This window comes from Sphingorhabdus sp. Alg239-R122, from assembly GCF_900537065.1.
In the GTDB taxonomy this organism is placed as follows: domain Bacteria; phylum Pseudomonadota; class Alphaproteobacteria; order Sphingomonadales; family Sphingomonadaceae; genus Alg239-R122.
On record NZ_UNRC01000005.1, the window covers coordinates 113,667 to 171,337 of the forward strand.

Below are 57,671 nucleotides of genomic sequence, written 5' to 3' on the forward strand. Positions count from 1 at the left end.
GTTGTTCAACATGGACATGATGGTTACGGTAAATCAAACCATTGACGCCGATACCGCAGAATTGCTGGTTGAAGAATTTGGTCATAAAATCAATCGTGTATCCGATGATGATATCGAAATTGATGTTGAAACCGATGTTGATCCCGAAGATACGCTGAAACCGCGTCCTCCGGTTGTAACCATCATGGGGCATGTCGATCATGGCAAGACCTCGCTGCTTGACGCACTGCGTGGCACCGATGTGGTCACTGGTGAAGCGGGCGGCATTACTCAGCATATCGGCGCGTATCAGGTGAAACGCAAAGATGGCAATGTCATCACTTTCCTGGATACACCGGGGCATGAAGCCTTTACAGAAATGCGCCTGCGCGGGGCCAATGTCACCGATATCGTCATTCTGGTGGTGGCTGCCGATGATGGCCTGATGCCGCAGACGATCGAGGCGATCAATCATACCAAGGCCGCTGATGTGCCAATGATCGTCGCAATCAATAAAATCGACAAGGATGGCGCCAATCCGCAAAAAATTCGCGAACGTCTTTTGGAACATGAAGTGATTGTGGAAGCGATGTCAGGTGAAGTGCAGGATGTGGAAGTTTCCGCGCTCAAAGGCACCAACCTGGATGAACTGGTTGAAAAAATCATGCTTCAGGCGGAACTGCTTGAGCTGAAAGCCAATCCTGACCGCAATGCCGATGCGACTGTTATCGAGGCGAAGCTGGATAAGGGTCGCGGCCCGGTTGCGACGGTTCTTGTTAACCGCGGTACTTTGAAACGCGGTGACGTTTTTGTTGTCGGCGGTGAAAGCGGCAAGGTCCGTGCATTGATTGATGATAAGGGCAAGCAAGTCAAGGAAGCTGGGCCTTCGGTTCCGGTAGAAGTGCTGGGTCTGAGCGGTGTGCCATCTTCTGGTGAAAAACTCACAGTTGTCGAAAATGAACAGCGCGCGCGTGAAGTTGCCGAATACCGTAAACAAAAAGCACTTGAACAACGTACAGCCACTGCGCCTGCATCGCTCGAAAATCTGTTCTCGGGTATCAGCGATAAAGCCATTGAGTATCCTGTGCTCATCAAGGGTGATGTGCAGGGCTCGGTTGAAGCGATTGCGGGTTCTTTGAACAAGATTTCCAATGATGACATCAAAGTACGCGTTCTGCATTCAGGCGTTGGCGGCATTACAGAATCTGATGTGACATTGGCCAAGGCGTCCAATGCGCCGATTATCGGCTTTAATGTCCGCGCCAACGCGAAAGCGCGTGAAATTGCACAGCGCGAGGGCGTGCGGTTCAAATATTTCGATGTCATTTATGACCTGATCGAAGACATTAAAGGCGAAATGGCAGGTGAACTGGGACCAGAGCGCATCGAAACCGTTGTAGGACGTGCAGAAGTCAAGGAAGTCTTCCCTGCGGGCAAGAAAGACAAGGCCGCTGGCCTGTTGGTGCTCGATGGCGTCATCAAGACAGGCCATCATGCGCGCCTTACCCGCGAAGATGTTATCGTTTCGAAGACGGTCATCGCTTCGCTGCGCCGCTTCAAGGACAATGTCGACGAAGTCCGCTCTGGCCTTGAATGTGGTGTCGTGTTGGAAGACACAAATGACATTAAGGCGGGCGATACGCTTGAGGTCTTCGACGTGGAACTGAAAGAACGGGTGCTTTAACGGTACCGCTTTTGAAAGCATATGGCCAAACATAACGATACCTCTCCCGAAGGCCGCTCTGTCCGCGTTTTGCGGGTGGGGGAACAGGTGCGCCATGTCCTGTCGGAAATCCTGCTGCGCGGTGATGTGCATGATGAAGTGCTAGCCGATGCGACGGTTTCAGTGACCGAGGTGCGGATATCGCCGGATTTGCGCAATGCCACGGTCTTTATCAAGCCGTTGCTTGGTAAAGAAGAAACCGCTGTTTTGAAAGCGCTGCGTACCAATACCGCTTATCTGCAGCGTGAAGTGGCCAGGCGCATCAAGATGAAATATGCCGCAAAACTTAAATTCGTAGCTGATGAAAGCTTTGATGAAGGCGGACACGTCGAAAACCTACTACGGGAACCCAAAGTAGCACAGGATCTGGATCAGGCTGAATAGAGTTTCTATCAAACCTGCTTTCACTCATGGCTGAATGGCATTAGGGAGGGGTATGGCCAAACTCTATTTCTACTATGCCTCTATGAACGCGGGCAAATCGACAACGCTGTTGCAGGCGGATTTCAATTACCGTGAGCGCGGCATGGAGACTATGTTGTGGACCGCAGCGCTCGATAACCGGTATGACACTGGCGTTATAACATCGCGTATCGGTTTGCAGGCGGATGCGAACCTGTTTGATCCTGACACTGATATGCTGGCCGCCATTACGGCAGAAAGTGGCGCTCGCAAACTGGCATGTGTGATGGTCGATGAAGCCCAGTTTTTAAGTAAAGAGCAGGTGTTTGAGTTGGCCAATGTGTGCGATACGCTGGGCATTCCGGTGCTGGCCTATGGTTTGCGCACCGATTTTCAGGCGGAGCTATTCCCGGGCAGCGCGCAGTTGCTGGCGCTGGCGGACTCTCTGGTGGAACTGAAAGCTGTATGCGAGTGCGGGCGAAAGTCGACCATGAACCTGCGTGTCGATGAAAATGGCAAAGCGGTAAAGGCGGGTGCCCAAACCGAAGTCGGCGGTAATGACCGCTATGTCGCGCTGTGCCGCAAGCATTTTACCGAAGCATTGAACAATGGCTGATATTGGCGGACTGTCATGTACGTTGCAGGAAGGCGATGTAAGGCTTGAACCGCTGGCTGACCGGCATATTGAGCCATTGCGCGTGGCATGTGCGGAAGATCGGGAAATCTGGGAGATTTTCCCAGTTTCCCTGATTGACGATTTTGACGAAACCATCAAGCGGATGCACGCTACCAATGATTGGGTGCGCTTTGCTGTTATCAACGAAGAGACAGATAAGGTTGTTGGTATGACCAACTATATCAGGCCGGACGTTCATGGTGTCGTTGAAATTGGTGGAACCTATATTGCACCGTCTGTACGTGGAACCGGTTTCAATCGTATTATGAAAAAGCTCCTAATCGATCATGCTTTTGCGAGTGGTTTCCGGAAAATCGAATTTCGGGTGGACACGCGTAACAAGCGTTCCATGGCGGCTGTACTGAAACTAGGGGCGAAACAGGAAGGCATCCTGCGCAAAAACCTTGTGACCTGGACAGGATATGTACGTGACTCTGCTGTATTTGGTCTGATGCAAGATGAATGGAACGGATAATGGACGACACGAATATTATTTATACTGTTGCGACATGGCTGATCCCGCTTATGCTCGCGATTGTATTTCATGAAGTTGCCCATGGCTGGGTCGCGCGCTATTTCGGTGACCCGACTGCGGCCAGTTTGGGGCGGCTGACACTGAACCCGATCAAGCATGTCGATCCAATCGGTACCGTTGCGCTGCCGACCCTGCTTGCTGTTACCGGGGCGCCAATATTCGGGTGGGCAAAACCCGTCCCTGTCGTGCAAAGTCGGCTGCGCAATCCGCGCTGGCATATGATGGCTGTGGCCTTCGCGGGGCCGGGGATAAACCTGATCCTTGGCTTTTTCGCGGTTGCTGCGATGGCGCTTATGGTAAACATCATGGGTGAGGGCGCAGATTTTGGCACAGTGAGCGGATTCATTTTTGATAATCTGCGTAACTTTATGATTATCAACATTTTTCTGGCATTATTCAATCTCCTGCCGGTACCACCATTTGATGGTTCGCATATTGTGGAGGGTATTTTGCCACCACCGCTTGCGGAAAAATATGCGTCCTTGCGCAAATATAGCCTGCCGATCCTGCTTTTACTGCTGCTGGTCCTGCCGATGGTTTTTCCAGAGGCGCGGATTATCGAGCGAGTGATTTTGCCACCAGTTGTTTTTGTTATTAATTTCTATCTTGGAATATTCGGCCTGAATGTCTGAGCCGCACATCAATGGCTGGATTATTCTGGACAAACCGTTGGAACTGGGGTCGACACAGGCTGTGGGCGCAGTGAAGCGTAACTTGCGTGAAGGCGGCTATCCAAAAACAAAGACAGGGCATGGCGGGACACTTGATCCGTTGGCGACGGGCGTGCTGCCCATTGCGCTGGGGGAGGCAACCAAACTTGCCGGGCGGATGCTGGATGCCAGCAAGATATATGAATTCACCATCGCGTTTGGTGCGGAAACTTCGACCCTGGATGTTGAAGGTGAGGTAACGGAAACTTCGGATGTGCGCCCGTCACCTGCTGCGATTGTATCGGTTCTGTCCGAATTTATGGGGCCAATTCAGCAGGTCCCACCCAAATATTCCGCTCTCAAGGTGGAAGGGAAGCGTGCCTATGATCTGGCGCGGGCGGGAGAAGATTTTGCGCTGAAAATGCGGACTGTGACGATTTACGAGCTCAAAACCACTGGTCCTGTCTCTGCTGATAGCGTCACTCTCATGGCCCATGTATCCAAGGGAACATATATCCGCTCTCTCGCGCGTGATATTGCGTGTAAGCTGGGTACAGTGGGTCATGTCACCATGCTACGCCGGATAAAGGCGGGACCTTTTGATCTTTCGCATGCGATTTCGCTGGACAAACTCAACGAAATTGGTAAAGGCGCACCCCTAGATGACATAATCTTGCCGATGAAGGCAGGGCTGGACGACATCCCGGCTCTTGACCTTAATCCCGAACAGGCAAGGAGGCTCCGACTGGGGCAGGTCGATATCGGGATTGTCGCGGACGACGGGCAATATTGGGCGCGGGATGGAGAAGGCTCTCCGGTCGCACTTATACGGCTTGAAAACAGTAGAACCATTATCGAACGCGGGTTTAATGTTTAAGATGTTCGAAGGAATGAATTAAATGACTATTACTGCAGAACGCAAAGCAGAAGTGATCGCTGAACACGCACTTGAAAAAGGTGATACAGGTTCCCCCGAAGTACAGGTGGCTATCCTGACCGAACGGATCACAAACCTGACCGAGCACTTTAAAGGTCACCACAAAGACAACCACAGCCGTCGCGGTCTTTTGATGATGGTCAACAAGCGTCGTTCGCTGCTCGACTATCTTCGCAAGAAAGATGAAGGTCGTTATAATGACCTGATCGCGAAACTGGGTCTTCGTAAATAAGAATATGATGGGCGGCTCCTTTTGGGGCCGCTTTTCGTTTGGGTTATTGGCGACAGGACATTGAATCCAGCCTTTAATCAAAAAGGGATTGAACCGGCAATTCGGCAGGTTCGGCCCAAGCGGAGCAAAAAAAACGCTCCCGAACCGATCCGGGCCGGACAGCCCGGAAAATGAAGACAGACCCGCCGCAATAGGGCGTGCGGGACTGAATAGGAAAAAATCATATGTTTGATGTTAAAAAAGTAGAAATGGAGTGGGGCGGACAGACCCTCACTCTGGAAACGGGCCGTATTGCCCGTCAGGCCGATGGTGCGGTACTCGCAACGCTCGGCGAAACAGTGGTGCTGTGCGCAGTCACTGCTGCCAAATCGGTGCGTGAAGGACAGGACTTCTTCCCACTCACCGTACATTATCAGGAAAAATTCTCTGCTGCCGGCCGTATTCCCGGTGGTTTTTTCAAGCGCGAAGGCCGTGCGACGGAAAAAGAAACGCTGACATGTCGTTTGATTGACCGTCCTTGCCGCCCGCTATTTCCCGAAGGTTTCTATAACGAGATCAACGTGATTTGCCAGGTTATGAGCTATGATGGCGTCAATGAGCCTGATGTTCTAGCGATGGTTGCAGCTTCTGCTGCACTGACCATTTCCGGTGTGCCTTTCATGGGCCCAATCGGTGCAGCGCGTGTTGGCTATAAAGAAGGCGAATATCAGCTGAACCCTTCCATGGAAGAAGTTGCGACAGGCGACCTTGATCTGGTTGTTGCCGGTACGCAGGGCGCAGTGATGATGGTTGAATCGGAAGCGAAAGAACTTGCCGAAGATGTCATGCTTGGCGCGGTGCAATTCGCGCATGACGCGTGTAAGGACGTTGCTGGCTTGATCATTGATCTGGCTGAACAAGCTGCAAAAGAACCTTGGGAATTAGCTGCTACTGAAGATAATAGCGGCATCAAGGAAGACCTGCGTAAGCTAGTTGGTAAAGATATCGCCGCAGCTTACAAACTAACCGACAAATCTGCACGTTCAGAAGCGTTGAATGCGGTTCGCGACAAAGCCAAAGAGAAATATGCCGAAGAAGACGGCCAGACTCAGATGACCGCTGGTAAGATGGTCAAAAAACTGGAAGCTGAAATCGTTCGCGGTGCAATCATTAAAGATGGCACCCGTATTGACGGCCGTAAGCTGGATCAGGTTCGCCCGATCGAAGCAATGGTTGGTTTATTGCCACGTACGCACGGCTCTTCGCTGTTCACGCGCGGTGAAACACAGGCAATTGTGACCACAACGCTTGGCACAAAAGACGCTGAGCAGATGATCGATGGGCTTGATGGTTTGAGCTACACCAACTTTATGCTGCACTATAATTTCCCGCCATATTCGGTGGGTGAAGTTGGGCGTTTTGGTTTCACCAGCCGCCGCGAAACCGGGCACGGTAAACTTGCATTCCGTGCGCTGCGTCCGGTACTGCCAACGGTTGAGGATTTCCCTTACACCATCCGCGTATTGTCTGACATCACCGAGTCTAACGGTTCATCTTCGATGGCAACCGTTTGTGGTGGTTCATTGGCGATGATGGACGCAGGTGTGCCGTTGGCGCGTCCTGTTTCGGGTATCGCAATGGGCTTGATTCTCGAAGGTGATGAGTTTGCGGTTCTGTCCGACATCCTCGGCGACGAAGATCATCTTGGTGATATGGACTTCAAAGTGGCTGGTACCGAAGCAGGTATCACTTCGCTGCAGATGGACATTAAAGTTGCGGGTATTACGCAGGAAATCATGAAATCTGCTCTTGAGCAGGCAAGCGGCGGCCGTGCACACATCCTAGGTGAAATGTCGAAAGCATTGTCATCAGTCCGTACCGAAATGTCAGAGCACGCGCCGCGTATCGAAACGCTGCAGATCAATAAAGAGAAGATCCGCGACGTTATCGGCACTGGCGGTAAGGTTATTCGCGAAATCGTCGCGGAAACTGGTGCGAAAGTCGATATTGACGATGAAGGCCTGATCAAGGTTTCTTCTTCTGATAAATCACAGATTGAAGCGGCGCTGAAATGGATTGAAGGCATTGTTGAAGAAGCTGAAGTCGGCAAGATTTACGACGGTAAAGTTGTAAACCTGGTTGATTTTGGTGCGTTCGTGAACTTCATGGGCGGCAAGGACGGCTTGGTCCATGTATCCGAAATCAAGAATGAGCGTGTCGAGAAAGTTTCCGACGAACTGTCCGAAGGTCAGGAAGTCAAAGTGAAAGTTCTCGAAATCGACCAGCGCGGCAAAGTTCGCCTGTCGATGCGTGTTGTTGACCAGGAAACCGGTGAAGAGCTGGAAGATACACGTCCTCCGCGTGAAAATAAGCGTGGCGGTGATCGCGGCCGTAGCCGTGGTCCGCGCCGTGATGGCGATGGTGGCCGTGGTCGTTCAGGCGGCGGTCGTGGCCGTGGTCGCAACGACGATAGCGGCAATAAAGAGGGCGGCGATGCCCCATTGCCTGACTTTATCACGGGCGATGACGATTAATCATTGCAAGCCAAATTAATCTGCCAGTCATTTGGCAGATATTAAGAGGGTCCGGCAATCATGCCGGGCCCTTTTTGTTTGTGCTGAGTTGCCGCATAGTTTTTTCTATATTCACTTGGCCTCGTGTGCCTTTGCCGATAGAAGGATATCCATGAAAAATCTTATCATCAGATCCACTGCCGTAGGCCTTGCCACCCTTTCGCTCTCCGCATGTGCAACCAGCTCGAACAAGGTTGATACCAGCTATATTGCACGCGATGTGAATACATTATATTCTGCGGCAAAAGATCGCCTGGACCGCGGCCAGACGAAACTGGCGGCTGCATTGTTTGATGAAGTGGAGCGGCAGCACCCTTATTCGCCATGGGCCCGCCGTGCACAGTTGATGAGTTCGTTCAGCTATTACCTTGATAGTGATTACAACAAATCGATCCAGTCGGCACAGCGTTTCCTGTCAATCCACCCGGGTAACAAGGATGCGCCTTATGCCTATTACCTGATTGCGCTCAATTATTATGAACAGATTAGCGATGTTACACGCGATCAGAAAACCACCGAGCAGGCTCTGGCCGCACTGGGCGAGGTGATCCGCCGTTATCCGCAGTCACGCTATGCAGCCGATGCTAAACTCAAAATCGACCTTGTGAACGACCATCTGGCGGGCAAGGAAATGGAAATTGGCCGTTTCTATCAGCGCAGTGGGCGTTGGCTTGCAGCAACCGTTCGTTTTCGCAAGGTGATTGATGATTACCAAACCACCAACCACGCGCCCGAAGCGCTGATGCGCCTTACCGAAAGCTATCTGTCACTGGGTATTCCCGAAGAAGCGAAAAAATCGGCCGCCGTGCTGGGTGCCAACTACCCGGGCAGCAAGTGGTATGAGCGCGCATATGAGTTGATTCAGAAACATACGAGCTGACCTTTCAGTTCTTTATTTGTTCTGAAGCCGTGATGGCTGGAATATTGCAAAAAATGCTGTAATGTCACGGTGAAGATTCCGTTTTGTCCGGAATCATGCGACATGTCCTGTTTGGGGTGGTTTTTGTTACAGTCACTGGCAATCCGTAATGTTGTCCTGATCGAAGCTCTTGACCTTGATTTCGGGCAGGGGCTGGGTGTGCTGACCGGTGAGACGGGTGCAGGCAAGTCGATATTGCTCGATGCATTGGGTCTCGCCATGGGTAAACGCGCAGATACGGCTCTTGTGCGTGCAGGCACCGACCGCGCCGTTGTAACGGCAAGTTTCGATACGCCTGCATCTGGCGGCGCAATTGCGGCGTTGCTCACCGATAATGATATTGATATCGAACCGGGTGAGCCTTTGCTGGTGCGGCGGCAGGTGAAAGCCGATGGCGGTAGCAGGGCATTTGTCAATGACCAGCCAGTGTCAGCTGCACTGCTGCGTGAACTTTCGCGGCTGCTGGTGGAAATTCATGGCCAGCACGATGATCGCGGCCTTATCAATCCACGCGGCCACCGCGATATGCTGGACAGTTTTGGCGGCTGCGACCTTGAGAGCGTCAAGGTGGCGTGGCAGGCGTGGCAGGCGGCGGAGACGGAATACCGCGTCGCAAAAGATGCATTTGAAAATGCCAATCATGACCGCGAACTATTGATCCATAATATCCAGGAACTTAGGGATTTTGCGCCTGAGGAAGGCGAGGAAGAGCGGCTTGCACTCGAACGTGCGACGATGCAGAAAGGTGAGCGCCTGACCGAAGATCTGGCTGATATAGCCAAAGTCTGGGATGGTTCGAAAAGCCCATTGGCACAGCTTCGTGTCGCGGCGCGCAAGCTCGACCGGATAGCGGCGGATCATCCCTTGCTGGGCGAAGCGTTAGGTGCGCTTGACCGTGCCGTGATCGAAGCGAGTGAAGCGGAAGACAAGCTGAATAGTGCGGCAGAGGCGCTGCATTTTGACCCCGAATATCTGGATGGGCTGGAACGCCGCCTGTTCGATCTGCGCGCGCTGGCACGCAAACATGATTGTACCGGGATTGAATTGCCGAACAAACTTGCCGAATGGGAAGCCGAACTGGAAAATATTGATACCAGCGGTAATCGCTTAGGGGGCCTTAAAAAAGCAGCGGATGCGGCGCAGCAGGCATATCGCAAAGCCGCCGAAAAGCTGCATAAACAGCGGGTAACAGCGGGGAAACGACTGGATAAGGCAGTTGCAGATGAACTGGCTCCGCTTAAACTGGATGCTGCCAAGTTTCAGACGTCGGTTGAAGCCCTGCCGGATGACAAAGCCGGGCCGGGCGGTTCAGACCATGTCGAATTCCTTATCTCGACCAACCCAGGCGCTGATTTTGCACCGCTCATGAAAATTGCCAGTGGCGGTGAATTGTCGCGCTTTATCCTCGCGCTTAAAGTTGCGTTGGCCGAGCAAGGCGGAGCCGAAACAATGATTTTCGATGAAATCGACCGCGGCGTCGGCGGCGCGGTGGCGAGCGCTATCGGCGACAGGCTCGCGCGTCTTTCTGAAAATGGGCAGACACTGGTCGTCACCCACAGCCCGCAGGTTGCCGCGCGCGGCTCACGCCATTATTTCATCACCAAATCGTCCGAGGGGACAGTGACGCGCACCGATGTAACCGCGCTCGATGAAGCCGCACGAAGGCAAGAAATCGCCCGTATGCTGTCGGGCGCCGAGGTGACACCGGAAGCACGAGCGCAGGCGGATAGATTATTGGAGGGGGTGTGAATTGAACAAGGTATCAATTCAGGACATGAGTGAAGCCGATGTCGCCAATGAACTGATGCGTCTGGCCAAGCAGATTACACGTCATAATCAGCTCTATCATGCCAATGATGCGCCTGAAATCAGCGATGCGGAATATGATGCGCTGGTGCGGCGCAATAATGAGCTGGAAGGGGCGTTTCCCCATCTGGTGCGCGAGGATAGCCCGAATAAGCAGGTGGGGGCTGCAGTGGAAAGCTCTCCGCTATCCAAAGTCACGCACGAACAGCGCATGATGAGCCTGGATAACGGTTTTTCGGATGAGGATATTGCCGATTTCATCGCCCGTGTGCGGCGTTACCTGAATCTGGGCGAGGATGAGGTTGTCGCCATGACGGCCGAAGACAAGATTGACGGGCTGTCTGTGGCGCTGCGCTATGAACAGGGCGCTCTGGTGCAGGCTGCGACGCGCGGCGATGGGCAGGTGGGGGAAGATGTTACCGCCAATGTCCGTATGATTGAGGATATTCCGCAGCGACTGGTAGGCAATGTGCCCGATATTTTTGAGATTCGCGGCGAAATCTATATGTCCAAAGCCGATTTTGAAGGACTCAATACCCGTCTGATGGAAGAAGCGAAGGCTGCTGTCCCTATGAAAGATGAGGAGTTTGATCCTGCGAAAGTTCGTCAGTTTGCCAATCCGCGTAATGCGGCTGCTGGGTCACTCAGACAAAAGGATGCGCAGGTAACCGCGTCGCGGCCGCTCAAATTCTGGGCGCATGGCTGGGGCGTGGCGAGCGCGCTGCCCGCCGAGACACAAATGGGCGTGATGCAGGCAATTGCGTCATGGGGAGTACCCTTGTCACCGCTGGTGCAGCGTTTTGAAACGCTTGATGTCATACTTGCACATTATCGTAGGATTGAATCAGAACGTGCTGAATTACCTTATGATATTGATGGTGTTGTCTATAAAGTTGATCGGCTCGACTGGCAGCAGCGACTTGGCTTTGTGGCCAAGGCACCGCGCTGGGCACTGGCGCATAAATTCCCGGCAGAGCAGGCGCAAACGACGCTAGAGGCGATCGATATACAGGTGGGGCGTACAGGCAAGCTGACCCCGGTGGGTCGGCTCACACCGGTGACTGTTGGCGGTGTGGTGGTGTCCAATGTCACGCTGCATAACCGCGACGAGATTGCGCGTCTGGGCGTACGGCCCGATGACCGGGTAAAAGTGCAGCGGGCGGGCGATGTCATACCGCAGATTGTTGAAAATCTTACCCGTGATGAACCGCGTGATCCATATATGTTTCCTGATCATTGCCCGCGCTGTGACAGCGAAGCAGTTGCTGAAGAAGGCGAAGTCGATGTGCGCTGTACGGGCGGTCTGATCTGCCCTGCACAGCGCGCCCAGCGGCTCATTCACTTTGTAAGCCGCGCCGCGCTCGATATTGAGGGGCTGGGCGAGAAAAGCGTACTTGAATTTCTCGATGCGGGTCTGATTGAAAGTCCTGCCGACATTTTCCGCCTGCATACCCACCGTGATACGGTACTGGCGCGTGAAGGATGGCAGGACAAGTCTGTGGATAATCTGTTGAAATCTGTTGAAGGTAGGCGCACGGGCGATCCGGCACGCTTCCTGTTCGGCCTTGGCATACGGCATATTGGCGCGGTTACGGCGCGTGACCTTGTCAAGAATTTCAAATCGATAGGCGGTATCAAGGCTCTCGGCATCAAACTGGCGTCTGGCGATGGGGATGCGCGTGAGGAGCTGACTTCAATTGATGGCATTGGTCCGACCGTTGCCGATGCGCTGGCCGGCTTTTTTCATGAAGAGCATAACCGGGCGGCATGGGATGACCTGTTCAGTGAAGCCAAGCCGCCGGAATATGTTTCCACCGAGCGTGAGACCGAATGGACCGGCAAAACCATTGTCTTCACAGGCAAGCTGGAAACGATGAGCCGGGATGAAGCCAAGGCACAGGCGGAATCACTGGGCGCAAAAGCGGCGGGATCCGTGTCATCGAAAACGGACCTTGTCGTGGCGGGGCCGGGCGCGGGATCAAAACTGAAAAAGGCTGAAAGTCTGGGCATTCGGACAACTGATGAGGCAGGCTGGGCCGCGATACTGACGAACGCGCGGTAAGCTTACGGTTCGTTATCGGTTTTTTGCGGGAACCAGCGCATCACACCGCCTGCGAGCGGCGTCCATGCTCCCACGCGCACACCAATGGCCTCCAGCATGTCGCCGGTCCATGTGTTGCAGGTATTGATGATAGTATAGCGGCCCGTCGCTTCGTAAAATATATCATCATCACCATAACCGGGAATGGGCGTAGGCTGACCGCCATCCGCATTAAATAAGAATTTATCCTCAATAAGCTCAGCAAGTTGCTGATATTGCTGTTCTGTTATAGTCAAGGCGCGTGAGTATCGCCCTTCCTGTACATGGGTGAGGTGATAGACATGGACAAGCGTTTCATCGCTGCCAAGAATGACATTGGCAAGTGTCGGTGCCTTGATATCGTCCCAGCTTTGCGTTTCCAGATAGAATTGGCGGTGTCCCCAACTGAAAGAAAGATAGTCGCCTGTCAGTGACGGATCGCGCAGATGGCTGGCACTGACCATCGCCGACCAGTCATGCCCAGCTGCGCGCTTTGGCAGCACGAGTGCGGTGTGCACACCATTTGTTTCGACAAAAATCTGTACGCCTGTCCCGGGCTCACGCCAGTTTGCGTTCACGCCGATCAAGCTACCGGCAAGGGCGGCCATGAAATACAGGCCCGTGATAAGCGCAAGGCAAGCGAATACGCGTAATGCATATTTCAGGTAGCGGGGTCTTACAGGCCGCGTTTGCGCATCCACAATATGCTCCAATCCCCGCTGATAATGCGTTTCATCAGGCGCATGCCTTGCCATCTGTACGCGCTGAGCACTGCAGGAGCCTGCTCGGTCAGGAGGCCCGCCAGCACGAGATTACCGCGTGGCACGATAGAGCGGCATATGTCCGCAGACATGTCGATAAGGGGCCCCGCCAGTATATTGGCAGCGATGATATCATAGGGTGCGCGTTCAAGCAGCGCAGGGTGCATCATACCGTCCGCGGTCACCATATGCAGCTGTCCGCGCCTTTGCCCCAATACGGTACCATTAACCCGCGCATTTTCGTGCACCACATCTTCGCAAACGGCATCAATATCGCTCGCGGTCAATCTGGCCTGTGGCCATAAATGCCCTGCTGCAAAGGCGAGCAACCCCGTACCCGTACCAAGATCAAGCATATTGTCGCAGCGGATGCCGCGCCGCCGCATAATATCCAGCATGGCAAGGCATCCATGCGTGGTTTCATGGTGCCCCGTACCAAAGGCGAGACCTGCGTCAATGCAGAAATTGCGTATGGCAGGGTCATTGGAAGCGGGCATATGCGGCGTGTGTACATGAAAACGGCCTGCGTGGATGGGCTCTAACCCTTCCTGACTCATGCTGAGCCAATCTTCGTTGCCCAGTTTCTCAAGACTTGGCTTGGCCATGTCAGCGCTTGGCACATATTGCCGTAAAACGCGGATGTCTGATGCTGTTGGTTTGGTGTTGTAATAGGCGTGCATTTCCCAGTCATCGGGCTGCTGTTCGTCTATCTCGCTCGTGACAATAACGGGTATGTTATCCATGCCCGCATCGTCCGTAAAATCTACCAGAGCCAACGCTTCCGCTTCGGTACGGGTGCAGGGCAGGGTGAGCTTATAGCTCATTTTTTGGCCTCTGTTTCGCGCAAGAGTCTGGCATCCAGTTTCTTGCGCGCTGTTTTTGCGTATTTTTCACACGCCTGCGGATCAACCAGTGCGGCATTGCCAGCGATACGGTTATACAGGTCACTGGCCGAAGGATGCGGGGTGATGAGAATGTCGCAATCAAATGCTGCGACCCTCTTCAGACTGTTCGAAAATGAAGCGATATAGTCTGGGTGATCTGAAAAGCGGTAGCTATCGCCCGATACCGCAGTAAGACTATCAGCATAAACGATCGCATGACATTTTTCATCTTCGCACGACTGCCATGTCCAGCTTGTGCTGCCCGGCGCGTGACCAAAAGTGGCCTGGGCCGTCAGACTCAACGGCCCCAACTGTACTTTCCCGCCGTCTTCAATAACCTGGACATCAGATACGGCCTCAAACTCGGGGTGTACCGCAGCCTGCGGATCCTCATCTGTAATCCTACCGCTTTCAAGTGCGGTCTTGGCTGCCTGTAGGGCTACAACCTTTGCATCCGTCATTTTCTGCAACGTAGGCAGTCCGCCAATATGGTCCCAATGCTCATGACTCAGGAGGATATAACGTATATCTCCAAGTTTGAATCCAAGCCGTTCTATATTTGAGGCAATTGCTGGTGCCGCTTGCTTGGTGGCGGCATCAATCAGTATATGGCCATCATCCGATGTTATCAGCAGGGCGACAATACCACAGCTGCCGACTTGATAGACATTTGCTGTAATATTGATGGGAGGAGCAGGGTCGCTCCATCCATTCTTACCGTCACATTGTGTAAGGAATTCAGAAATTGATGCGGGTTTTACCACCATAGTTGGCGCTGAAGCCGACATGCAGCCCGTCAGAGCAAAAACAGGGGCAACAATATGGAGTAGCTTAACGGACATAGCTTGCTCCATTGGCGTCCAGCACAGCACCCGTCATGGATGGCGGTGCATCAATTGCGCAAAATTTGGCCATCTCCGCGATTTCCGCGGGCTGAGCGACGCGGCCCAGAGGAATGTCAGCGAGCAATTTTCTACCTCCGCGGCTTTCCAGATAATCATCCGCCATGCCGGTCATTGTAAAACCCGGGCAGATTGCAAATGCATATATCGCGTCACCCGCATAAGCACGGGCAATGGTTTTGGTCATGGCGACCATGCCGCCTTTGGATGCTGCATAATGCCAGTGCGCCGGGCTGTCACCGCGATAGGCGGCGCGGCTGGCAATATTGACGATCCGGCCTTCCTGATTCTTCTCCTGGAAATGCAGGACGGCATGACGGCACAATTGGGCGCAGGATGTGAGGTTGATTGACATTGTTTCATCCCATGCCGCCAGCCACTCGGCATCCCCGCTATCGACCGGGTTCTCTTCAAAAATGCCGGCATTGTTGATGATGACATCAATCCGGCCATTCAGCGCCTCAAGCGCTACATCCCATAGCTCGGATGCCGAACGATAATCGGATAGGTCCTTGCCTATTTGACCAGCTGCTGCACGGGTGCCGTGGCCTATTACATTGTGCCCCGCGTTGTGCAGCACAGATTTTATCGCTTGGCCAATGCCGCGGCTGCTGCCGGTGACCAATATGTTACGTGGGGAATTTTCCATATGCCAAGGCATAATATGTCCGCTGCGCTGCGTCCACAAAACTCGGCATTGCGAACAAAATACTCTAGCGGTGGAATAGTCAAGCAAGATACCGCTGTGAATCTTGCCCATTTGAGCCGTATAATTCGCGTTAATCGCCTTTGGTTGTTTGCATGGGTGGAACATTGCGCTAAACGCATGTGCGGAATCACTGGTTGGTACGGTGCGTACAAATGGCGCGTTGTGAATCACTGCGGTGGACGATATACCGATTTGCTTGCGAAGCAGGTTACAGACATGAAACAGGGGACCGGCATGGCCAACACATCAAAACAGGCAAATTCGCGGCCATTATCGCCACATCTTTCAATCTGGAAATGGGGACCCGCAATGCTGGTGTCGATTCTGCACCGTGTTACCGGCGACGGCATGGCAATTGTGGGCGGTATTGTCCTTGTCTGGTGGTTATACGCCATTTCCGCCGGCCCTGATGCCTATGCGACGTTCGTGAATTGCGCGACATCCATCCCCGGTTATATTGTGCTTGTGGGGCTTAGCTGGGCATTTTTTCAGCATATGCTGTCAGGTCTGCGCCATTTTGTGCTTGATACAGGCGCTGGATATGAGCTTGATACGAACAATCGCTGGTCGGCATTCCTGCCGGTGCTCGGTATCCTGCTGACGGGTGCTTTCTGGGCGATCATGCTGGTCGGCCGGGTATAAAAACAGCGATTAACCTTTCTGGAGTAGCATAATGGGAACAGGTACGAATTTGGGGCGTGTGCGGGGATTGGGTTCCGCGGGGCATGGCTCGCATCACTGGATAATGCAGCGTGTGACCGCTGTCGGTAACCTTATTCTGGTCCTATGGTTTCTCATCACACTCGCGATGATGCCTTCCTATGACTATGACACCATGGTGGCTTGGCTGTCATCACCATTGGCTGCGGTGCCGATGATCTTGCTGCTGATATCGGTTTTCTGGCATCTGCGCATGGGCTTGCAGGTACTTATGGAAGATTACGTCCATGACGCAGGTCTCAAATTTGGCCTGACATTATTGCTTAATTTCTACGCAATTGGCGGGGCTGCGCTTGGCATTTTCGCCGTTGCCAAAATCGCCTTTTCAGGAGCTGCTGCATAATGACAGAGAATAACACACAGCCAGCCTATAAAATTGTTGACCACACATATGATACGATTGTGGTTGGCGCCGGCGGTTCCGGCTTGCGCGCCACAATGGGCAGCGCAGAGGCGGGCCTGAAAACGGCATGTATTACCAAGGTTTTCCCAACGCGTTCACATACTGTTGCGGCGCAAGGCGGTATTGCAGCATCGCTGGGCAATAACACGCCTGACCACTGGACCTGGCATATGTATGACACGGTCAAGGGGTCTGATTGGCTAGGGGATCAGGACGCGATTGAATATCTGGTGCGTGAAGCGCCACAGGCGGTTTATGAGCTTGAACATGCCGGTGTTCCATTCTCCCGCAATGATGATGGCACCATCTATCAGCGGCCCTTTGGCGGGCATATGCAGAATATGGGTGAGGGACCGCCGGTACAGCGTACCTGCGCCGCTGCCGATCGCACCGGCCATGCCATGCTGCACGCACTGTACCAACAGTCGCTCAAATATGATGCTGATTTCTTTATCGAATATTTTGCCATCGACCTGATTATGGAAGACGGCGAATGTCGCGGTGTAATCGCGATTTGCCTTGAAGATGGTTCTATCCACCGTTTCCGCAGCCATGCTGTTGTGCTGGCAACAGGTGGTTACGGACGCTGCTTTTTCTCGGCGACTTCCGCACATAGCTGTACCGGGGATGGCGGCGGCATGGTGCTGCGCGCCGGACTACCGCTGCAGGACATGGAGTTTGTGCAGTTCCACCCCACCGGTATTTATGGCGCAGGTGTACTGATTACCGAAGGCGCACGCGGCGAAGGCGGTTACCTGACCAATAGTGAAGGCGAGCGCTTTATGGAGCGCTATGCGCCAAGTGCCAAGGATCTGGCATCGCGCGACGTGGTGTCACGCTGCATGGCGACTGAAATCCGCGAAGGACGCGGCGTGGGCGCGGAAAAAGACCATATCTATCTGCACCTTGATCATATTGATCCGAATGTACTGGCCGAAAGGCTGCCAGGTATCACCGAAACGGGCAAGATTTTCGCTGGCGTCGACCTTACCAAAAAAGCGCTGCCCGTTGTGCCGACTGTGCACTATAATATGGGCGGCATCCCGTGCAATTATCATGGCGAAGTCATTAACCCGACCAAGGATGATCCGGACTCAGTTGTACCTGGGCTTTATGCCGTGGGTGAGGCGGCCTGTGTGTCGGTACATGGCGCCAACCGCCTGGGCTCCAACTCGCTGATCGATCTGGTGGTATTTGGCCGTGCCACTGGCCTGCGGCTTAAGGACAAGCTGAAACCCGGTACATCGCACAAGCCATTGCCCAAGGATTCGGTAGATATGGCTTTGGGCCGCCTTGACCATTTCCGCCATGCTAGCGGCGGTTCGCCGACTGCGGAGGTACGCATGGACATGCAGAAAACAATGCAGAAACATTGCGCGGTATTCCGTGATACCGAGACGCTGGCAGAAGGCACCAAGCTGGTGGCCAAGGTCAATGAACGTATGAATGACATTGACGTTACTGACCGTTCGCTGATTTGGAATACAGACCTCATTGAGACGCTGGAGCTGGACAATCTCATGGCGCAGGCCGTGGTCACGATTGAGAGCGCAAATAACCGCAAGGAAAGCCGCGGAGCACATATGCATGAGGATCATCCCGACCGCGATGACGCAAACTGGATGAAACACACCGTCACGACATTTGATGGTTGGGGCGGTCCTGACAGCGCGCGTGGTAGCGGCAAAACCGAAATTGCCTATCGCCCGGTGCATGAGTATACGCTCAGTGATGAAGCGGAATATATCAAGCCGAAGAAGCGGGTATATTGATACTGCCGTGATACGCTTTGGGCTGCTAGCTGGTATCGCTTTGTTATCGGCATGCACGCCTCAACGTATTGGCACACCACCGCCGAAACTGAGTTTTAACGGCTTCTATACGCAGCATGTTGATGCTGGCGGGATTCCTATTGTTTCTTCAGCCCATGTTTCTGCCGAAACGCTTTTGCGGGCACGTGATATCATAATAGATATGCTGGCGCATCGCCCGGATATTGCGCTTGCATTGATACGCGCAGATTACCGCGTAGCGATCATGGCGGAGCGTGAAGCGATTACCGACCTGCCGCAAAATGCGCACTGGACCCGGCCCGCACGTGGCGACCCGCGGCTGACCCGGTGTGAACGCAAGCATTATGATGCGCGCGTTGGTGCGTTTTCTGACCGGGAATACTGGAATGCCCGTGCACGCGGCATTGGCGGAAAATTTACGGTGGGCGCGGAGGAAGATGTGCTGGGCAGGCGATCAAGCCGTTATTGGGGTGAGACAATATTTGTGCATGAGTTTGCGCACAATGTGCTGGACGCGATCCGTATGGCGGACCCGGCACTCTATTCAGAAGTTGAAGCCGCTTATGCGGCGGCTTTGGCTGATGGACTGTGGAAAGACGAATATGCCAGCACGACAGTACAGGAATATTGGGCCGAGGGTTCACAATTCTGGTTCAATTCCAATCGCCTTGCCGTGTTCGAAGGACAGCGGATACTGAGTCATGATGACGTGAGTGCCTATGACCCGCGTCTCGCCGCCGTGCTGCATCAGGCCTATGGTGACCGGCACAGACTTCAGTCTGATCCTTTTTATATGCATTCCGCCCGTGTTCCACCCGGACCGATTCCGCGCAATACAGCCGAATTGTGCTGACTAACCGCCAGAACAATCTGATGTTGGTAATAAGGGCGTTAAAACGTTCCGCTTACATCCACCCTAAAGACCTGACCGAAGCCGCGCTCACGCGTTTCGATAAAATCGACTTCGCCAGTACGGCGGCCTTTATAGACTGTGCGAGAGAAATCCTCGCCTGTTTCTGTCAAGTTCTCCATTGTCGCCCGGACTTTCAGGCCAGCCACGTCCTTGTGCTCGACAAAGACATAGGAACCGCCATTGTCGAAGGTGAACTGTGACACCTGGTTCAGGCGGAATCCCGGCTCTTGCTCAAACATGTTGAAACCACCACCATAAGCCCAGTTGGAACTCATGATATCATGCCGAAAATCGACCTCCACATTATATTTCAGGTTTTCGGAAACCGGTATCCGTTCGCCGGTTAGTGGATCATCCAGCCGTGCCTTGCGATAGCGGCCGTCAAACTCTATCTGTGCACCCTGCCAGCCGACAGGATCGAATTTTACGGTGCCGTTCGCCCGGATGCCAAAGACGCGCGTTCCATCAATATTGCCCGGGGCTTCGCCGGTTTCTCCAATCGGTATCTGGCCAATAATATCCTCAATGAGCCGGTAGTCACCCGAAAGCGTTACAGAACCCCATGGACCGAGCGTTTTTGTTGCCTCAAGTTCTATGTCCCAGCTCTGCTGCGGGACAAGTTCGGGGTTGCCGGCATTCTGATTGCCTGACCCGATATCGGATGATGCCACGAAGCTGAAAAAATTGAGCTGCCCGACACTGCGTTCAATCCGTGCATTTACATCAAGTGTTTCGTTTGCTTTCCAGGCTGCGGACATGAATCCTTTTGGCCGTATGAAACTGCGCGTCAAGCCGGTGGGACCGCTTTGGGATATCTGTGAATATTCTGCGCCCACAGATGTCTGCAGCGTTAGATTGGATGCCAGTGGACGGCTCCAGGTGAGGTTGCTTTCGGCTCGTTTTTCCTCAACTTCCGAATTGCCATTGGGCAAGGCGACAGGGTCATAATCACCATTACCGTTTAAGGTGGACAATTGCGTACCGGTATCAAGCTTGTTCAGAGCGCCCTCGAGCGACACCTGCCATTCATTGCTGCCGCCCTGCCAACGATATTCACCGCGCGCGATCGTTTCGGTTTCATTGACAAACCGGTTCTGGCGGACACCATTGCTGTCAGAACCATCATCAAAACTTGTCAGTACGTCAAAAAAGAAAGGACTGTCTTCATAACGATGAAGTCCGATCAGCTTTAGCTTCCCACCGACAAGCGCGAATTCATAATCACCGCCAATTTCATAATTATATTCTTTTTCGGTTTCGAAATAATCACGGAAACTGTCAGTGCGGTCGCTATCCTCGCGCACTTCGAACCAGAATCGTTCATAGGCGAGGTTGAGATTGGCGATATTGCCATTGTCCGCTTCCCGTTTGAATGTAGCGCTGATCTTGGGACGGTCTCCATCGACGAATAGCACTTCATCGCGCACATCAATAAGTGCGCCAGAGCCATCAAAAACATTTTCGATGCCATCATTGCCGTTTCTGAAGGATTCATTTTGAAGCGATAATGTATAGTCGGTTTTCCCCAGTTTTCCGGAATAGGATATTTCCCCATCCAGGAAGGAAGGTTTGGTTTTGCGAGTCCGGAATGAAGGGCTCCAGCGGAATTGGCCGCTGCCGCCGCTGCTCGTATATATGAGATTGACGACCTGGCCGGACAGCCCCGGAATATCGAGTGAAGCTGCATCGAGCAATTCTATGCGGGTTACACTGTCCGAACCTATACGGCCGAGTGCGGTGCGGGTATCAGTCGATTTGGATGAGAAACGATCTCCGTTCAAAAGGACATTGGACCCGCCCTGTCCCAATCCCCTGCGCTGCTCGGCTTCTTCAATTGTGAAGCCAGGAACGCGACGAACCATATCCAGAGCGGTTTGCGGTGCAAAGCGCGCAAAATACTCTGGAGTATATATTCCCGCTGAACTGTCTGTGGTTGCTGCATCTGTGGTGGCAATGTCCGGGCCTGCTGCCTGATCCTGTGCCTCGCCGGCTTCCGGCAGTTCTGTTTCGGCGCTATTTTGTGCCAATATTGGTGTGGATACCGTTCCAGTGATCAATGCAGTAAAGCATATCAAGTGTGTATAGCTCATCCAATGTCCTCCTCGGGCCAACACTATTTTGCATTGTGCCTCTTATATTTTGGATGCCCCCGATATGTGCATGAACTCATGTCTCATTTTTCACGATGTTACAAAGTTCCATCGACCAAGGGTAACTTGGCGTCGACAAAAAACTACAACCATAGATGCAACTGCGATGAGCGGAGACATTTCATCGGGGAGCCGATTATACGCACAGGATAGAATCAGTTCAGACAGCATTCAGGCACACGGTGACAGATGAAGCGTTCTTTATGAACGATGAGTTGACTATCGGAGGGAAAATTATGGCTAAAGAGCGTAGTCCTGGATTTAAGCTGGGCCTGACAATTATAATTGGTGCGCTGCTGATCATACCGTTACTCATGGTATATGGTTTGGTTTGGGACAGACAAAGCCAGTCCAATACCGCCACCAGCAGTGTGGCGGCTGGCTGGGGTGGTCCGCAGGTGCTGTCCGGTCCCGTGATGGTTATCCCCTATCGCGAACAATCCGTCGAAACCGTAACTGAAAATGGCAAGGAAAAAACACGCGCCATTATTGTTACAAAGGAACTGTATCTTTCCCCGGTGCGCAATTCTGCGGATATTGTAATCGACGCGACAGAAAAGCGTAAGTCAATCTATCGGCCTGTCGTTTACACCGCAAAGCTGGACGGTAAGGCGCAGTTTGCTGTTCCGGATGATTTGGATCGTTATGGAATTGACGCAGATAGCCTAGACTACAGCAAGGCAGAGCTGCGCATAGGTGTATCTGATGCGCGCGGACTGCAAGCACAAAACAGTGTCACAGTCGACGGGGAGGCTGTTGCGTTGCGCTCTGGCAAGGGTTTGCTTGCAAGCAATAACTCGGGCTTTCATGCATTTGTTGACTGGTCACAAAAAGCAGGTGCACCAATTGATGTGAGTTATATATATAGCATGCGCGGTAATGGCAGGATCTCCCTCGTACCGCGTGCGGAGCAGACGCTATGGAATATCAGCTCGAAATGGCCGCATCCCGGTTTTGGGGGAGATTTTCTGCCTGATGACAGCAATGTGTCCGATGAAGGTTTTTCAGCAAGCTATTCCATAGCGAATCTTGCGCTTGGTCAGTCGATTGTTCAGACAGAAGACCTGTCACCACCGCAGCAATATGCAGCTAGTGACTATATTTCCTATCCGGAAACGCGGGCAGCAAATCCGGGTATAAGTCAGGCGGTGCAGATAAACTTGATCCAGCCAGTAAACCTTTACAACCAGGTGGACCGGGCGCTTAAATATGGTTTTCTGTTTATCGGTTTCACGTTTGTGTCGTTCCTGATGTTTGACATTATTGGCGGCGCGCGTGTTGCGGCGGCGGAATATATTCTGACCGGGGCAGGATTGATCCTGTTCTTTGTACTGTTGCTGGCCTTTGCCGAATTGATCGGTTTTGCCTGGGCTTATCTGGTGGCAGCTGCGGCGATTATCGGGCTTGTTTCCGCATATAGCGCGTCGATTTTGGGAAGTTGGCGCCGGGCCGGATTTATCGCGGCATTGCTGGCGGGTCTTTACGCCTTGCTATATGTCCTGCTGAATCTGGAGGAACTGGCGCTGATTATCGGTTCAGTCCTTCTGTTCTTCGCATTGGCTGCGATCATGTATGTCACGCGTAATGTCGACTGGAGCGGTATTGGCCGCAAGGAAGAAGAGGAGGCTGCGGTAAAAACGCAGGCCTGATGAAACGCGCAACGAAATTCCCCATCATCTGATATCGGGTGATGGGGTTTTTTAGCGGTAGCGTAAGTTTTCGCGGGTGAGTTTTCCAACATGGGATGCTCCCATCAGTTTCATATCACGGACAATTTCTGCCTCGAAGTTGGAAAGGCTGCGTTCTACGCCTGCTTGCCCGCCCGCTGCGAGCGCGTAAAGATATAACCGCCCGCCCGAACACGCCTTGGCACCCACACTCAGCGCTTTGAGCACATGGCTGCCGCGTTGGATACCGCCGTCACATATGACGTCGAGACGGTCACCCACCGCATCGACAATCTCTGCGAGCTGGTCAAAGGGCGCACGGCCACCGTCAAGCTGCCGCCCGCCATGGTTGCTGACCATGATTGCGGTGGCTCCGATATCGGCGGCGCGGCGGGCATCTTCGACCGACATGATACCCTTCAGGCAAAACTCACCGCCCCAGTCATCCCGGATCGCTTCTGCCATTTTCCAGTCCATCGACTGGTCGAGCATGGTGTTGAAATAGTCCGCAACCGACACGGCCACATTGCTCCCTTCCGCCACATGCGTGTCGAGATTGGGCAGCGAAAACTTTTCCCGGCACAGGTAATTAAGTGTCCAGCGTGGATGCGCGGCAAAGCTGAGCGCAGAAGACGGTGTCAGCCGCGGCGGCGAGGTAAAGCCCGTGCGCAGGCAGCGTTCGCGGTTGCCACCGACAATCGTGTCAACGGTGAGCGCAATGGCATCGAACTTCGCCGCCTTGCAGCGTTCGATCATAGACCGGTTCAGACTTTTGTCTTTATGCACATAAAGCTGGAACATTTTCGGACTGCTGATCGCTGCACCGATTTCCTCTATGCTGACAGTCGCCAGCGAGGATATGCCAAACCATGTCCCGAATTTTTCCGCCGCACGTGCCACACCGCGTTCGCCCTGCCAGTGGAACAGGCGCTGCAATGCGGTGGGTGAGAGGAAAAGCGGCATGGCGATTTCCCGGCCCATGACGGTGGTGTGCATGTCGATATCCTGGACGCCTGCCAGCACATTCGGCACCAGGTCACAGCTTTCATAGGCGGCGGTATTGCGCGCCTTGGTGACTTCGTCGTCGGCGGCGCCATCAATATAATGGAAAACAGGTCCCGGCAGCCGCCCCTGCGCGAGCCGCCGGAAATCGCTTACATTATGGCAGTCATTCAGCCGCACGCCAGATGGCGGCTTACAGCCGGTTGGTCTGGAACGTGTTGCACTGTGACGGATCACGCGTCTGTAAACCCTTGCGCAGCCAGGTCATGCGTTGCTGGCTGGTGCCATGGGTAAAGCTTTCAGGCACGGGCCGACGTCCGGCGGATTTCATGATCGTGTCATCGCCAATTGCATTGGCGGCGCGCATACCTTCTTCCAGGTCACCCGGTTCGATACGATTGGCATTGAGGCCAGCCCATACACCGGCATAGCAGTCTGCCTGCAGCTCCATACGTACCTGCAGCGCATTGCCATCTGCCTTGCTGGAACGGGCCTGCATCTGGCGGACCTGGTCTGCCGTACCTTCCAGTTTCTGGATATGGTGGCCAACTTCATGCGCAATCACATAGGAACGCGCAAAATCTCCGCCTGCACCCGTGCGGCGCTCAAGATCATTGAAGAAACTGGTGTCGATATAAATGCCTTCGTCAGCCGGACAGTAAAACGGTCCCATGGCGGATTGTGCTGCGCCACATCCTGAGCGGTTGCGATCGGTAAAGAAGCTCAGCGTCGGTGTGCGGTAGCGCGCGCCATTCTGCTGAAACAGCCGTTCCCAGGTGTTGTCGAGCGATGATAATGTATCACACACTTCCTTGCGCATGGGATCCAGCGTGCAGACTTCATCGGCATTGCTGCTGCCCGCGGTTGCGGTTTGTTCACCCGAAGAGCCGCCCAGAAAACCCAGGCCGCCATTGCTGTACATGAAAAACGCGCCCGCTGCCGCGATCAGCAATACAGTGCCGCAGCCCAGCTTGCGTCCGAGCAGCAGCGGCAGGAAGTTAAGCAGCATGGCAAGTCCGCCGCCGCCTCCGCCACCAAACCCGCCTTTGCCGCGACCCAGGTCACGAACCTTAATATCCTTGTCATAATCGTCTAAGCGCATTTTTCATCCCCGCCAAATCTGTAATTTCCCCATGGATAGCAAAAAATAGTTGGGTTGGAACCGTTTAATTTTTGGTGCATCATCCCCACCAATGAAAGAACCGCGCAATGGGCGTAGGAAAGCGTGAAGGAGTAACAGCTTTTGAAAGAGCCTGTATTACCGCTCCCCGATGATGTCGCGCTGGTGTTGCAGGGCGGCGGCGCATTAGGATCATTTCAGGCCGGGGCGTATGAGGCGTTGCGAGAAAAAGCCATTGACGTAAACTGGATAGCGGGCATTTCCATCGGTGCGGTCAATGCGGCACTGATTGCGGGAAATCCTCCCGAAAAACGCCTTTCGGCACTCAGGGACTTCTGGAATCTGGTGACAGGGGGGCTTCCTGATATTACCATTTTCCCAAGCGACATGATGAAACAATGGGCGCATTTCATGTCGGCCGGGGCAGTCGCCAGCACGGGTGCACCCGGTTTTTTCCGCCCGCATATGCTGCCTGCGGCGTTTGCGCCGCCGGGTAGCAATGAGGCGATCAGTTTTTACGATACATCACCGCTCCGAAAAACGCTGGACGAGATGGTGGATTGGGACCTGCTCAATAATGGTCCTATCCGCGTGAGTATTGGCGCGGTTGACGTGGAAACGGGAAATTTCGCCTATTTCGATACGCAGGCCAAAGATGGCCGGACGGAAATAGATGCACGGCACATCATGGCATCGGGCGCGCTGCCGCCCGGTTTCCCGCCGGTAGAAATTGACGGGCGGCATTACTGGGATGGCGGACTGGTGAGCAACACACCGCTTGCCTATGTGCTGGAACATCAGGAACGTCGCGACATGCTGGTGTTTCAGATTGACCTGTTTCCGGCACGCGGGACGATGCCCAGATCAATCAACGATGTGTGGAGCCGTGAAAAGGATATCCGTTATTCCAGCAGGACGCGGCAGGTCACGGACCAGTATCTGAGATTACGCAAGGAACATGACGTTATCCGAAGGTTGCTTAAAAAGCTGCCCGCAAAAATGCGTGATGATAAGGATGCACAAAGATTACAGGATATTGTTGAGGAAGGTGCGGTTAGTATTGTCCAGTTGATTTATAAATTACAGGACTGGGAAAGCGGCGCACGCGATTTCGAATTTTCACGCAGCACCATGCGCGATCATTGGCAACAAGGGCAGGACGCCGTCGCCGCAACTATCCGTAAGGGTGATATTTTGGCACGCAATATCCGCGATGGCAAAACCGCATCATTCGATCTGGGCGATTGAGATAGTAAACGAACAAGGAGACACACATATGTTCCTCAAAGGTAAAACAGCGCTTATCACTGGCTCCACTTCAGGTATCGGGCTCGCTTATGCCAAAGCATTGGCGGGGGAGGGCGCGAATATTGTTATCAACGGTTTTGGCGATGCTGATGCGATTGAGGCTGAGTGCAAGGCTCTGGAAGGACTGAGTGGAGCGAAAGCGCAATATAGCGGCGCGGACCTGACCAAGCCTGACCAGATTGAGGCGATGATGCAGGAAGCTGCCAGTGAGTTTGGCGGCATTGATATTCTTATCAACAATGCGGGTACGCAGCACGTCGAGGCGGTCGAAACGTTTCCGGTGGAAAAATGGGACTTGATTATCGCGCTCAACCTGACTGCTTCGTTTCACACGACGCGGCTTGCCGTGCCCTATATGAAAAAACAGGGTTGGGGGCGGATCATCGCCACGGCTTCGGCGCATTCGCAAGTCGCCAGCCCGAATAAAAGCGCCTATGTGTCGGCGAAATTCGCGCTGGCCGGTTTTGCCAAGACCATTGCACTGGAAACCGCTAAAGATGGTATTACCGTGAATTGTATCAGCCCCGGCTATGTGTGGACGCCTTTGGTGGAAAACCAGATCCCTGATACGATGAAAGCGCGCGGTATGACGCGGGAAGAAGTGATGAACGATGTGCTGCTGTCAGCGCAGCCCACCAAGGAGTTTGTCACGCCTGAACAAGTGGCGGCATTTGCGTTGTATCTGTGCCGTGATGAGGCCAGATCCATTACCGGCGCCAATATCTCCATGGATGGAGGATGGACGGCGCAGTGATTTGCGGTTAGCTTCCGCCCATAAGCAACAAGGGAGCTCGAGGATATCATGAAAGCCATTCGTCATTTTGCGGCATTGGCCGCGCTACCATTATTGTTCGCATCGCCTGTCCAGGCGAATGAACTGCGCGAAAGTATTTCGGCGGATATGGATTCGTTGATGGAGCTTTACCGTGACTTGCATGCCAATCCCGAACTGAGCTTTCAGGAGTTTCGCACAGCGGCAAAGCTGGCGGCTGAAGCGCGGCAACTGGGCTTTACCGTCACCGAAAAAGTCGGACAGACAGGCGTTGTCGCAGTGATGGAAAATGGCCCCGGGCCTGTCGTCATGCTGCGCGCCGATATGGATGGTTTACCGGTGGTAGAGCAGACCGGGCTGCCCTACGCGTCAAAGGTGGTGACCAAGACGCGCAAAGGGATTGAAACAGGTGTAATGCACGCCTGCGGCCATGATACGCATATGACTGGCTGGGTCGGCACCGCGCGGCAGTTGGCGGCGCGAAAGGATGAGTGGTCGGGCACTTTGGTGATGATATTGCAGCCTGCTGAGGAACTGGGTTCAGGTGCGAAAGCAATGCTTGATGACGGGCTGTACACGCGTTTCCCGAAACCTGACTATGTGCTGGGTTTTCACGATGCGGCGCAATATCCAGCGGGCCATGTCGCCTATAGCCCAGGCTTTGCGCTGGCCAATGTTGATAGTGTGAATATCACCGTCCACGGTATTGGCGGACATGGGGCCTATCCGCATACCACAAAGGACCCGGTTGTTCTGGCCGCGCGGATTGTGACGAGCCTGCAAACCATTGTGAGCCGTGAGGTAAATCCGCAGGAACCGGCCGTGATCACCGTGGGCAGTTTCCGCGCCGGGGCCAAGCATAATATCATATCCGACAAGGCAGAGTTACTACTAACAGTGCGCAGCTATAGCGACGAAACACGCAAGATACTGCTCGACGGAATCAAACGCATCACCAAAGGCGAAGCGATCGCGGCGGGGATGCCGGAAGACAAGATGCCTGAGATTGAAATGGACGATACCTTTACGCCGTCCACCTATAACGATCCTGATTTTGCAGAGGATTTGGGCGGGTTGTTTACCACGCTTTTCGGAGGTGACCGGGTCAAGGTTGCACCGCCAGTCATGGGCGGCGAAGATTTCAGTCAGTACCGTCGCGCGGACCCCGAAAATATCAAAAGCCTGATCTTCTGGGTCGGCGGGGTGCCAATGGCGGATTATGAAAAAGCGCAGAAAGGCGAGATGAAGCTGCCATCACTGCACAGTCCGTTCTGGGCGCCGGAGGCTGACAAGGTTGTGGCCACAGCAGCCGAAGCCATGACTGCAGCCACGCTAAAAATCATGGCGAAAAAATAGCATTTACGAACAGTACGGTTAATCGATACTGAGAATAATTTTCAATAAGACTTATCGATTTTTCCGATTATGTAATATCAGAAAATCAGATGGCAGGGACGCTGCGTTCTGCCTAGTTTAAACCTATTCATTTGGAATCACTTTATACTGAAGGGAACGTTGTTATGGAACTCAAGGGATCACAGACAGAACAGAGCCTGAAAGACGCATTTGCGGGCGAAAGCCAGGCCAATCGCCGTTACCTCTATTTCGCGCAGAAGGCTGATATTGAAGGTTATAACGATGTGGCGGCTGTGTTCCGTTCAACAGCGGAAGGCGAAACCGGTCATGCGCACGGTCATCTCGAATTTCTGGAAGAAGTGGGCGACCCAGCTACAGGCGAACCAATCGGTTCGACCGAGGACAACTTGAAATCAGCCATCGCTGGTGAAACGCACGAATATACCGACATGTATCCAGGTATGGCGAAAACGGCGCGTGATGAAGGTTTTGATGAAATTGCGGAATGGTTTGAGACGTTGGCCAAGGCGGAAAAAAGCCATGCCGGCAAATTCCAGAAAACACTCGACAGCATGAAAGAAGACGCCTGATCTTCTTTCAGCTACAGCCGGGACTGGTTTAAGTACCTGCCAGTCCCGGTTCCTTATCTCGTAGCGTTTGCCCGGGTCATAGGCCGTAATTTTTCACGAAAGGCTTTCTCACATGAAAGAAGGCAGTCTTGACGCCCCCATGCGTCACCCGATCGCGTGGCAGGACGAGGCATATTATGATGAAGAGGCATTGGACGCGGAGCTTCGCCGGGTGTTTGACATCTGCCATGGCTGCCGCCGCTGTTTCAACCTGTGTGGTAGTTTCCCCAAGCTGTTCGACCTGATTGACGAAAGCCCGAATGAGGAAGTCGAAGACCTCACCGTCAGCGATCTCAAGGCCGTGGTTGACGACTGCACTCTGTGCGACATGTGTTTCATGGTGAAATGCCCCTATGTGCCGCCGCATGAGTTCGACCTTGATTTCCCGCACCTGATGCTGCGTTACCGCGCTGTAGAGCATCGCAAGGGTCAGACCCGCTTTGCTGACAAACAGCTTGCCAAGACTGACCGCAACGGCAAGATCGGGGCTGTGCTGTCCGGTGCAGCAAACTGGGCGACAAAGGTAGATAATGGCCTGACCCGTCCGCTGATGGAAAGTACCGTGGGTGTGGACCGCCGCGCACATCTGCCCGAATTTTCGGAAACTCCGCTCAGCCACCAGTCACCGCGCATTCCCGCGCCTAATCCTGACGGTCCGGCGTTTGGCAAGCGGGTCATTCTCTACGCTACCTGCTATGGCAATTTCAATGACCAGACCATGGGCGAAGCTACCATGAAAGTGCTTGCGCATAACGGTGTTGAAGTGCGGATCGAACATCCTGAATGCTGCGCGATGCCGAAACTGGAAAATGGTGACCTGCCGTCCGTTGCTAGTGCTGCGACACGCATAGCCGCTTTTTTCGTGCCATTGGTGGAGGAGGGCTATGGCATTGTCCCGCTCACCACATCTTGCGCGCTGATGCTGAAATTTGAATGGCCGTTGATTGAGCCTGAAAACGTGGATGTGAAAAAGTTGTCGGCCGCCACTTACGACCTGTCGGAGTATATTGTCGGCCTGTCCAAAGAACGTGGTCTGACACCGATTGACGCGATGGACGCCAATATTGGTGTCCATTTCGCCTGCCATGCCCGCGCGCAGAATATGGGGCCGAAAGCGATGGAAATGTTGAAGCTGATCCCCGAAGCTAAGCCAATGCTAACCGAGCGTTGCTCTGGCCATGGCGGCAAGTGGGGTATTTTCAAGGATAATTTCGACACTGCCGTTAAGGTGGGCCGCCCCGCCGCGAGGGCGTTAATGAAAAACAAGCCTGATTATGTTGTGAGCGAATGTCCGCTCGCCGGCCCGCATTTGCAGCAGGTGATGGAACTTGGCGGCAATGCAGACACACCGGAACGTATCGGCCACCCGATTGAAGTAATGGCGAAAGCCTATGGGCTTTAGGCCCGATCTTCAAAATAGAATATCAAGATAAAATATTGGAGTATCCATGCCGCGCGACCAACGCACGATAACCGCCAGCGATATTATGTCGCTTGAAGATTACGAAACTATCCGCAGGGACAAGCGTCAAGAAAGCTTGCTGCGCAAAAAATATACACGGCTTGCCGTTGGACCCCATGCGGCTGTGACATTTGAAACATGGGACAGCATGTGGCTGCAGGTGCAGGAGATGCTGCGCATTGAAAAAGGCGGAGAGCAGCAGCTTGCCGATGAGCTGGAGGCCTATAATCCCATGATTCCGAGCGGGTCGGAGCTGACCGTGACATTGATGTTCGAAATTCCCGATGCGGAAAAGCGGGATGCGTTCCTGCGTACCATGGGAGGTGTCGAAAAACAGATATTCATCAATATTGACGGTGATATGGTTGCTGCCGAACCTGAACAGGATGTCGATCGCACCAGCGCGTCAGGCAAGGCAAGCGCGGTACAGTTCCTGCATTTCCCGATGACAGCCCAGCAGATCGCCAAATGGAAAAATGGGGAGGGGCAGATTATGTTTCAGATTACCCATCCCAATTACGGACATGCCGCGATAATCAGTAATGAGATGCGCGATGTTCTGGGTAGGGAATGTCTATAAAACAGACCCTGTACGGCTTTAATAACGGATGGTTTCCGTTGGTTTGATAGCAGTTTCCAGCTCTGCCTTCGGCACATATTTTGCGGCGGGCCGGGCAAGAGGTTTCGCTGTGTCCTGTTCCGGCAGTGTTCTGACAATCCTTGGCGCGGGGCCAGCGGTTAAAGCTTGTCCCTCAATTGCCTGCGATGGCTGGGGATCTTCCTGATCCCTGCTAACTACAATATCACCAAAATCCTCGTCTTCTGCCGCGCCTTTGGTGTCAAACATTGGCAGGCCAGTATCCGTGGGTTCACCAAAACTGTCATCAAACTCTTCGGCTTCCTGCGATACCGCTGCGTAATTTTCGGCCACAGCCATATCGTTTCCTGCAGGTTGCTGTTCTAGCTGTGTGTTGGCAGGTTGTTGTTCGGCGGCATTTTCAGCGGACGGAGTTGTAGCTGGCATGAAGCCATCAATGAACAATGCCACAACAAGGGCAATTGCCAGCACACCCAATGCGAATATTTTATACATGCGCCGCTCCGGTCAGACCGTATGGAATAATCAGGGCAGGCGATAGCGCGATAGGGTTAATAATCACTTACGCGCATGGGCCATACACGCGAATATCAGGCGGATATTTACAAAAAACCCGGCAAAAAGCAGAAATTTCTTGAGCATTTGTAAATTTATTGACAAGCCTTTTATATGAGCAATGAAAAACTGTTTGCAGGTCCCGCCCTGCGCCGCCTGCGGCGTAATCATGGGCATACCCAGGCCAAAATGGCCGAGTTGCTGGATATTTCGCCAAGTTATCTCAACCTTCTTGAGCGTAACCAGAGGGCGCTCAGTGCGCGGCTGATGCTCGCGCTGGCGGAAAGGTTCGACCTTGATCCACGCAGCCTCACCGCGGAGGAACCGGGCGGCGGCATGGATGCCTTGCGCCGCAGGCTGTCGGATCCATTATTTTCCGAACTGCAGGTCGATAAATCGGAACTTGAGGAATGGATGATGGCTGCGCCCAACACCGTGGAGGCTTTTGCCAAGCTGTTTGATCGCGGTGTGTCAGCAATTGAGCAGGGACAGGGGGCGGCCGCAAGCCCGGTCACGCTGGTTCGTCGAGAGATTGAGCGTTGGCGCAACCATTTTGCTGATCTGGACAGCCGGACCGAAGAACTGGCGGATGAGCTGCGTCTGCAAAATGCTGACCTTTATGCTGCCATATCGGAACGGCTGCGCAGCCGGCATCAGTTAATGATCCGTATATTGCCAGGATCGGTCATGCCTGACAAACTACGCCGTTTTGACCTGCATGCGCGGCAACTACAACTGTCAGAAATGCTGGACCCTGCATCACGCACATTTCAGGCGGCTTATCTGCTGGGACAGCTGGAATTCAGCGATATGGTGTCTGATCTGGTGCGCGGGGCACAGTTTGGCAATCGCGCTGCAGAGCGTTTTTTACAGCGCCACTTGCTGGGCTATTTTGCCGCCGCACTGATGATGCCCTATGGCCGTTTTCTGCGCGCATGCGAACAGACTGGCTATGACATTCACATATTGCAGCGCCGCTTTGGTGCCGGTTTTGAACAAGTTGCGCACCGGCTAACCACGTTGCAACGCGTGGGCGCGCGAGGCCTGCCATTTTTCATGGTACGGGTCGACCGGGCTGGGCAATTTTCCAAACGCTATGCCGGAGCAAGCAATGCTCCACTTGTCGAAAGTGCCAGCACGTGCCCGCTATGGCATGTGAACCACAGTTTTGCTGCGCCAAGTAAGATACAGGCACAGCTGGTGGAGCTTGAAGACCAGTCACGCTGGCTCACCATCTCACGCACAGTGCAGGGGACCGGCTATGGCGCGGGCGGTGCGGCCCCTGAATTTTCTATAGGCCTCGGTGTCGCAGCGGAACATGCAGGGCAAATGATATATGCGAGATCACTGGATATGGAACATACGGATGCGGTAGCCATCGGCCTTGGCTGTGCCGCGTGCAAGCGCAGCGACTGTGCACAGCGTTCCGTGCCACCCCAGGGCCGCACATTGAAATTCGACGATCGTGAAAGGGGCATTACCCCCTTTGATTTCGTCCCGGATTAGCCATCTTTCGGTAATTAAATATTAACCCTTTACTGTAAAAATAACCGACAGTTTCCCATGGTTCTCCATGTGAGGGTGTTGGGTAGCTATTTGATGTAAGGTCTTGAACAAAAATCTTGTTTATTCCTCACATTGCTCGGTTTTGTATTTGGACCTGTTGTACTGGGAAAGATAATCATCTGATGAATCCGCAGATCTGGTCACATATAGACTTCTGGTCCCATATCGGTGCGGCGTTTTTCGGTGCGGCAATTGTCATATGGCTTTGGCAGCGTCATGGCAGGTCGGCCAGCCATATACATATGCTGATCGTCGCGGTTGCTTTCACCAGCCTTTGGTCGCTTGTGCATGCCATTAACGGGCATATGGCCGTGCTGACTATCTTTGCGGAAATTGTGAGGAATTTTGCCTGGTTGGCATTTATGTACAGCCTGTTCCGCTCAGGCGGGAAAAATACAGGTCCCAAAACAGTCACGGCAATTTACTATGTGCTGGGCACCATTTTGATGGCTCAGATAGCGATCGATAGTCTGGGAATATTCTTCAATATTGAGGGTAAATCGGCACAACTGGTACTTTACTCCGGCATTGTCATGCGCATGCTGTTCGTGGTCGGTGCATTGGTACTTGTGCACAACCTCCATACATTGTCATCGCTCACCAAACAGGCCTGGGCACGGTTACCCGTCCTCGGGCTTGCGATATTATGGGTTTATGACTTGAATCTTTATACGATTGCCTATCTTTCGGGCGAACTGTCACCGGAGCTGATGGCTCTGCGCGGCGCGATGTGCGTGTTTGTGATCCCTTTATTCGCTTTTACCACGCAGCGCGGCGAGGCGCGCCCAGTGCATCTTTCACGTTCCATGGCGTTTCAGTCATTTTCGCTGGTTGCAATTGGTGGTTATCTTGCCGTCATGGTGCTGCTTGCCAAGGTGATACAGCTGATTGGCGGAGATTATGCGCGGCTGGCGCAGATCAGTATTGTATTCGGCATGTCGATGGCGGCGCTGTTTTTTCTGCCGTCGGGCAAATACCGCGCCTGGTTCAAGGTCAAGATTGCCAAGCACCTGTATCAGCACCGGTATGACTACCGTTCGGAATGGATGCGCTTTACTGACACGATCGGGCGTCCTTCAGCGGATTCTGCGCCATTTCATGAACGCGTGATACAGGCCGTGGCTGATATTCCCGAAAGCCCCGCTGGACTGTTGCTGACGCCCAATGAAAATGGTCGACTGGAACTGCAAGCGCGCTGGAACTGGCCGGCGATAAAAGTGCCCGCAAATGCATGCAAGGCAGGTACGATGGCCTATTTTGAAAGAACAGGCGATATTGTGGAACTGGCGCGGCTGCGTTCGGGTGATGATGAACATTGTGACGTACAGGCCGTCCCGGCCTGGCTATTGTCGGAGCAAAGCGCGTGGGTACTGGTGCCACTGGTCCACTATAACCGGCTGGCAGGGCTAGTGGTGCTTTCGCGGCCGCCCTTTATGCGCACGCTGGACTGGGAAGATTTTGACATGCTGCGCGTCGTAGGGCGGCAGCTTGCAAGCTATCTGGCCGAGGAGAAGGGGCAGGAGGCACTGCTCCAGTCGCGCCAGTTTGACGAGTTTAACCGCAGGTTTGCCTTCGTGATGCATGATATCAAGAATATTGTGAGCCAGCTCAGCTTGGTTGCGCGCAATGCGGAAAAACATGCGAATAACCCGGATTTTCGCGCCGATATGGTCGATACCCTGCGCGGATCGGTGGACCGGATGAATGGCCTCTTGGCCAAACTGTCGCAATATGGCCGCACACCCAGCGATGAAAGCGCACATGTCGATACACTAGCGATTATCAGGAAGGTAGCCGATGAAAAATCACCGGCGCATGATGTCCGGGTACTGGGCATGGAGACAATGTCCGTGACTGCAAATGCCGATAATCTGGAGCAGGTGGTGAGCCACATTGTCCAGAACGCTATTGATGCGAGCGGTGAGGGACAGCCGGTCATGCTCAAAAACTACCGTGATGGCCTGTTTGGCTGCATTGAGGTGTTCGATACGGGTGAAGGCATGACGGCGGATTTTGTCCGTTCCAAACTGTTCAAGCCATTTGTTTCCAGCAAGAATGACGGTTTCGGGATCGGTGCCTATGAAGCACGCACGCTGGTCGAGGCGATGCAAGGCCGGATTGAGGTGGAAAGCCGTGCAGGCGAAGGCAGCCGTTTCACCATCCGCCTGCCGCTCGCAAAATATGATGATGCGCCAGAAGAAAACCTTGAACAGAAAGAGAAAGCAGCCTGATGGTAGAGAAAAATAGCAAGAACCTGCCCAAACTGTTGGTGGTCGAGGATGATGCAGGTCTGCAGAAACAGCTGAAATGGGCTTATGAGGATTTCACTGTCCTGTTGGCGGGAAGCCGGGAAGAAGCACTGACTTTGCTGCGTTCGGAAGAACCCGATGTAGTGACGCTCGATCTGGGCCTTCCGCCAGACCCCGACGGCACGACTGAAGGTTTCGCCGCGCTCGAACAGATATTGCAGGCCAAACCGGGCACCAAGGTGATTATCGCCTCTGGCCACGGAGCGCGCGAAAGCGCGCTGCAGGCAATGGCGCAGGGCGCTTATGATTTTTACAGCAAGCCGGTTGATATTGACGAGTTGGGTATGATCGTAAAGCGCGCATTCCATGTCCATGCGCTGGAACGTGAAAATATCGCGTTACAGGCCAAGGTAGGTGAGGATCACCGCGTACTGGGTCAGATGGTGACCGCTGCGCCGGAAATGATGCAGGTAGCGCACACGATTGAACGTGTCGCGAATACCAATGTTTCGGTCATGCTGCTTGGTGCGAGTGGTACCGGCAAGGAATTGTTGGCGCGCGGCGTGCACGACCAGAGCGAGCGCAAGGCGCAACCATTTGTAGCGATCAATTGTGCAGCCATTCCCGAAAACTTGCTGGAAAGCGAACTTTTTGGCCATGAGAAAGGGGCTTTTACCGGCGCAGTCAAGACCACCGAAGGCAAGATCGAAATGGCCAATGGCGGCACATTATTTCTGGACGAAGTGGGCGATATACCGCTGCCTCTCCAGGTGAAATTGCTGCGTTTTTTGCAGGAGCGCGTTGTTGAACGCATTGGCGGGCGCAAGCCGATACCTGTCGATACGCGTATTGTATGTGCCACGCATCAGAACCTGGAAGCAATGATTGGCGAGGGCAGTTTCCGTGAGGATCTCTATTATCGCCTGGCTGAGATTGTGATCCGTATACCCGCATTGGCGCAAAGGCCTGGTGATGCGCCACTGCTCGCCAAGCATTTCCTCGCCAAATATGCGGCGGAATACCAGCCGATGGTCAAGGGTTTTGCCCCTGATGCATTGGCGGCTATCGACAGCTGGCAATGGCCCGGTAATGTGCGCGAGTTGGAAAACCGGGTAAAGCGCGCTGTCATCATGGCCGATGGCAAGTTGGTGACAGCTGCCGACCTTGATATGGCGCAGGGCGAAGAGGAGACAAGTGAATTCCTGAACCTGAAGGCTGCACGCGAAGTGGCTGATCGCAAAGCCATCCGTCACGCACTGGCACGGACCGAAGGCAACATTTCAAACGCTGCAAAGCTGCTGGGTGTCAGCCGACCGACATTATATGATTTGCTCAAGCAATACGATCTGCAGAATTAGGTAAAGCGGATATCTAACAGTCTTCGAGAGACAGAAGTTCCTGTGGAGAGATGCCGATCCGTTTCATCTGTCTGACAACAGGCGGCCAGACGTTTTGCATGAAATTATCACGCTCCTGCGTGCGCAGCTTTTCCGTGGCGCCGCCTGCGACATACATGCCAACACCGCGTTGCACCTCGACCAGGCCATCGTCCTGAAACCCCTGATAGGCTTTGGCAACGGTGAGTGGATTTGCACCTTGCTTCGCTGCAAAGCTGCGTACGGATGGCAGCATGTCGCCTTCCTTGTACTCGCCGCTTAGAATGGAGGCCGCGATAATATCACGCAATTTAAGATATACGGGTTTGGTTGCTTCAGTCATACTGCATCACTGCCATAATACAGCGCGTCAGGTCAAGGGTTTTCCTATCCGCCATCCCATTCGGACAGTATATCATCGAGCCTTGGCCGCGGGCGTTCTTCGGGTGGTTTGGCAGGCGATCCAAGATACATAAAAGCGGCAATACGCTCTGGCGCCGCTCCGAAAAAATCACGCACGGCGTCGCTATAGGCAGGCCAGCCGGTAATCCAGCCGCCGACAAATTCGTGCACATGTGCGGCGTGCAATATGTTCATGCAGAATGCACCGGTGCTCAGTTCCTGTTCCCATGCAGGGATTTTGCTGCTTTCGCGGGGGGAGTGTAAAATGACCAGCAATTCAGGCGCATGACGGGCAAACATATCCATCGCCTCAAGCTCCAGCCTGCCGGCATCGGTTTTTTCCGCAAGGTAAGCCGTTTGCAGTTTTTCGGACAGAAGCGGACGCTGGCTGGATTTTACATGAACGGCACGCCAAGGGGCAAGTTTGCCATGGTCGGGCGTGCGTAGCGCGTTGGCAACGATATCACGCAGTGCAGCCGGATCCGGTCCGGGTGCGATCATGTCACGCGGGCGGCATGAACGGCGGGTGGCAATATAGGATGCGGCAGAAGTCAGGTCGTTAAACATGAAAAACCATGTAGGGAATATGTCGGAAAATCGCCATAAATTTATAGCAATTGAAACAATCTTCTTCACACGAGCAATTTTTTGGCTACTGTGCGGGAATCAAAATGCCCGTAAGTGGCATGTATGGGGGAGAAATATTCTCCACAAATTGTTGAATTCACCCGTAATTTCCCGGGTCCGAGAATATCTGAAGGTATGAATTTATGACTTTTGAGCTAGTGCTTTTCTATGGTGCGGTGGTTGTTCTTGCTGCATTCCTGCTTGGCGGCCTGTTTATTGTGACACGTCCGCAACCCGAATTTGCGGGACATCCAAAAGGGCTTTTTGTCCTTTTCCTTGCCGAAATGTGGGAACGTTTTTCCTATTACGGCATGCGCGCATTGCTGATTTTCTATCTCGTCCAGCATTGGATGTTTTCTGATAGTGAAGCCAGTATCATATATGGTGCATATACGGCTCTGGTCTATATCACACCTGTAGTTGGTGGCTATTTGGCGGATAAGTACCTGGGCCAGCGCAAAGCGGTTCTGTTTGGTGCTGTGCTGCTGACGATCGGTCACTTTTTCATGGCCTTTGAGGGCAGTGGCGGACAATCTGATCCGGTTATCAATGTCTTCTGGCTTGCTCTTGCTCTCATCATTGTGGGTTCAGGCTTTCTGAAAGCCAATATCTCGGTGATTGTCGGTCAACTTTATTCACGTACGGATATCCGCCGTGACCCGGCTTATACAATTTTCTATATGGGCATTAACGTTGGTGCGGCGACGGCATCCATTATCTGTGGTTATCTGGGGCAAACCTACGGTTGGCAATATGGCTTTGGCCTTGCTGGAATCGGTATGCTGATCGGTCTGATCTTCTTCGTACTCGGTAAGCCATTGCTGATGGGCAAAGGCGAGCCGTCTAACCCGGAATACCTGCGTGAAACCGTTGGCGGTTTCAAACGCGAATGGTTATTTTACGGCATCGGTCTCCTGATGGTTGCCCTCTGCTGGACACTGGTACAGTATCAGCAAGTTGTCGGTTATTTCCTTGGCGGTTTTGGTGCCATTTTGGTGGGTTATGTTATGCTCACCGCTGTAACCAAGCTAACATCAGAAGAGCGTGATCGTATTTTTGCGGCTATGTTCCTGATTTTTGTCTCCATTGTCTTCTGGGCATTGTTTGAACAAGCGGGCTCCAGTCTCAACCTCTTCACAGACCGTCATGTTGACCGTGCGGGTGTGGAAGCATCCATGTTCCAGTCAATCAACGCAATCTATATCATCTTGCTTGCACCGGTTTTCGCAATGATCTGGCAGTTTCTTGGCCAGCGCGGGGCAGAACCTTCCGCACCGATGAAATTTGGCCTTGGCGTTGTGCAGGTTGGTATTGGCTTCCTGGTGCTGGTATGGGGCGCACGTTCAGTGGGCATTGATATTCCGACACCGGTTATCTTTATCTTCCTGCTCTACCTATTGCACACCACTGGTGAGCTTTGCCTCAGCCCAGTGGGCCTTTCGGCGATGAACCGTCTGGCTCCGTCGCATATGGCCTCACTGATTATGGGTGTATGGTTCTTTGCTTCGGCAACCGGTAATTTCGCTGCTGGCCTAATAGCCTCGGCTACAGGCGCAGAAGGCGTTGGTGAAACCGCCGGTAAAGAGGTAGTGCTGGATGTTTATCAGACAGTTGGTCTGTATGCTGTGGGCATTGGTGTTGCCGTGATGGTGATCAGCCCGTTCATCAAGAAACTGATGCACCTGGATACATTGGCGGACGAGACGATTGATGATGACCTGCTTGGTCAGAGCGATATCGGTGAACCACAGGCGGCGGGCATTCATCCTGCCACCCGTGACTAATCCGGCACGATAGGGAAAACTACTTATAGGGGAAACCGTATGCGCATAGCTTTGTTGGCACCATTGCTGTCAATTGCAATGGTGGGATGTGCCGCCAGCTCTTCGGATAACAAGGTCCAGAGCAATGGCAGTGCCGAAACTGACAAGACAGAGCGTGTACGGTTCTCCGATAATCCTTATCCCTCTACCTATAAACCTTATCCGTCCGCTGCGACTGTCATAACCGGGGCTACCGTTTATGACGGGGAGGGCGGACGTATTGATAGCGGCGTGGTGTTCCTGTCAGGTGGGAAGATTGTCTCTGTCGGGGGGCCGGATACGGCTATACCGGACGGTGCGACAGTGCTTGACGGCACTGGAAAATATGTAACGCCTGGCATTATCGATGTGCACAGCCATCTGGGCAATTATCCATCGCCTTCGGTCGATGCGGTATCAGACGGCAATGAAGTGACCGGACCTGTCACGCCCGATGTATGGGCGGAACACGGCGTATGGCCGCAGGACCCGGGGTTCAGCCGCGCGCTCGCTAATGGCGGCGTGACGTCACTGCAGATACTTCCTGGCTCGGCCAACCTGTTCGGCGGCCGTTCAGTGACGCTGAAAAATGTGGCCGCCCGCACTACACAGGCGATGAAATTTCCCGATGCGCCCTATGGCCTGAAAATGGCGTGTGGCGAAAACCCGAAACGTGTTTATGGCTCACGGCGGCAGAAACCTGGCAGCCGGATGGGCAATCTGGCGCTCAACCGCCAGACTTGGGCAAAGGCGGTGGAATATAAGCGCCGCTGGGACAAGTATGCCGATAAAGGCGGTACGCCGCCTGCGCGAAATATCGGCATGGATACGCTGAAAGGTGCATTGGAAGGCAAGATCAAAATCCACAACCACTGTTACCGCGCCGATGAAATGGCGACGGTGATCGATATGGCCAAGGAATTCGGTTATACCGTATCGGCGTTTCATCACGCAGTTGAAAGCTACAAGATTGCCGACCTGCTGCGCGACAATGGCATTTGTTCAGCAATGTGGGCCGACTGGTGGGGGTTCAAGCTGGAAGCCTATGACGGGATTCCGGAAAATGCGGCACTGGTTGAAAATGCCGGAGCCTGCGCCATCATTCACAGCGATGATGAGGACCAGATACAAAGGCTTAATCAGGAAGCGGCAAAAGCACTGGCCGATGGCCGCCGCATGGGGCTGGATATCAGCGATGCGACAGCGATCCGCTGGATCACCTATAATGCCGCGAAAGCGCTTGGTATTGAGGAGCGCACCGGCAGCCTGAAAGCTGGCAAGATGGCAGATGTCGTACTGTGGAACGGCAATCCCTTGAGCGTATATTCGCGCCCCGAAAAAGTCTGGGTGGATGGCGCGCTGCTTTACGATGCGAACGATCCTGCACGCCGTCCGGTGAGCGACTTTGAACTTGGCCAACCTGGTGAGGGAGATGTGAAATGAAGAAATATCTTCTCTTCGCATTGGCATTGATCGCCGCACCTGCCGCCGCCGAAACCGTGGCTATAACAGGCGGCAAGGTCGTAATTGGCGATGGCAGCGCTCCGGTTGAGGGCGGCACGGTCGTGCTGCGCGATGGCAAGGTAGTTGCTGCTGGCAGCGATGTATCTATACCCGCGGATGCGCGGCGGGTGGATGCAACGGGCCGCTGGGTGACACCAGGTATTTTTGCAGGGTTCAGCCGGGTTGGGCTCAGTGAAATTGGCGCCGTCAGCCAGACCAATGATATTAGCGGTGGCAGCTCTGCCTATAATGCGTCGATAGACGTCGTTCCGGCCATCAATCCAAAAGCATCGGCCATCGCTGTCAACCGTACGGCGGGGGTGACCCGTGCCGTTGTAGCACCTTCAACCGGACGGAATATTTTTGCCGGGTTCGGTGCTGTGATTGACCTGGGGCAGGATTATGATGCCATAACCAAGGCGCGCGCCTTTCAGTTTGTCGAATTTGGGGAAAGCGGCGCAGCAGAAGCAGGCGGCAGCCGCAGCGCGCTTTATGCTGAGTTTCGCTCCATGCTGGCCGAAGCGGCGCGTTATGCACGTGGACCAGTGTCATATGATTCTGATATTCTCACACGCTCTGATGCCCGCGCACTGCAGGATGTGATAAATGGCCGTGTCCGGCTTGTTGTTCATGTCGAACGCGCGTCGGATATATTGCAGCTTATCAAGCTGGGCCGTGAATATCCGCGCATCAAACTGGTGATGGTGGGGGTAAGCGAAGGCTGGCTCGTGGCGGACAAGATCGCGGCATCAGGCATTCCGGTGATTGCATCCGCGCTGAATGACCTGCCCGAATCATTTGAAAGCATTGCCGCGACACAGTCCAATATCGGCCGCATGAAGCGCGCCGGGGTCAATATCGCCATTGGCATGATTAATGACTGGGACCAGACACAGCTGCGCTATTCGGCCCAATATGCGGGTAACCTTGTGGCGATTGGCAAGATCCCGGGCGCGAGCGGCCTGAGTTGGGACGAAGCATTTGCCGCTATTACATCAGGTCCTGCCAAGACACTGGGGATCGACGGCCGTATCGGGTCGCTCAGGCCAGGCAGGGCGGGCGATGTGGTAATATGGGACGGAGATCCGCTTGAGCTGTCCTCGGCGCCTGTCATGGTGATGATTGACGGCGTGCAGCAATCTCTTGACAACCGGCAGGCACGTTTGCGCGAACGGTACCGTACCCCGGAAGAAGACACACTGCCAAAAGCCTATGAAAGGTAGTCCAACGCCGCAATCAAGGAGACATAAGTCATAAACCCTGTAATTGCTCTGCTGCTTGCTTGTACGGCTTTCGTCGCCAGTCATTTTATCATGTCACACCCTATGCGCGATGGCCTTGTAGCACGCTTTGGTACGGGCGGTTTTCTGGGGCTTTATTCGCTGGTTGCGGCGATTTTCCTGGGCCTGATGATCTGGGCCTATATGTCTATCCCGTCCAGTGCGCCTTATTGGGGCGCAGGACGCGGTATATGGGACAGCGCGACGCTTGTCATGCTTGTGGCGTCCATTCTTTATGTCGGCTCAAATATCCGCAATCCCGCACTGCCGAATCCGAAAGCGGCTGAGCGGGATATCCCCCCTCCACATGGCGTGTTTCGCATCACACGCCATCCGATGATGTGGTCATTCGCGCTTTGGGCGCTGGTGCATATCATGATCGCGCCGCGGATCGATAATTTCATCCTGATGGGCAGTATTATCTTCCTCGCACTGGTCGGCGCGCATATGCAGGACCGCAAGAAGGAACGGCTATTGGGCGATGCGTGGCGGCAATGGAAATCGGCGACCAGTTTCATACCGTTTGGCAGGGGGCTGGCCGCACCAGGCTGGATCGCATTTGTGGGCGGTATTCTGCTATGGCTTCTCGCCACCTGGCTACATGCGCCGCTGGGCGCGCCTGAAGCAGGCATATGGTCTTACCTGTAGTATTACAGCCGCACCATTTTCATCAACTCATCGCCATAGCGTTTGCCCGCGGTACCGCCGACTGGTGCGGCTTTGTCCAGCGCTTCCAGCTCATCACCGGTGAGCGCAATATCCACGGCGGCCATGCTGTCCTCCAGCGTCGCCCGCCGTTTACTGCCAGGAATAGGCACGATATTGTCACCTTGAGCCAGCAGCCATGCCAGCGCTACCTGTGCGGGTGAGCGGCCATGCGCTTCGGCAATAGTCCCGACCACCTCGACCATTTTCAGATTCTGGTCAAAATTTTCCTCGCTATATCGCGGGTCACGGCGACGATAATCATTCTCTGGCAGGTCATCGCGCGACTTGATCTGGCCGGTCAGGAAACCTCGGCCTAGCGGGCTATAGGGTACAAAACCTATACCCAGTTCGTCACAAAGCGGCAGGATTTCCTCTTCCACATCGCGTTCCCATAGCGAATATTCGCTTTGCAATGCAGTAATAGGGTGTTCTTCATGCGCTACCCGAATTGTGTCCACGCCGGCCTCGGACAGGCCCAGAAAGCGGACCTTGCCTTCCTCCACCAATCGGCCCATTTCGCCGATTGTTTCCACAATCGGTACATTGGGGTCGACGCGGTGCTGGTAAAACAGATCGATAGTATCGATACCAAGCCTTTGCAGTGATCCTTCGCAGGCGCTGCGGACATTGGCTGGGGTAGAGTCCACACCGTGAAACCCGCTCTCGTCAAATTTGAACCCGAATTTGGTGGCAATCACAAGGCGGTTGCGCCTGTCCTTGATCCCGCGGGCGAGTAGCTCCTCGTTCTTGTGTGGGCCATAGACTTCGGCCGTGTCGAAAAACGTCACGCCCAGCTCTATGGCACGATCAATCGTGGCAAGCGATTCCTGCATATCCGCCGTGCCATACATTGCGCTGCCAATACCTGCCATCGGCATACAGCCAAGCCCGAGGGCTGATACTTCAAGATCGTTTCCCAGGGTGCGATACTTCATAAGCCTGTGTCCCTTTGTATCTGCGGAATTTTATTGTCCGATCTGGCGAGCGGAATTTCGCCGCGCGCGGAGCGGCCCATATAATCCAGTAAGTCGCGGCGTAATTCCGGTGCGAACAGGTATAGCGCAATAACATTGGGTATGGCCATCAGGAAAAAAGCGCTGTCAATCAAGTCGAACACACTGTTTTTGTCGAGCAGGGCGGCCACGGGCAGTACAAAAATATAGGCAAGCTTATAACCCAAAGAGCGCCATTTTCCGGCGCCGAACATATATTCAAATCCCTGCAGGCCGTAAAATCCCCATGCGCATAACGTGCTGTGCGCGAACAGCAGTACAGCAAGTGTCAGCAGCCATGGGAACCAGCTTGAAATCTGGGCAAATGCTGCGACCGTAATGCTGATATCGCCTTCTGGAACTTGCCATGTGCCCGCCAGCACGATGGCAATCGCCCCAAGCGAACAGACGATCACGGTATCGATAAATGGCTCCAGCAGGGCAACAAGCCCCTCGGAAGCGGGTTCATGGGTGCGGGCCTGCGCATGGGCGACAACGGCCGAACCAACACCCGCTTCGGATGAGTAGACCGCGCGCTGCATGCCGACGATAAAAGCGCCAACCATGCCGCCTGCCACTGCGTCACCGGAAAAGGCGTCGCTCACTATCAGGGCGATGGCATTTGGCACTTCGGCAAAGTTCACGGCGATGATAATCAGCACGCCCGTGAGATATATCAGCGCCATGAATGGAACGAGAATGGATGTCACGCGGCCAAGGCGCTTGACCCCGCCAATCACCACCAGGCCAACGAAAAAGGCCATGACAAGGCCGAAGATCAGCTTGTTGTTAAAACTGTTTTCCATACCGCTGGTGGAAACCAGTGCGGACAGGCTCTGATTGACCTGCACCATGGGGATTGCACCGACGAACAGCAGTACGGCATAGATACCGCCGAGTACCAGTCCCAGTTTTGCCATGCCTTTGGCGCGAAAACCGTTTTTCAGGGAGTACATCGGCCCGCCACGCACTGTGCCATCGGCATCGACTTCGCGGTATTTGAGGCCCAGCGTGACCTCCGCGCATTTCAGTGTCATTGCAAAGAAACCGATGATAAACATCCAGAATGCTGCACCTGGTCCGCCGCTGGCTATGGCGACCGCGACCCCGGCGATATTGCCTAGGCCCACCGTGCCCGACAATGCGGTGGTCAGTGCGGAAAACTGCGAGATATGCCCCGGGGCTTTCGGATCGTCATAACGCCCGCGCAGCACACGGAATGCAGTCGGTATGGCGCGCAGATTGATAAAGCCGAACCAAATCGTGAAAATCACCATTGGTATGGCCAGCCACAACACCACCCACGGAATTTCACTTCCGAAAAAAGGGATTTTCATGAATACCGTGCTGTTCAGCCAGCTAATCGCATCTGTCAGGAAATTGATCATCCCGCCAACTCTGGCATGTTCCGGCCATGACAGGAAGTAAATATTTCCCCCTGCGGCCTTCCCACCCTTGCATGGCGGCGGGCTTTACGTGCATGACAGGACATAAGTAAGAAACAGTGCGGGCGAACCATTTATGCAGAGAAAATTTTTTGGCACGGACGGTATCCGGGGGCGTACCAATAAGGGCAACATGACCGCAGCCACGGCGATGAAGGTCGGGCAGGCTGCGGGCACGTATTTTCTGCGCGGTGACCATCGCCACCGCGTAGTAATTGGTAAGGATACGCGGCTTTCCGGCTATATGATGGAATCCGCATTGGTGGCCGGTTTTACCAGTGTTGGCATGGACGTCGTCCTGCTGGGCCCGATGCCAACGCCGGCAGTGGCGATGCTGACCCGTGAAATGCGCGCTGATCTGGGTGTAATGATATCGGCCAGCCATAACCCCTATGAGGATAATGGTATCAAGCTGTTTGGTCCTGATGGTTTCAAGCTGTCCGATGAGGATGAAACGGCCATCGAAACACTGCTTGAGAGCGATATTGCGCTGGCGGATGCGCCCGAAGTGGGACGTGCTAGGCGGATAGATGATGCGATGGGCCGCTATATCCATGATGTAAAAGGGTCTCTACCCGACCATATACGGCTCGACGGCCTGCATATCGTGCTCGATTGTGCGCACGGTGCGGCGTATAAAGTCGCCCCGGCGGCGCTTTGGGAATTAGGTGCGAAGATAACCGCGATTGGCGTCGAACCCAATGGCCGTAATATCAATGATGGTGTGGGGTCCACCCATACGAAAGAGTTGCAGAAACGCGTTGTAGAAGAAGGCGCGGATATCGGCATTGCGCTGGATGGTGATGCGGATCGGCTGATTGTCGTCGATGAAAAAGGTCAGGTCGTGGATGGCGACCAGATCATGGCGTTGATCGGCACCGAATGGCACCGGCATGGCATATTGAGCGGCGGCGGTGTGGTGGCCACTGTCATGTCGAATCTGGGCCTGGAGCGCTATCTGCAGGGGCAGGGGCTCGAACTGGTGCGCACCAAGGTTGGCGACCGCCATGTACTCGAAGCAATGCGCAAGGGCGGCTATAATGTCGGCGGAGAGCAGTCGGGCCATATGATCCTGATTGACCATGCGACAACAGGCGATGGCACGATGGCGGCGCTTCAGGTACTGGCGGCGCTGGTGGAAAGTGGCAAGCCGGCCAGTGAACTGCTGCGCCTGTTCAATCCGGTGCCGCAGCTTCTTAAAAACGTGCATTTTTCGGGTGGCAAGCCGCTGGAGGATGCTGAGGTCCAGGCGGTAATTGCCGAGGCTGAAAAAGAACTGGATGGTAGTGGCCGTCTGGTCATCCGTCCTTCAGGAACAGAGCCGGTCATCCGTGTGATGGCGGAAGGCGATGATGCGGCACAGGTCGAACAGGTTGTCGACCGGATATGTGCAAAAGTAGCGGAGGTAGCCGAATAATGCTGGAGATGCGTCCCGATTGCGAACGGTGTGGTAAAGATGTGAGCGTGCATGAAAAGGGGGCACATATCTGTTCGTTCGAATGCACATTCTGTTTCGAATGCGCCAAGGGACCGTTATCTGGCACATGCCCTAATTGCGGTGGACCACTGCATTTGCGTCCACCCCGGCCAGAGGCGCTGCTGACAAAGTTTCCAGCGAGCACTGAGCGGAAATATAAGCGCAACGCATGATAAAAACACCGCGTATATTGAGCATTGCAGGCTCCGATAGCGGCGGCGGTGCGGGTATTCAGGCGGACATCAAGACAATCACGATGCTGGGCGGTCATGCGATGACTGCGATAACTTCGGTGACAGCGCAAAATTCACGCGGGGTTGATGCAGTACACGGCATACCCACACAGATGGTATTGCAACAGATAGACGCTGTTATCAGCGATTTTGGGATTGATGCTGTTAAAATTGGCATGATTGGGTCGGCTGAAACAACTATGGCTGTCGCAGACAAGCTAGCAGATATCGCTGATAGCGTACCGATCATACTTGACCCTGTAATTGTGGCGACCAGTGGCGCGGTGCTGGCGGATGATGCAACTATCGCTGCGTTTGGAAAACTGATGGATATTGCTACGCTCACCACGCCCAACCTGCCCGAACTCGAAGCGCTCGGCGGAGAGGCGGCTGTGCTGGAGCATGGCTCGGTATTATTGGTTAAAGGCGGGCATATGAAAGTCGGACAGGGGGCAGGGGATATGCTCACCGACCGGTTGATTGGACAGCAAGGCGAAATTGCAGCCTGGAGCGATCCCCGCATTGATACACCGCATATGCATGGCACGGGCTGCACCCTGTCGAGCGCGATTGCGGCCTATATGGGGCATAGCCTGCCGCTGGAAGATGCCACTGCCCGGGCGCGGCATTTTGTCCGCATGGCACTACACAGCGCGCCTGATATTGTGCCGGGTAACGGACCAATGGGCCATGGCGACGTGCGGCTTGACGCTGCACTGCCCATGCCGATGCTAAACCAGTTTACCATCGGGTGCAGCGATTATACCGCATCAGTGGCTTTCTATAAAAAACTGGGCTTTACGCAGATAGTGGACAGCCCGCCACGCTATGCCCGCTTTGAAACCGGCGGCGGCGTCACTTTTTCGCTGCATGCCACTGATAAAGCGCCTGGCGATAATGTGATCTATTTTGAAAGCGCGAATATTGACCAATGGTGTGCTGAATTAGTCCAATCGAGCCTCACATTTGACCAAATGCCGCGCGACGAAAGCTGGGGCTGGCGTGAGGCGCGTCTGCGCGACCCACATGGCAATAGTGTCTGCTTATATCACGCCGGCGAAAACCGCCGCTTCCCGCCATGGCGGATAAAAGGATAGCTGGGATGGGCAATATAACAGAGACTGAAATTACGGGCGGACAGGCCATCGCGCCGGAAAATACCAATACGCCCACCAAAGCGCCTGCTACACCTGCTGAAGAAGCAGGCAAGATCAATATCAATTTTTCGCAGGGCCTCCCCGGCTTTCTGGCCGCCAATGGCATATCCATTGGTTTTACGTCTTATCAGACAGGGCGGCTCTACCTGATTGGTCATAGCGCGGATGGCAAGCTGGCGCTGCATGAGGCGATTTATCCGCAGGCCATGGGCGTGACCGGGGATGCGAGCCGCATTTACCTGGGCACACTGACCCAGATTGTGCGGATGGAAAATGTGCTTGGCCCGGATCAACAGACCAATAATGCGCACGATAAAGTCTACGTGCCGCGTAACATGCAGACAACGGGCAATGTCGACATTCATGAACTGGGGATAAGGCATGACGGCAGGATAGTGTTCGTCAACACGCGCTATAGCTGCCTGTGCGAACCTAGCCTGACGCACAGTTTCAAGCCCGTATGGAAGCCCGATTTCATATCGAAGCTGGCATCCGAAGACCGCTGCCACCTGAATGGGCTGGCCATGCATGAAGGAAAGCCCAGATATGTAAGCGCTGTATGTCGCAGTGATGTGGCGGATGGCTGGCGTGACCGGCGGCATGACGGCGGTATCATAATTGACGTGGATACAGATGAGATTGTGGCTGAAGGCCTGTCCATGCCGCACAGTCCACGTGTGCATGATGGACAGCTATGGGTGCTTAATTCAGGCAGCGGTGAAATGGGCACGATCAATATGGGTAGCGGCGCATTTGGACCTGTGGCTTCCTTTCCCGGCTTTCTGCGCGGGTTGGCATTTCATGGCGGGCATGCTTTTGTAACGCTGTCCAAACCGCGTCACGGCCGGTTTGAAGGACTGGAACTTGATAAAAAGCTGGAGGAGAAAGCCGCCGATGCGTGGTGCGGCGTGCAGATTGTTTCGCTGAATAATGGCGATGTGGCACAGTGGATCCGCTTTGACGGGGCGATTACTGAATTGTTTGATGTCTGTGTGCTGCCAGCAGTGAAAAACCCGATCACATTGGGACCGCAATCTTCGGAAATACGTGACTTTGTGACGTTTGAAACGCCCGAATGGGTGAGCGGATAACCAGATCACTGGAGTAGAACGAAAAGGGCCAGGCGATATGCCCGGCCCCATTTTGCGTTGCTATGGCAAGAAGCCATTATCCCATATTGGCGTTGACCATTGAATATAGCATAGGCAGCGACAGCAACGTATTGGTGCGTGAAGCCATCATTGCGATTTTTCCGGCATTTGCTTTTTGTTCGTCGCTTGCTTCGACAATACCGAGTGCTTTTTTCTGGTTCGGCCAGATAATGAACCACACATTGGCTGCCATGATGATGGCCAGCCACATGCCGATACCTATGAGCCGGTAACCTTCCTGCAGCATCAACGCCTGATGCAGAAAACCGCCAAGATGTGCAACAATCAAGCCAGTAAGTACTGTAAATGCAGCTGCCCAGCGGAAATAGAATAGTGCACTTGGCGCGATGTGCTTGGAGATTGCCGGTTTCTGTTCAGCCGGTATGGCAGCCATGGCCGGTATTTGTACAAAATTGAAATAGTAAAGCAAACCTATCCACAAGATGCCGATAAATGCGTGGAACCAGCGGAATATCTGGTTTGCAGTGGTTGCATCACCATGCGCATAGAATATCAATGCGATCGCGAGTACCAACCCGATCAAAAGTGTGGTGTTAAGATTTCCCAAGATTTTAGCCATTTTCTCTCCCCCTGTTGCCGTACCCATATTTGGGTTGCTATCGCAACATTATGGGATTGGCGCGTGATTGTCACATCAAAAAAACCGGCAAGAAGGGGTTTACTCCAAATTAGCGACCACCATATGCAACTTGCGCAGCGTTTATGTGTTTATCGCATGAAGCCTATATAATTAATCAATCTGATGGAGATTCCAGACATGGCATTTGCACTTCCCGACCTTCCCTATGACAAGACAGCTTTTGGTGACATCATGTCGAAAGACACGTTCGATTATCACCATGGCAAGCACCATAATGCCTATGTCGGTAAGACCAATGACGCGGTTGCCGGCACCGACCTGGAAGGCAAGAAGCTTTCCGAAGTGATCAAGGCAGCACACGCGAGCGGTAACAAGGGCCTTTTCAACAATAGCGCGCAGGTTTGGAACCACAGTTTTTTCTGGCAGTGCCTGAGCCCGGAAACACAGGAAATGCCTGCAAATCTGAAAGCCAAGATAGAAGAGTCATTCGGTTCGGTTGATGCGTTCAAGGAACAGTTCAAGAATGAGGCCGTTGGCCATTTCGCAAGCGGCTGGGCATGGTTGGTGCTAAATGGTGACAAGCTGGAAATCACATCACTGCACGATGCGGATTCCCCGGTTGCGCACAGTATGAAACCGCTGCTTACACTCGATGTGTGGGAACATGCCTATTATATCGATTATCAGAATGCACGCCCCGGCTATGTCGGCACCGTTCTGGACAAAGCGATCAACTGGGAATTTGTGGCACAGAATCTGGACGGTGAGGGCATAAGCCGCGCGGACCAGGGCTAAAGCCTGTCATAACTGAAATAAGAAAAGGCGGGCCATATCGGTCCGCCTTTTTGTTTAATGGGTTGGGGTGGGAATATAGTCACGACTCTATAACTCGCCCAGGCGAACGATAAAAATATCGCTCCCACCCCTGCTGTCACCTTATCGTGCGGCGGTTAAGATTTTTTAAACTGCTATATGATTTGAATTACTGGCTATTTTCGCTGGTTTTCTCTTCGCCGTCCTCGACAACCAGCCCATGGCGCATCAGCATGGGGATTTGTGACATTGTGAAAATGAACGATGCAGCAGTAAAGCCCCAGACTTTGGCCGTGAGCCATGTATCGAATGAGAACCATTCCGGGCGGCGCAATATTTCATTGGCAATAGCCAGTATGATGAAAAAAACACCCCAATTGCGTGACAGTTTAAGCCAGCCTGCATCATCGACACCTTCAAAAGCGGCCTGAAGCAGATATTTGAGCATTGCCTTGCCGCGCAACAGACCTGCAAACAGGATGGCTGCGAAAAAGCTGTAGATGATGGTGGGCTTGATCTGGATAAAGACCGGATCGTTGAAATAGATGGTGAGCGCGCCAAAACCTATCACCAGCACCGATGACAGCCACAGCATGGGTGAAATCTTGCCCAGTTTCCATTTTGACACGATCAGTGCGATGATGATCGCAATCATGAATGCGCCAGTACCTTTGATTGTGGCCGTAAGGGGGTTTTCCGATGGACCCGAAAAACGGTAGGTCAGAAAGAATATCAGGAGCGGCCCGAAATCAATCAGGAAATTAAGGCCGGCATGACCTTTTTTAACATCTTTTTGCGGATCGGCTGTTTCGCTCACTATTTGTCACCTCCGGCAATGACATGGGCCAGATAATCGGGATCAAAGGGGCGCAGGTCGTCAATGGTTTCGCCCACGCCAATAGCGTGGATTGGCATGCCATATTTTTCTGCTGCCGCGACCAGCACGCCGCCGCGCGCCGTGCCGTCCAGCTTGGTCATGACAAGGCCGGTGACGCCCGCCAAATCGCGGAAAGTTTCGATCTGCGACAATGCATTCTGGCCATTGGTGGCGTCGAGAACCAGCACCACATCATGCGGTGCCTCGGCGTTCAGTCTACCCAGCACGCGCCGGATTTTCGCAAGTTCATCCATAAGTTCGGATTTGTTTTGCAAACGACCTGCCGTATCGACAATCAGTACATCAATGCCGGTTGCTGTGGCGTGCTTGACGGCGTCATAGACAATGCCTGCTGCATCGCCGCCTTCCTTGCCGCTCATAATCTCTATGCCCAACCGGTCAGCCCAGATTTTTAGCTGGCCGATCGCGGCCGCACGGAACGTGTCACCCGCCGCCAGCAATACACCATAATCCTGTTCCTGAAACAGATGGGCAAGCTTGGCAATGGTGGTTGTCTTGCCCGATCCATTGACGCCGATGACCAGTATGACCTGCGGGCGCGGAAAGGCGACAATATCGAGCGGTTTGGCAACATCGCGCAGAATATTGGCAATTTCCGCCTGCACAATGTTGCGCAGGCCTGCTTCATCCAGGCCCTTCTCAAAACGTTCTGACGCCAGTTTTTCACGTACCCGCGCCGCCGCTTCCGGGCCAAGGTCGGACATGATGAGCGCATCTTCGATATCGCCGAGTTGCGTGTCATCCAGCTTTTCCTTTGTGACAATGCCGCTGATATTCTGTGTCAGGCGTTCTGATGTCTTTTTAAAGCCACCAAGCAGCTTTTCCGACCAGCCGGGCATGTCGCTATATCGTGTATATTCTTCTGTCATCTCAGATAGTTTCTGCAATCAGGTTCTGGTTATTCTGTGCGGCAATGCGTACGGGAACAAGTGTGCCGGGATCAGCCCTGCCCGCCAGTCTCAGTTTCGCGAAATTCTCCGCATGGCCGGTTTGGCCATCCTTTTCAACCAGCATATTCTGGGTACTGCCGATCAGCGAAACACGCCAATCGGACGCGACCTGGGAAACCGCGGCGCGCACTTCGGCGGCGCGCTGCTTGATAAGCGCCCGGTCAAGCTGCGGCATGCGTGCTGCCGGTGTGCCTTCGCGCGGGGAGAAAGGGAAGATATGGCCGTGCACAACCTGGCACTCTTTGACAATCGCGACATTGTTGCGATGCATATCTTCGGTTTCGGTCGGGAAGCCTGCGATAATGTCAGCGCCAATTGCTATTTCGGGTCGCTTTGCCTTGAGCCGTTCGACAAGCTCAATTGCTTGTGCGCGGTTATGGCGCCGCTTCATCCGTTTCAGGATCATATCATCGCCTGATTGCAGCGAAATATGCACATGCGGCATCAGGCGCGGTTCACAGGTAAGCAGGTCGAAAAGCCGATCATCAACCTCAACACCGTCCAGCGATGAAAGGCGCAGGCGGGGGAGGTCCGGCACAAGTTTCAATATACGCTCGACCAGCAGGCCAAAATGCGGAGCGCCGGGCAAGTCATGGCCATAGCTGGTAACATCGACACCCGTCAGAACCACTTCCTGATAACCATTATCCACCAGTTCACGGACCTTTTCGACCACTTCGCCGGCGGGCACCGAACGGCTGTTGCCGCGGCCATAGGGGATAATGCAGAAGGTGCAGCGGTGGTCACAGCCATTCTGCACCTCAACAAAGGCGCGGGAATGTTCGGCAAACGCAGTCGCCATATGCGGTGTGGTTTCGGTAACACGCATAATGTCGGCAACGCGGATTTTCGCATCATCGCCGCTATTGAAGCTTTCGGCCTGCAGTTTCTCACGGTTGCCCAGTACGCGGTCAACCTCTGCCATTTTGCCGAACATATCGGCATGTATCTGCGCGGCGCAACCGGTGACGACGACATCAGCATCGGGCCGGTCGCGTTTGGCACGGCGTATTGCCTGCCGGGTCTGGCGCACGGCTTCATTGGTGACGGCGCAACTGTTCACCACCACAATATTGGCATTGGCAGGGACCAGCTTTTTCATCGCTTCTGTTTCAGCAATATTCAGCCTGCACCCCATGGTGACAAATTCCGCGCCTTCCTTCATCCGGCTGGGCGGTTTGATTTCGGTCATGTCAGTGTATCCAGGTCTATCTCACCGCTAAAGACATAAGTGGCGGGCCCTGCCATGTGGATAGGCGCGTTGGCACCATCCCATTCCACCTGCAGCATACCGCCGGGCAGGTGTACCTTGACAGGGGAGGAGACAAGCTTGCGGCTTATCGCTGCCACGGCAGTCGCGCAGGCTCCCGTACCGCAGGCTTTGGTCAGGCCGGCACCGCGCTCCCATACGCGCAGATATATCTCACCGCCTTTTATATGCGCGACATTGACATTGATACGTTCAGGGAAAAGCGGATCATGTTCTATATCCGGGCCTATCGTGCCCAGATCGACCGCACCGCCATCACCAACAAAGAATATGACATGCGGATTGCCGACATTGACCGCAGCAGGAGAACGAAGATCGCCCCAGCTTACCGGCATATTGGCGGTGTCCATGGCATAATCCAGAGGTATTTCCTGCCAGTCAAAACGGGGAACACCCATATTGACGCGTGCAGCATCGCCGGTCAGTTCGCCCGAAATAACGCCGCCGTCTGTTTCGATAGATACGTCCTGGTCCAGCAATGTGACGACACAGCGTGATGCATTGCCGCATGCCTCGACCTCGCCGCCATCATGATTGAATATCTGCATGCGCACATCGGCTTTATCGGAAGCGTGCAGTACAATCAGCTGGTCGCAGCCTATGCCACCGTGCCGGTCGGCAAGTTGCCGCACTTTGCCTTCATCCAGGGCAAGCGGATTTTCGCGGCCATCGAAAATGATGAAATCATTGCCGAGTCCGTGCATTTTATGAAAAGCGGTTTTTGCCATTCCGCCGCTTTATTAGTGGTGGGCAAGCATGTCCAGTCTCGTGAGATGAAATTAGGGTCCAGGCCCTAGCGATTTAGCCGCTGCTTGAGCGTTTCGCTTCCAAGCCCGGCCTTGGCATGACTGCCGACATACGGTTTTCTGAAGCGATGTCCGGTGATGCATCTTTACGTAAATCTGCATCATGATTTCCGTTCAGCAAGTTCTTTTCGGCGAGCATTTTATGCGTCATGCCCATCGACTGCGGCCTGCCGTAAAGAAATCCCTGTCCCTTCATGCACCCTAGACTCTGTAAATGCGTAACAACGGCTTCATTCTCAATGCCTTCAGCTGTGATAGGCAGGTTCATGCTTTTGCCCAGTCCTGCAATGGCTTCTACGATTGCGGCACTTTCCGGGTTCTCATGGACCGAAGCAACGAAACTGCGGTCAATCTTGATACGGTCAAAGGGCAGGCTGCGCAGATGTGCAAGCGAGCTATAGCCTGTGCCAAAATCATCCAGGGCGACTCGAACACCCTGGTTTTTCAGGCTGTTTATGATCGTTTGCGCCATATCGACATTTTCAAACAGGCATGTTTCGGTAATTTCTACCTCAAGCCGATTGGCGGGCAGTCCTGTCTGCACCAGCAGCTTGACGATTTTTTGCGCCAGCCACGGGTCGCGGAGTTGCACTGGCGATACATTTACGGAAATGGTCAGCGCGCTGTCCCAATGACATGCATCGCGCATCGCCTGTTCCATGACGGCTTCTGACAGCTCATTTATCAAACCGCTATCTTCGGCAATCGGAATGAATATTTCCGGAAGCAGATTTCCAAGCTCTGGCGACTCCCAGCGTGCCAACACTTCAAAACCGATCAGGTCTCCGGTCTGTAAGTCCACCTGCTGTTCATAGAAAGGAATAAACTCGCCTTTGGCAATGCCGGCACGCATGGCGGATTCGATTTCGTTGCGTACCTGCACTTCGTCTTCCATGCTTTGTTCAAACCATGTGAAGCGGTTTCGCCCATTTTTCTTTGAAAAATACATGGCTATGTCGGCACGGCGCATGATGTTGTCAAAGCTCGTGATGTTCGGATCTGCATATGACACACCTATTGAGGTTGTCACATTTACTTCTGTTTGCGGGCCTATGATTGGGCGCGAGATACAATCGATAATGTCTTCGCAGACACGTTCAACAGTTTGCGGAGATTCAGGGTCGAATATAAAGGCACAGGCAAATTCATCACCACCAAGCCTGGATACAAGTGAATCAGAAGGCACCGCATGCTGCAATCTTTTCGAGATTTCGATAAGTACCAGATCGCCGGAATCATGCCCCTGAACATCGTTGATTGATTTGAAGTTATCCAGGTCAAGCATAAGGAAAGCCACAGTTTTTCTTATTTCCAGTGCTTCAACAATTATGTTTGACGTGCGTTCAGATAGTGTCCGCCTGTTAAGGCACTTTGTGAGTGGGTCAGTACATGCAATTGCCTTGGCTGTTTTTTCCGCAGCGCGGCGGATCACGATCTCATTGGCGAGTTCCCTGTAACGATTCCACCCAAATATTATCAGTGCGATATTGAGCATCATGGCCGCAGCTATAACATTATCCGGCCCGCTGCCATCTTCGTAATAGCTTGCAACAACCTTTGGCATGACAATGCTGCCGGTTCCGACAAACATCAATATTGCGGATAATATGATACCACTGGCAACTATATCTGTCTTGTACGTGTGCCGTGGTTTCAATAACTCAATGAAATTATGCATATATGGTCCTATTCGGATTGCTGTGAACTTTATTAGCGGCAACGCATAAAAAAATTCTTAACTATCGAAATGGTTATAACTATGTGCATTATGTGCTGCAGGTGCATCAAGGCTTGCATATGGGGTAAAGCGGGTGTAGTAGCGGCCTCAAGCAGGACGGGATTACCTGAGCTGTGATAAAATTGAGCTTACATCATACGGGTTCATCTGCAGTAAACGCTGGTCAGCGAGGTTTCGCTCACCGGCGGTTTTTGCGTGTCATATATGCCCGTTATGATCTGGATTTGGCCCAGCAAGGGCAGGAAGGACATATATGTTTGAGAACCTGTCTGATCGGTTGGGCGGAGTCTTTGACAAGCTGCGTGGCCGCGGTGCGCTGAAGGAACAGGATGTTCGTGACGCCATGCGCGAAGTGCGGATTGCCCTGCTCGAAGCTGATGTTGCACTGCCTGTAGTTAAGGATTTTGTGGCCAAGGTAACGGATAAAGCCGT

At 53.6% G+C, this 57,671-nt stretch carries 53 protein-coding genes (2 of these 53 cut by a window edge); 35 read left to right on the forward strand and 18 right to left on the reverse strand.

Annotated elements, in window-relative coordinates; all coding sequences use genetic code 11:
* The 11 genes from infB to ligA form a co-directional block, all read left to right on the forward strand.
* Positions 1-1,663: the 3' portion of a translation initiation factor IF-2 gene (gene infB, locus G6Q15_RS07235; RefSeq protein ID WP_164117219.1), read on the forward strand. Its footprint begins 875 nt before the window's first position; the window shows 1,663 of its 2,538 coding nt (coding positions 876-2,538); its start codon lies beyond the left edge, outside the window; the stop codon is at positions 1,661-1,663.
* 21 nt (positions 1,664-1,684) lie between these two features.
* Positions 1,685-2,086 (forward strand): 30S ribosome-binding factor RbfA, encoded by a 402-nt coding sequence (gene rbfA / locus G6Q15_RS07240; protein ID WP_164117220.1) that lies wholly within the window; start codon positions 1,685-1,687, stop codon positions 2,084-2,086.
* A gap of 52 nt (positions 2,087-2,138) precedes the next feature.
* Complete coding sequence (locus G6Q15_RS07245) at positions 2,139-2,720, forward strand: thymidine kinase (protein ID WP_164117222.1); 582 nt, start codon at positions 2,139-2,141, stop codon at positions 2,718-2,720.
* Positions 2,713-3,255, forward strand: a complete 543-nt coding sequence (locus tag G6Q15_RS07250) for a GNAT family protein (RefSeq protein ID WP_164117224.1) — start codon at positions 2,713-2,715, stop codon at positions 3,253-3,255. The genes G6Q15_RS07245 and G6Q15_RS07250 overlap by 8 nt, the downstream gene beginning before the upstream one ends.
* Positions 3,255-3,947, forward strand: coding sequence for a site-2 protease family protein (locus tag G6Q15_RS07255; protein ID WP_164117225.1), 693 nt, complete (start codon positions 3,255-3,257; stop codon positions 3,945-3,947). Before G6Q15_RS07250 ends, G6Q15_RS07255 begins: the two co-directional genes overlap by 1 nt.
* A complete protein-coding gene (gene truB, locus G6Q15_RS07260; protein WP_164117228.1) occupies positions 3,940-4,842 on the forward strand; it encodes a tRNA pseudouridine(55) synthase TruB in 903 nt (300 codons plus the stop codon). The genes G6Q15_RS07255 and truB overlap by 8 nt, the downstream gene beginning before the upstream one ends.
* Positions 4,843-4,864: 22 nt before the next feature.
* A complete protein-coding gene (rpsO, locus tag G6Q15_RS07265) occupies positions 4,865-5,134 on the forward strand; it encodes a 30S ribosomal protein S15 (protein WP_164117229.1) in 270 nt (89 codons plus the stop codon).
* Between the two features lie 224 nt (positions 5,135-5,358).
* Complete coding sequence (gene pnp / locus G6Q15_RS07270) at positions 5,359-7,647, forward strand: polyribonucleotide nucleotidyltransferase (protein WP_164117231.1); 2,289 nt, start codon at positions 5,359-5,361, stop codon at positions 7,645-7,647.
* 151 nt (positions 7,648-7,798) lie between these two features.
* Positions 7,799-8,566: an outer membrane protein assembly factor BamD gene (locus G6Q15_RS07275; protein WP_164117233.1), complete on the forward strand. Its 768-nt coding sequence runs from the start codon at positions 7,799-7,801 to the stop codon at positions 8,564-8,566.
* A 123-nt stretch (positions 8,567-8,689) separates the two neighbouring features.
* Positions 8,690-10,354 carry a DNA repair protein RecN gene (gene recN, locus G6Q15_RS07280; RefSeq protein ID WP_164117236.1) on the forward strand — a complete coding sequence of 555 codons (1,665 nt, stop codon included), beginning with the start codon at positions 8,690-8,692 and terminating at the stop codon, positions 10,352-10,354.
* Positions 10,355-10,379: 25 nt separating this feature from the next.
* Entirely contained in the window at positions 10,380-12,473 is a 2,094-nt protein-coding gene (ligA, locus tag G6Q15_RS07285; RefSeq protein ID WP_164117331.1) for an NAD-dependent DNA ligase LigA, read from the forward strand.
* A 2-nt stretch (positions 12,474-12,475) separates the two neighbouring features.
* Here ligA and G6Q15_RS07290 read toward each other — a convergent pair whose 3' ends face one another.
* The 4 genes from G6Q15_RS07290 to G6Q15_RS07305 form a co-directional block, all read right to left on the reverse strand.
* Positions 12,476-13,099 carry a TIGR02117 family protein gene (locus G6Q15_RS07290; RefSeq protein WP_205518115.1) on the reverse strand — a complete coding sequence of 208 codons (624 nt, stop codon included), beginning with the start codon at positions 13,097-13,099 and terminating at the stop codon, positions 12,476-12,478.
* 68 nt (positions 13,100-13,167) lie between these two features.
* Positions 13,168-14,076, reverse strand: a complete 909-nt coding sequence (locus tag G6Q15_RS07295) for a 50S ribosomal protein L11 methyltransferase (RefSeq protein ID WP_164117239.1) — start codon at positions 14,074-14,076, stop codon at positions 13,168-13,170.
* Positions 14,073-14,903, reverse strand: coding sequence for a subclass B3 metallo-beta-lactamase (gene bla / locus G6Q15_RS07300; protein ID WP_240330798.1), 831 nt, complete (start codon positions 14,901-14,903; stop codon positions 14,073-14,075). Before bla ends, G6Q15_RS07295 begins: the two co-directional genes overlap by 4 nt.
* Before the next feature lie 64 nt (positions 14,904-14,967).
* Positions 14,968-15,687, reverse strand: coding sequence for an SDR family oxidoreductase (locus G6Q15_RS07305; protein ID WP_164117241.1), 720 nt, complete (start codon positions 15,685-15,687; stop codon positions 14,968-14,970).
* Between the two features lie 294 nt (positions 15,688-15,981).
* Here G6Q15_RS07305 and sdhC point away from each other — a divergent pair, with 294 nt between their 5' ends.
* Genes sdhC through G6Q15_RS07325 form a run of 4 tightly spaced genes read left to right on the forward strand, consistent with a single transcriptional unit; the run spans position 15,982 to position 19,516 of the window.
* Entirely contained in the window at positions 15,982-16,389 is a 408-nt protein-coding gene (gene sdhC / locus G6Q15_RS07310; protein WP_164117244.1) for a succinate dehydrogenase, cytochrome b556 subunit, read from the forward strand.
* A gap of 31 nt (positions 16,390-16,420) precedes the next feature.
* Entirely contained in the window at positions 16,421-16,810 is a 390-nt protein-coding gene (gene sdhD, locus G6Q15_RS07315) for a succinate dehydrogenase, hydrophobic membrane anchor protein (RefSeq protein WP_164117245.1), read from the forward strand.
* Positions 16,810-18,642 carry a succinate dehydrogenase flavoprotein subunit gene (gene sdhA / locus G6Q15_RS07320; protein WP_164117247.1) on the forward strand — a complete coding sequence of 611 codons (1,833 nt, stop codon included), beginning with the start codon at positions 16,810-16,812 and terminating at the stop codon, positions 18,640-18,642. The genes sdhD and sdhA overlap by 1 nt, the downstream gene beginning before the upstream one ends.
* Positions 18,602-19,516 (forward strand): glycoside hydrolase, encoded by a 915-nt coding sequence (locus tag G6Q15_RS07325; RefSeq protein ID WP_240330799.1) that lies wholly within the window; start codon positions 18,602-18,604, stop codon positions 19,514-19,516. The genes sdhA and G6Q15_RS07325 overlap by 41 nt, the downstream gene beginning before the upstream one ends.
* Before the next feature lie 38 nt (positions 19,517-19,554).
* Here the strand turns inward: G6Q15_RS07325 and G6Q15_RS07330 are convergent, their stop codons facing one another.
* Positions 19,555-21,666, reverse strand: coding sequence for a TonB-dependent receptor (locus G6Q15_RS07330; protein WP_164117249.1), 2,112 nt, complete (start codon positions 21,664-21,666; stop codon positions 19,555-19,557).
* Positions 21,667-21,962: 296 nt separating this feature from the next.
* Here G6Q15_RS07330 and creD point away from each other — a divergent pair, with 296 nt between their 5' ends.
* A complete protein-coding gene (gene creD / locus G6Q15_RS07335) occupies positions 21,963-23,375 on the forward strand; it encodes a cell envelope integrity protein CreD (RefSeq protein ID WP_164117251.1) in 1,413 nt (470 codons plus the stop codon).
* A gap of 51 nt (positions 23,376-23,426) precedes the next feature.
* On the opposite strand, the gene G6Q15_RS07340 is transcribed toward creD, so the two are convergent.
* Together G6Q15_RS07340 and G6Q15_RS07345 are read right to left on the reverse strand one after the other, a co-directional pair.
* Positions 23,427-24,575 carry an alpha-hydroxy acid oxidase gene (locus tag G6Q15_RS07340; protein ID WP_164117337.1) on the reverse strand — a complete coding sequence of 383 codons (1,149 nt, stop codon included), beginning with the start codon at positions 24,573-24,575 and terminating at the stop codon, positions 23,427-23,429.
* A 13-nt stretch (positions 24,576-24,588) separates the two neighbouring features.
* Positions 24,589-25,497: a neutral zinc metallopeptidase gene (locus G6Q15_RS07345; protein WP_164117253.1), complete on the reverse strand. Its 909-nt coding sequence runs from the start codon at positions 25,495-25,497 to the stop codon at positions 24,589-24,591.
* 141 nt (positions 25,498-25,638) lie between these two features.
* Here G6Q15_RS07345 and G6Q15_RS07350 point away from each other — a divergent pair, with 141 nt between their 5' ends.
* From G6Q15_RS07350 to G6Q15_RS07375, 6 genes are all read left to right on the forward strand, one after another.
* Entirely contained in the window at positions 25,639-26,763 is a 1,125-nt protein-coding gene (locus G6Q15_RS07350) for a patatin-like phospholipase family protein (protein WP_164117255.1), read from the forward strand.
* A gap of 28 nt (positions 26,764-26,791) precedes the next feature.
* The gene (locus G6Q15_RS07355; RefSeq protein ID WP_164117257.1) at positions 26,792-27,577 is read left to right on the forward strand and encodes a 3-hydroxybutyrate dehydrogenase; all 786 of its coding nucleotides are present in this window, start codon (positions 26,792-26,794) and stop codon (positions 27,575-27,577) included.
* A 48-nt stretch (positions 27,578-27,625) separates the two neighbouring features.
* A complete protein-coding gene (locus G6Q15_RS07360; RefSeq protein ID WP_164117259.1) occupies positions 27,626-28,951 on the forward strand; it encodes an amidohydrolase in 1,326 nt (441 codons plus the stop codon).
* A 164-nt stretch (positions 28,952-29,115) separates the two neighbouring features.
* Positions 29,116-29,541, forward strand: coding sequence for a rubrerythrin family protein (locus G6Q15_RS07365; RefSeq protein ID WP_164117260.1), 426 nt, complete (start codon positions 29,116-29,118; stop codon positions 29,539-29,541).
* Between the two features lie 112 nt (positions 29,542-29,653).
* Positions 29,654-30,982 (forward strand): heterodisulfide reductase-related iron-sulfur binding cluster, encoded by a 1,329-nt coding sequence (locus tag G6Q15_RS07370; RefSeq protein ID WP_164117262.1) that lies wholly within the window; start codon positions 29,654-29,656, stop codon positions 30,980-30,982.
* 46 nt (positions 30,983-31,028) lie between these two features.
* A complete protein-coding gene (locus tag G6Q15_RS07375; protein WP_164117264.1) occupies positions 31,029-31,622 on the forward strand; it encodes a DUF3501 family protein in 594 nt (197 codons plus the stop codon).
* Positions 31,623-31,640: 18 nt separating this feature from the next.
* On the opposite strand, the gene G6Q15_RS07380 is transcribed toward G6Q15_RS07375, so the two are convergent.
* Entirely contained in the window at positions 31,641-32,135 is a 495-nt protein-coding gene (locus G6Q15_RS07380; RefSeq protein ID WP_164117266.1) for a hypothetical protein, read from the reverse strand.
* A gap of 174 nt (positions 32,136-32,309) precedes the next feature.
* Here G6Q15_RS07380 and G6Q15_RS07385 point away from each other — a divergent pair, with 174 nt between their 5' ends.
* From G6Q15_RS07385 to prsR, 3 genes are all read left to right on the forward strand, one after another.
* Positions 32,310-33,701, forward strand: a complete 1,392-nt coding sequence (locus G6Q15_RS07385; RefSeq protein ID WP_164117268.1) for a helix-turn-helix transcriptional regulator — start codon at positions 32,310-32,312, stop codon at positions 33,699-33,701.
* A 182-nt stretch (positions 33,702-33,883) separates the two neighbouring features.
* A complete protein-coding gene (gene prsK, locus G6Q15_RS07390; RefSeq protein ID WP_164117270.1) occupies positions 33,884-35,992 on the forward strand; it encodes an XrtA/PEP-CTERM system histidine kinase PrsK in 2,109 nt (702 codons plus the stop codon).
* Positions 35,992-37,368 (forward strand): PEP-CTERM-box response regulator transcription factor, encoded by a 1,377-nt coding sequence (gene prsR, locus G6Q15_RS07395; RefSeq protein ID WP_164117272.1) that lies wholly within the window; start codon positions 35,992-35,994, stop codon positions 37,366-37,368. The genes prsK and prsR overlap by 1 nt, the downstream gene beginning before the upstream one ends.
* A gap of 13 nt (positions 37,369-37,381) precedes the next feature.
* Here the strand turns inward: prsR and G6Q15_RS07400 are convergent, their stop codons facing one another.
* Positions 37,382-37,729 carry a GntR family transcriptional regulator gene (locus G6Q15_RS07400; protein ID WP_164117274.1) on the reverse strand — a complete coding sequence of 116 codons (348 nt, stop codon included), beginning with the start codon at positions 37,727-37,729 and terminating at the stop codon, positions 37,382-37,384.
* 44 nt (positions 37,730-37,773) lie between these two features.
* A complete protein-coding gene (locus tag G6Q15_RS07405) occupies positions 37,774-38,355 on the reverse strand; it encodes a nitroreductase (RefSeq protein ID WP_164117277.1) in 582 nt (193 codons plus the stop codon).
* 203 nt (positions 38,356-38,558) lie between these two features.
* Between G6Q15_RS07405 and G6Q15_RS07410 the strand changes: the two genes are divergently transcribed.
* Genes G6Q15_RS07410 through G6Q15_RS07425 form a run of 4 tightly spaced genes read left to right on the forward strand, consistent with a single transcriptional unit; the run spans position 38,559 to position 43,648 of the window.
* Positions 38,559-40,199, forward strand: a complete 1,641-nt coding sequence (locus G6Q15_RS07410) for a peptide MFS transporter (RefSeq protein ID WP_164117279.1) — start codon at positions 38,559-38,561, stop codon at positions 40,197-40,199.
* Positions 40,200-40,238: 39 nt separating this feature from the next.
* On the forward strand, positions 40,239-41,660 hold the full coding sequence (locus tag G6Q15_RS07415) for an amidohydrolase (RefSeq protein WP_164117281.1): 1,422 nt from the start codon (positions 40,239-40,241) through the stop codon (positions 41,658-41,660).
* Positions 41,657-42,943 (forward strand): amidohydrolase family protein, encoded by a 1,287-nt coding sequence (locus G6Q15_RS07420; RefSeq protein ID WP_164117283.1) that lies wholly within the window; start codon positions 41,657-41,659, stop codon positions 42,941-42,943. Before G6Q15_RS07415 ends, G6Q15_RS07420 begins: the two co-directional genes overlap by 4 nt.
* A 51-nt stretch (positions 42,944-42,994) precedes the next feature.
* A complete protein-coding gene (locus G6Q15_RS07425) occupies positions 42,995-43,648 on the forward strand; it encodes an NnrU family protein (protein WP_345940291.1) in 654 nt (217 codons plus the stop codon).
* Positions 43,649-43,650: 2 nt separating this feature from the next.
* On the opposite strand, the gene G6Q15_RS07430 is transcribed toward G6Q15_RS07425, so the two are convergent.
* Together G6Q15_RS07430 and G6Q15_RS07435 are read right to left on the reverse strand one after the other, a co-directional pair.
* Positions 43,651-44,643, reverse strand: coding sequence for an aldo/keto reductase (locus tag G6Q15_RS07430; protein ID WP_164117286.1), 993 nt, complete (start codon positions 44,641-44,643; stop codon positions 43,651-43,653).
* On the reverse strand, positions 44,640-46,088 hold the full coding sequence (locus tag G6Q15_RS07435) for an alanine/glycine:cation symporter family protein (RefSeq protein ID WP_164117288.1): 1,449 nt from the start codon (positions 46,086-46,088) through the stop codon (positions 44,640-44,642). The genes G6Q15_RS07430 and G6Q15_RS07435 overlap by 4 nt, the downstream gene beginning before the upstream one ends.
* 133 nt (positions 46,089-46,221) lie before the next feature.
* Here G6Q15_RS07435 and glmM point away from each other — a divergent pair, with 133 nt between their 5' ends.
* From glmM to G6Q15_RS07455, 4 genes are read left to right on the forward strand one after another with little or no spacing between them, the layout of a single operon-like run.
* Positions 46,222-47,562, forward strand: a complete 1,341-nt coding sequence (gene glmM, locus G6Q15_RS07440; RefSeq protein WP_164117290.1) for a phosphoglucosamine mutase — start codon at positions 46,222-46,224, stop codon at positions 47,560-47,562.
* The gene (locus tag G6Q15_RS07445) at positions 47,562-47,795 is read left to right on the forward strand and encodes a DUF1272 domain-containing protein (protein ID WP_164117292.1); all 234 of its coding nucleotides are present in this window, start codon (positions 47,562-47,564) and stop codon (positions 47,793-47,795) included. Before glmM ends, G6Q15_RS07445 begins: the two co-directional genes overlap by 1 nt.
* Complete coding sequence (gene thiD, locus G6Q15_RS07450; RefSeq protein WP_205518116.1) at positions 47,792-48,952, forward strand: bifunctional hydroxymethylpyrimidine kinase/phosphomethylpyrimidine kinase; 1,161 nt, start codon at positions 47,792-47,794, stop codon at positions 48,950-48,952. The genes G6Q15_RS07445 and thiD overlap by 4 nt, the downstream gene beginning before the upstream one ends.
* Before the next feature lie 5 nt (positions 48,953-48,957).
* On the forward strand, positions 48,958-50,103 hold the full coding sequence (locus tag G6Q15_RS07455; protein WP_240330801.1) for a TIGR03032 family protein: 1,146 nt from the start codon (positions 48,958-48,960) through the stop codon (positions 50,101-50,103).
* 76 nt (positions 50,104-50,179) lie between these two features.
* Here the strand turns inward: G6Q15_RS07455 and G6Q15_RS07460 are convergent, their stop codons facing one another.
* Positions 50,180-50,743 (reverse strand): urate hydroxylase PuuD, encoded by a 564-nt coding sequence (locus G6Q15_RS07460; RefSeq protein ID WP_164117296.1) that lies wholly within the window; start codon positions 50,741-50,743, stop codon positions 50,180-50,182.
* Positions 50,744-50,941: 198 nt separating this feature from the next.
* Between G6Q15_RS07460 and G6Q15_RS07465 the strand changes: the two genes are divergently transcribed.
* The gene (locus G6Q15_RS07465) at positions 50,942-51,559 is read left to right on the forward strand and encodes a superoxide dismutase (protein ID WP_164117298.1); all 618 of its coding nucleotides are present in this window, start codon (positions 50,942-50,944) and stop codon (positions 51,557-51,559) included.
* 187 nt (positions 51,560-51,746) lie between these two features.
* Here the strand turns inward: G6Q15_RS07465 and G6Q15_RS07470 are convergent, their stop codons facing one another.
* From G6Q15_RS07470 to G6Q15_RS07490, 5 genes are all read right to left on the reverse strand, one after another.
* Complete coding sequence (locus tag G6Q15_RS07470) at positions 51,747-52,394, reverse strand: inner membrane-spanning protein YciB (RefSeq protein WP_164117300.1); 648 nt, start codon at positions 52,392-52,394, stop codon at positions 51,747-51,749.
* The gene (ftsY, locus tag G6Q15_RS07475; RefSeq protein WP_240330802.1) at positions 52,394-53,344 is read right to left on the reverse strand and encodes a signal recognition particle-docking protein FtsY; all 951 of its coding nucleotides are present in this window, start codon (positions 53,342-53,344) and stop codon (positions 52,394-52,396) included. Before ftsY ends, G6Q15_RS07470 begins: the two co-directional genes overlap by 1 nt.
* Before the next feature lies 1 nt (position 53,345).
* The gene (gene mtaB, locus G6Q15_RS07480; protein WP_240330803.1) at positions 53,346-54,617 is read right to left on the reverse strand and encodes a tRNA (N(6)-L-threonylcarbamoyladenosine(37)-C(2))-methylthiotransferase MtaB; all 1,272 of its coding nucleotides are present in this window, start codon (positions 54,615-54,617) and stop codon (positions 53,346-53,348) included.
* On the reverse strand, positions 54,614-55,423 hold the full coding sequence (gene dapF / locus G6Q15_RS07485; RefSeq protein WP_164117302.1) for a diaminopimelate epimerase: 810 nt from the start codon (positions 55,421-55,423) through the stop codon (positions 54,614-54,616). The genes mtaB and dapF overlap by 4 nt, the downstream gene beginning before the upstream one ends.
* Positions 55,424-55,496: 73 nt before the next feature.
* A complete protein-coding gene (locus G6Q15_RS07490) occupies positions 55,497-57,179 on the reverse strand; it encodes an EAL domain-containing protein (RefSeq protein ID WP_164117304.1) in 1,683 nt (560 codons plus the stop codon).
* A 313-nt stretch (positions 57,180-57,492) separates the two neighbouring features.
* On the opposite strand from G6Q15_RS07490, the gene ffh reads away from it, so the two are divergent.
* A protein-coding gene (gene ffh, locus G6Q15_RS07495; protein ID WP_164117307.1) for a signal recognition particle protein crosses the window boundary here: on the forward strand, positions 57,493-57,671 show its 5' end (the start). 1,291 nt of this gene lie beyond the right edge of the window; only the first 179 of its 1,470 coding nucleotides appear in the window; the start codon lies at positions 57,493-57,495; its stop codon lies off the right edge, out of view.

Bases quoted from the DNA above. Each gene is read 5' to 3' on its own strand.
- rbfA (WP_164117220.1), top strand. From the start codon at position 1,685: ATGGCCAAACATAACGATACCTCTCCCGAAGGCCGCTCTGTCCGCGTT.
- G6Q15_RS07245 (WP_164117222.1), top strand. From the start codon at position 2,139: ATGGCCAAACTCTATTTCTACTATGCCTCTATGAACGCGGGCAAATCG.
- G6Q15_RS07250 (WP_164117224.1), top strand. From the start codon at position 2,713: ATGGCTGATATTGGCGGACTGTCATGTACGTTGCAGGAAGGCGATGTA.
- G6Q15_RS07255 (WP_164117225.1), top strand. From the start codon at position 3,255: ATGGACGACACGAATATTATTTATACTGTTGCGACATGGCTGATCCCG.
- truB (WP_164117228.1), top strand. From the start codon at position 3,940: ATGTCTGAGCCGCACATCAATGGCTGGATTATTCTGGACAAACCGTTG.
- rpsO (WP_164117229.1), top strand. From the start codon at position 4,865: ATGACTATTACTGCAGAACGCAAAGCAGAAGTGATCGCTGAACACGCA.
- pnp (WP_164117231.1), top strand. From the start codon at position 5,359: ATGTTTGATGTTAAAAAAGTAGAAATGGAGTGGGGCGGACAGACCCTC.
- G6Q15_RS07275 (WP_164117233.1), top strand. From the start codon at position 7,799: ATGAAAAATCTTATCATCAGATCCACTGCCGTAGGCCTTGCCACCCTT.
- ligA (WP_164117331.1), top strand. From the start codon at position 10,380: ATGAGTGAAGCCGATGTCGCCAATGAACTGATGCGTCTGGCCAAGCAG.
- G6Q15_RS07290 (WP_205518115.1), bottom strand. From the start codon at position 13,099: ATGGCCGCCCTTGCCGGTAGCTTGATCGGCGTGAACGCAAACTGGCGT.
- G6Q15_RS07295 (WP_164117239.1), bottom strand. From the start codon at position 14,076: ATGAGCTATAAGCTCACCCTGCCCTGCACCCGTACCGAAGCGGAAGCG.
- bla (WP_240330798.1), bottom strand. From the start codon at position 14,903: ATGGTGGTAAAACCCGCATCAATTTCTGAATTCCTTACACAATGTGAC.
- G6Q15_RS07305 (WP_164117241.1), bottom strand. From the start codon at position 15,687: ATGGAAAATTCCCCACGTAACATATTGGTCACCGGCAGCAGCCGCGGC.
- sdhC (WP_164117244.1), top strand. From the start codon at position 15,982: ATGGCCAACACATCAAAACAGGCAAATTCGCGGCCATTATCGCCACAT.
- sdhD (WP_164117245.1), top strand. From the start codon at position 16,421: ATGGGAACAGGTACGAATTTGGGGCGTGTGCGGGGATTGGGTTCCGCG.
- sdhA (WP_164117247.1), top strand. From the start codon at position 16,810: ATGACAGAGAATAACACACAGCCAGCCTATAAAATTGTTGACCACACA.
- G6Q15_RS07325 (WP_240330799.1), top strand. From the start codon at position 18,602: ATGAAGCGGAATATATCAAGCCGAAGAAGCGGGTATATTGATACTGCC.
- G6Q15_RS07330 (WP_164117249.1), bottom strand. From the start codon at position 21,666: ATGAGCTATACACACTTGATATGCTTTACTGCATTGATCACTGGAACG.
- creD (WP_164117251.1), top strand. From the start codon at position 21,963: ATGGCTAAAGAGCGTAGTCCTGGATTTAAGCTGGGCCTGACAATTATA.
- G6Q15_RS07345 (WP_164117253.1), bottom strand. From the start codon at position 25,497: ATGCGCTTAGACGATTATGACAAGGATATTAAGGTTCGTGACCTGGGT.
- G6Q15_RS07355 (WP_164117257.1), top strand. From the start codon at position 26,792: ATGTTCCTCAAAGGTAAAACAGCGCTTATCACTGGCTCCACTTCAGGT.
- G6Q15_RS07360 (WP_164117259.1), top strand. From the start codon at position 27,626: ATGAAAGCCATTCGTCATTTTGCGGCATTGGCCGCGCTACCATTATTG.
- G6Q15_RS07365 (WP_164117260.1), top strand. From the start codon at position 29,116: ATGGAACTCAAGGGATCACAGACAGAACAGAGCCTGAAAGACGCATTT.
- G6Q15_RS07370 (WP_164117262.1), top strand. From the start codon at position 29,654: ATGAAAGAAGGCAGTCTTGACGCCCCCATGCGTCACCCGATCGCGTGG.
- G6Q15_RS07375 (WP_164117264.1), top strand. From the start codon at position 31,029: ATGCCGCGCGACCAACGCACGATAACCGCCAGCGATATTATGTCGCTT.
- G6Q15_RS07380 (WP_164117266.1), bottom strand. From the start codon at position 32,135: ATGTATAAAATATTCGCATTGGGTGTGCTGGCAATTGCCCTTGTTGTG.
- G6Q15_RS07385 (WP_164117268.1), top strand. From the start codon at position 32,310: ATGAGCAATGAAAAACTGTTTGCAGGTCCCGCCCTGCGCCGCCTGCGG.
- prsK (WP_164117270.1), top strand. From the start codon at position 33,884: ATGAATCCGCAGATCTGGTCACATATAGACTTCTGGTCCCATATCGGT.
- prsR (WP_164117272.1), top strand. From the start codon at position 35,992: ATGGTAGAGAAAAATAGCAAGAACCTGCCCAAACTGTTGGTGGTCGAG.
- G6Q15_RS07400 (WP_164117274.1), bottom strand. From the start codon at position 37,729: ATGACTGAAGCAACCAAACCCGTATATCTTAAATTGCGTGATATTATC.
- G6Q15_RS07405 (WP_164117277.1), bottom strand. From the start codon at position 38,355: ATGTTTAACGACCTGACTTCTGCCGCATCCTATATTGCCACCCGCCGT.
- G6Q15_RS07410 (WP_164117279.1), top strand. From the start codon at position 38,559: ATGACTTTTGAGCTAGTGCTTTTCTATGGTGCGGTGGTTGTTCTTGCT.
- G6Q15_RS07415 (WP_164117281.1), top strand. From the start codon at position 40,239: ATGCGCATAGCTTTGTTGGCACCATTGCTGTCAATTGCAATGGTGGGA.
- G6Q15_RS07420 (WP_164117283.1), top strand. From the start codon at position 41,657: ATGAAGAAATATCTTCTCTTCGCATTGGCATTGATCGCCGCACCTGCC.
- G6Q15_RS07430 (WP_164117286.1), bottom strand. From the start codon at position 44,643: ATGAAGTATCGCACCCTGGGAAACGATCTTGAAGTATCAGCCCTCGGG.
- G6Q15_RS07435 (WP_164117288.1), bottom strand. From the start codon at position 46,088: ATGATCAATTTCCTGACAGATGCGATTAGCTGGCTGAACAGCACGGTA.
- glmM (WP_164117290.1), top strand. From the start codon at position 46,222: ATGCAGAGAAAATTTTTTGGCACGGACGGTATCCGGGGGCGTACCAAT.
- G6Q15_RS07445 (WP_164117292.1), top strand. From the start codon at position 47,562: ATGCTGGAGATGCGTCCCGATTGCGAACGGTGTGGTAAAGATGTGAGC.
- thiD (WP_205518116.1), top strand. From the start codon at position 47,792: ATGATAAAAACACCGCGTATATTGAGCATTGCAGGCTCCGATAGCGGC.
- G6Q15_RS07455 (WP_240330801.1), top strand. From the start codon at position 48,958: ATGGGCAATATAACAGAGACTGAAATTACGGGCGGACAGGCCATCGCG.
- G6Q15_RS07460 (WP_164117296.1), bottom strand. From the start codon at position 50,743: ATGGCTAAAATCTTGGGAAATCTTAACACCACACTTTTGATCGGGTTG.
- G6Q15_RS07465 (WP_164117298.1), top strand. From the start codon at position 50,942: ATGGCATTTGCACTTCCCGACCTTCCCTATGACAAGACAGCTTTTGGT.
- ftsY (WP_240330802.1), bottom strand. From the start codon at position 53,344: ATGACAGAAGAATATACACGATATAGCGACATGCCCGGCTGGTCGGAA.
- mtaB (WP_240330803.1), bottom strand. From the start codon at position 54,617: ATGACCGAAATCAAACCGCCCAGCCGGATGAAGGAAGGCGCGGAATTT.
- dapF (WP_164117302.1), bottom strand. From the start codon at position 55,423: ATGGCAAAAACCGCTTTTCATAAAATGCACGGACTCGGCAATGATTTC.
- G6Q15_RS07490 (WP_164117304.1), bottom strand. From the start codon at position 57,179: ATGCATAATTTCATTGAGTTATTGAAACCACGGCACACGTACAAGACA.